This window comes from Methylocystis sp. B8 (assembly GCF_005771425.1).
Lineage (GTDB): Bacteria > Pseudomonadota > Alphaproteobacteria > Rhizobiales > Beijerinckiaceae > Methylocystis.
On sequence record NZ_VBTZ01000003.1, the window covers coordinates 1 to 55,110 of the forward strand.

The following is a 55,110-nucleotide window of genomic DNA, read 5'->3' on the forward strand; positions in this document are numbered from 1 at the left end:
GGATGTGACGGGGATCGTCACGCTTCCCGACGGCGTCGAGATGGTGATGCCGGGCGACAATGTGACGATGGACGTGGTGCTGATCGTGCCGATCGCCATGGAGGAGAAGCTGCGCTTCGCCATTCGTGAAGGCGGAAGAACCGTTGGCGCCGGCGTCGTCGCCAGCATCATCGAGTAAAGCGAATCCGGGCCGCGGGCTAAATGCTCGCTTTTAATGAACAAAGCCGCGCGATATCGCGCGGCGCATGAAGGCGAGCAGAGCCGCTCGCGGTCCCAAAGGACGAGACAATGAACGGTCAAAATATCCGGATTCGCCTAAAGGCGTTCGATCACCGGATTCTCGACACGTCGACGAAGGAAATCGTCTCGACGGCCAAGCGCACAGGCGCTCAGGTCCGCGGTCCGATTCCGCTGCCGACGCGCATCGAAAAATTCACGGTGAACCGTTCGCCACACATCGACAAGAAGTCGCGCGAACAGTTCGAGATCAGGACGCATAAACGCGTTCTCGATATCGTCGATCCCACCCCGCAGACGGTGGACGCGCTGATGAAGCTCGATCTTGCCGCCGGCGTGGACGTCGAGATCAAGCTCTAAGGGAATTCAGGCGGCGCTCTTAAAAAGTGAGCGCGCTTTGCGAAGGATTGGATCATGCGGTCGGGCGTCATCGCGCAAAAGGTCGGAATGACCCGCGTCTTCACGGAGGCGGGCGAGCATGTGCCTGTCACGGTCTTGAAACTCGACGGCTGCCAGGTCGTCGCGCAGCGGACCAAGGAAAAGAACGGCTACACCGCCGTTCAGCTCGGCATCGGCCGCGCCAAGGTGAAGAACGTCTCCAAGGCTGAGCGCGCGCGTTTCGCCGCGGCGTCGGTCGAGCCGAAAATGAAGCTCGCCGAGTTCCGGGTGAATGAGGAAGAGCTGCTGCCGATCGGCGCGGAGATCACGGCGGATCATTTCGTCGTCGGCCAGTTCGTCGACGTGACCGGCACATCGACGGGCAAGGGCTTCGCGGGTCCGATGAAGCGTTGGGGCTTCGGCGGTCTGCGCGCTTCGCATGGCGTCTCCATTTCGCATCGTTCGCATGGTTCGACCGGCGGCCGTCAGGACCCCGGCAAGACCTTCAAGAACAAGAAAATGGCCGGCCATATGGGCGTCGAGCGCGTCACGACGCAAAATCTGCGCGTCGTGCGGACCGACCCGGATCGGGGCCTTCTGCTCGTTGAAGGCGCGGTGCCGGGCACCGCCGGCGGCTGGATTTTCGTGCGCGACGCGGTGAAGCGCGCGCTGCCGAAGGATGCGCCGCAGCCGGGCAAGTTCCGCCTGGGCGACGGGCAGGGCGAAGCCGCGGTTTCTAGCGCCGCTCCGCAAGAAGAGAAGAAGGAGGACTGAGCCGTGAAGATCGACGTCACGTCGTTCGACGGCCAGGCGGCCGGTTCGATCGAACTCTCCGATGAGGTATTCGGCCTCGAGCCGCGCAAGGACCTCATCTTCCGCATGATCCGCTGGCAGCTCGCCAAGCGGCGCGCCGGCACCCATGCGGTGAAAAACCGCGCCGACATCGCGCGCACGGGCAAGAAGCTGCATAAGCAGAAGGGCACCGGCGGGGCCCGTCACGGCTCGGCGCGCGCGCCGCAGTTCCGCGGCGGCGGACGCGCCTTCGGTCCGGTAGTGCGCAGCCATGCGCATGACCTGCCGAAGAAAGTGCGCCAGCTCGCGCTGAAGCACGCTTTGTCCGCGAAGGCGAAGGACGGCGGCATCATCGTTTGGGAGAAGGCGGAGCTTTCCGAGCCGAAGACGAAACTGCTTGCTTCGGGCTTCGCGAAGACGGGCCTTGAGAACGCGATCATCATCGTTGGCGGCGCGCCGCAGAATAATTTCGTGCTCGCCGCGCGCAATCTTCCAAAGATCGACGTCCTGCCCGTCGACGGCGTCAATGTCTACGACATCCTCCGCCGCGAGAAGCTGGTGTTGACCCGCGCCGCAGTGGACGCGCTGGAGGCGCGACTGAAATGAGCAAGGACGTTCGCCATTACGACGTGATCGTGTCGCCGGTCATCACCGAGAAGGCGACGCTCGCCTCTGAGAGCAACAAGGTCGTCTTCAAGGTCGCGAAGACCGCGACGAAGCCGCAGATCAAGGCGGCTGTCGAGGGTCTCTTCGACGTCAAGGTCGAGAGCGTCAACACGCTCGTCCGCAAAGGCAAGATCAAGACGTTCAGAGGCCAGCGCGGCCAGCAGAGCGACGTCAAAAAGGCAGTCGTGACCCTCGCAGAGGGCCACAAGATCGACGTGACGACCGGACTGTAAGGAAGGCGTGAGGATAGAACTATGGCGCTGAAGACATTCAAGCCGGTCACGCCGAGCCTTCGCCAGCTCGTCATCGTCGACCGCAGCGAGCTTTACAAGGGCAAGCCGGTCAAGACGCTGACCGAGGGCAAGACCTCAAACGGCGGGCGCAATAACGCCGGCCGCGTCACCGTGCGCTTTCGCGGCGGCGGTCACAAGCAGGCCTATCGCATCGTCGATTTCAAGCGCCGCAAGCTCGATGTTCCGGGCAAGGTCGAGCGGCTGGAATATGATCCGAACCGCACGGCGTTCATTGCCCTCATTCGTTACACGGACAATGAGCTCGCCTATATTCTCGCGCCGCAGCGGCTCGCCGTCGGCGATGAAGTGATCGCCGGCAACCAAGTCGACGTGAAGCCCGGCAACGCCATGGCGATCGCCAACATCCCCGTCGGCGCGATCGTGCACAATGTTGAAATGAAAATCGGCAAGGGCGGCGCCATCGCCCGTTCGGCGGGAACCTATGCGCAGATCGTCGGCCGCGACCAGGGCTATGTGATCATCCGGCTGAATTCTGGCGAGCAGCGCCTCGTGCACGGCCAGTGCTTCGCCACGATCGGCGCCGTGTCCAATCCGGATCATATGAACACGTCGATCGGCAAGGCTGGGCGTTCGCGTTGGCTCGGTCGTCGTCCGCACAACCGCGGCGTCACCATGAACCCGATCGACCATCCGCATGGCGGCGGCGAAGGCCGCACCTCGGGCGGACGTCATCCCGTCACGCCCTGGGGCAAGCCGACCAAGGGCAAGAAGACGCGCACCAACAAATCCACCGATCGTTTCATTGTGTCCTCGCGGCACAATCGCAAGAAGAAGGGCTAACCATGTCTCGCTCGATCTGGAAGGGCCCGTTCGTCGACGGCTATCTTCTGAAGAAGGCCGAGGCCTCGCGCGCCACGGGCCGCTCCGAAGTGATCAAGATCTGGAGCCGCCGCTCCACGATCCTCCCGCAATTCGTCGGACTGACCTTCGGCGTGCACAACGGCCAGAAGCATATTCCCGTCTCCGTGTCGGAAGACATGATCGGGCACAAATTCGGAGAGTTCGCGCCGACGCGCACCTTTCACGGCCACGCCGCAGACAAGAAGGCTAAGAGGGGCTAACGATGTCGAAGGAAGCCAATCCGCCCCGGCTTGCGGAAAACGAAGCGAAGGCCGTCGCGCGCATGCTGCGCGTGTCGCCGCAGAAGCTCAATCTGCTCGCGCAGTTGATCCGCGGCAAGAAGGTGGATCGCGCGCTCGCCGATCTGGAGTTCTCCAGGAAGCGGATCGCGCATGAGGTGAAGAAGACGCTGGAAAGCGCCATCGCCAACGCCGAGAACAATCACGGCCTCGACGTCGACGATCTCATCGTCGCCCAAGCCTTCGTCGGCAAGGCGTTGGTGATGAAGCGTTTCCATGCTCGCGCTCGCGGCCGCGCGAGCCGCATCGAGAAGCCCTTCGCCAATCTGACGATCATCGTGCGCGAAGTCGAAGCGCAAGCTAACGCCTAGAGGATTTAAAACCATGGGTCAGAAGGTTAATCCGATCGGGCTGCGACTGGGCGTCAACCGCACCTGGGATTCGCGCTGGTTCGCCAATAAGGGCGAATACGCCAAGCTGCTGCATGAGGACATGGCGATCCGTGAGGCGGTGGCGAAAACGCTGAAGCAGGCGGCGGTGTCGAAGATTGTCATCGAGCGTCCGCACAAGAAGTGCCGCGTGACGATCCATTCGGCGCGTCCCGGCGTCGTCATCGGCAAGAAGGGCGCGGATATCGACAAGATCCGCAAGCTCGTCGGCAAGCTGACGGGCAGCGAGGTCGTCATCAACATCGTCGAAGTGCGTAAGCCCGAAACCGAGGCCGCGCTCGTCGCCGAGTCGATCGCCCAGCAGCTCGAGCGCCGCGTCGCGTTCCGCCGCGCGATGAAACGCGCCGTACAGTCGGCCATTCGCCTGGGCGCGCAGGGCATCCGCATCAATTGCTCGGGTCGTCTCGGCGGCGCTGAGATCGCGCGTCTTGAATGGTATCGCGAAGGACGCGTGCCGCTGCATACGCTGCGCGCCGACGTCGATTACGGCACCGCGACCGCGCATACCGCCTATGGCGCTTGCGGCATCAAGGTCTGGATCTTCAAGGGCGAAATCCTTGAGCACGATCCCATGGCGCAGGACAAGAAGGCGGCCGAACAGGCTGCCGGCGGCGGCGATCATCATGACCGCGATCGCGGCGGCGAACGCCGTCGTCGCGAACCGCGCGAACCGCGCGACGCGGCGTAACGATAAAGATCAAAGAGCGCTATCATGCTGCAACCCAAACGCACCAAGTTCCGCAAGGCCTTCAAGGGCCGCATCCGGGGCGCCTCCAAGGCGGGCTATTCGCTGGACTTCGGTCAGTTCGGCCTCAAGGCGCTGGAGCCGGAACGCATTACCGCGCGCCAGATCGAAGCCGCGCGCCGCGCCATGACGCGTCATATGAAGCGCGCCGGCCGCGTCTGGATCCGCATCTTCCCCGACGTGCCGGTCTCCAAGAAGCCGACCGAAGTGCGCATGGGCAAGGGCAAGGGCGCGCCGGAATTCTGGGCGGTGCGCGTCGCGCCCGGCCGCATCATGTTCGAAATCGATGGCGTGCCGGCGCCGCTCGCGCGCGAAGCTCTAACGCTCGCCGCCGCGAAGCTGCCGATCAAGACGCGCTTCATCGAACGCATCGCTGAGTAAGGGGGACGTGATGAAATCCAAGCAGCGCCTCTCCGACATCAAGGCGATGACCGAAGATCAGCTCAATGACGAAGTGCTGAAGCTCAAGAAAGAGCAGTTCAATCTGCGCTTTCAGCGGGCGACCGGCCAGCTCGAGAACACCTCACGCGTGCGCGTCGTTCGTCGCGACATCGCCCGCGCGAAAACCATCGCCGCGCAGAAGCGCACCGAAAAGCAAGGTTAAAGCGCCATGCCGAAGCGAATTCTCCAGGGCGTCGTCGTCAGCGACAAGCAGAACAAGACGGTAGTAGTGAAGGTCGAGCGCCGGTTCACGCACCCGCTGTTCCAGAAGACGGTGCGCCGCACGAAGAACTATCACGCCCACGACGAGAACGGCGCGTTCAAGGTGGGCGACGCGGTGACGATCGAAGAGACCGCGCCGATTTCGAAGTTGAAGCGTTGGCGCGTCGTCGGAGAGGCGGCCAAAGCGTAGTTTGAAAGAACAGAATGCCGGACGAAGTCGGCGCAGTCCATGGCGGGCTTGCCGAAACCAGACCGGAATGAAAGGCGGGTAAGCCATGATTCAGATGCAAACCAATCTCGACGTCGCCGACAACTCCGGCGCGCGCCGCGTGATGTGCATCAAGGTGCTGGGCGGCTCAAAGCGCAAATACGCCGGCGTCGGCGACATCATTGTCGTGTCGATCAAGGAGGCGATTCCGCGCGGCCGCGTGAAGAAGGGCGACGTGCTCAAGGCCGTCGTCGTGCGCACCTCGAAGGACATCAAGCGTTCCGACGGCTCCGTCATTCGTTTCGATTCGAACGCCGCCGTGCTGATCAACAATCAGAAAGAGCCGATCGGCACCCGTATCTTCGGACCGGTGCCGCGCGAGCTGCGCGCCAAAAATCACATGAAGATCATCTCGCTCGCTCCGGAGGTTCTGTAATGGCCGCCAAAATCAAGAAGGGCGACAAGGTCGTCGTTCTCGCCGGCCGCGACAAGGGCCGCGGGGGCGAAGTGCTGCGTGTCATTCCGAGCGAAAACCGCGCGGTCGTCGACGGCGTCAACATGGTCAAGCGCCATCAGCGCCAGACCAAGGATCGCGAAGCCGGCATCGTCAACAAGGCCGCGACGATCGATTTGTCGAACCTCGCGCTCGCCGATCCCAAGGACGGCAAGGCGACGCGCGTCGGATTCAAGATTCTCGACGATGGCCGTAAGGTCCGCGTCGCCAAGCGTTCCGGAGAATTGATCGATGGCTGAGGAAAAGAAGCCCAAGGCCGAAAAGCCCGCTAAGGCTCAAAAGCCCGCCGCCGAGAGCGCGGAGGCGAAGGAGCCGAAGAAGGCCGCCAAGCCCGCAGAAAAATCCGCCGACAAGCCCGCCGCGAAGGAAAAGCCCGCGAAGGCCGAAGGCGAGGCGAAGCCTGCCAAGGCTCCGGCCTCTGCGGATGGCGCCTATACGCCGCGCATGAAGAAGCACTACGAAGAAGTCGTGCGCGAGGCGCTCACCAAGCAGTTCGGCTACAAGAACGCGCTTGAAGTGCCGACGATCGAGAAGATCGTGCTCAACATGGGCGTCGGCGAATCGGTCAACGACAGCAAGAAGGCGTCGGCCGCGGCGGCTGATCTCGGCCTCATCGCCGGGCAAAAGCCGGTCGTCACCCGCGCCCGCAAGGCGATTTCGACCTTCAAGCTGCGCGAAAACATGCCGATCGGCGCTAAGGTGACTCTGCGCAAGACTCGCATGTACGAGTTCCTCGACCGGCTGATCACCGTCGCTTTGCCGCGCGTGCGCGACTTCCGCGGATTGAATCCGAAGTCGTTCGACGGACGCGGCAATTATGCGCTCGGCATCAAGGAGCACATCGTGTTCCCCGAGATCGACTACGACAAGGCCGAGTCGATTCTCGGCATGGACGTGATCGTCTGCACGACGGCCAAGAGCGACGAAGAGGCGCGCGCCTTGCTGAAGGCGTTCAATTTCCCGTTCCGGCAGTGAGGGCGTAAAGGCTCCTCAAACGCGGATACCGAAAGGCGAAACTGGTAATGGCGAAGAAAAGCGCGATTGAGAACAACAAGCGGAAGCAGAAGCTCGTGAAGTCCTACGCTGGACGCCGCGCGCGGCTGAAGGCGGCCGCCAAGGATAAATCGCTGAGCGTCGAAGAGCAGTTTGAGGCGCGTCTCAAGCTCGCCGAGCTGCCGCGCAATTCCGCGCAGGTGCGCGTTCGCAATCGCTGCGAAGTGTCGGGCCGTCCGCGCGCCTTTTATCGCAAGCTGAAAATGTCGCGCATCGCGCTGCGCGAACTTGGGTCGCGCGGCCTTGTGCCCGGACTCGTGAAGTCGAGCTGGTAAGGAGACGAATAGATGGCGATCAACGATCCGTTGGGCGATCTCCTCACCCGCATCCGCAACGCGCAGATGCGCCGCAAGGACAAGGTGTCCTCGCCGGGCTCGAAGCTGCGTGGGCATGTGCTCGACGTGCTGAAGGAAGAGGGCTATATCCGCGGCTATAGCAGCACTGACTTTGGCAATGGCCGCACCGAATTCGAAATCGAGCTGAAATATTTCGACGGCGAGCCGGTCATCAAACAGATTGAACGCGTGTCGCGTCCGGGCCGTCGCGTCTATGCGGCGGTTGGCGCGGTGCCGCGCGTGGCGAATGGCCTTGGCGTCACCATCGTGTCGACGCCGAAGGGCGTGATGGCCGATCACGCGGCGCGCGAGAACAATGTCGGCGGCGAGGTGCTGTGCAAGGTCTTCTAAGCCTTGCGCCTCATCAAACAGGATTTGCAACAATGTCTCGTATCGGCAAGAAGCCTGTCGTCGTTCCCGCCGGCGTTACCGCCAAGGTGGACGGCCAGCTCGTGCAGGTGAAGGGCGCGAAGGGCCAGCTGGAGTTTCTGGTTCCCGATGACGTTTCCGTCGCCCAGCAGGACAACGCCATCAAGGTGGAGCCACGCGATGACTCAAAGCGCGCCCGCGCGCTGTGGGGCACGTCGCGCGCGCGGATCAACAATATCCTCGTCGGCGTGACGGCGGGATTTGAGAAGAAGCTCGAGATCACGGGCGTCGGCTATCGCGCCGCGGTGCAGGGCAAGACTCTGCAGCTCGCGCTCGGCTATTCGCATGACGTGAACTATCCGATCCCGGCCGGTATCGCGATTGTGACGCCGAAGCCGACTGAAATCACCGTCAGCGGCATGGATAAGCAGCAGGTCGGCCAGGTCGCCGCCGAAATTCGCGCTCTGCGCGGCCCCGAGCCCTATAAGGGCAAGGGCGTCAAATACGCCAATGAATTCATCTTCCGCAAGGAAGGCAAGAAGAAGTAAGGACCCGCCATGGCCAGGGATGTCAAAGCCGAAGAGCGTCGCAAGGCGCGCGTGCGCCGGACGATCCGCGAGCGCGCCAATGGGCGGTTGCGTCTGTCGGTGTTTCGCTCGTCGAAGCAGATCTACGCGCAGATCATCGATGATGAGAAGGGGACGACGCTCGTCGCCGCCTCTTCGCTAGAGAAGGCGAACCGCGAGGGTATGAAGACCGGCGCGAACGTCGATGCGGCGAAGGTCGTCGGCAAGCTCCTCGCCGAGCGCGCCGTCGCCAAAGGCGTCAAACAGGTCGTGTTCGACCGCGGCGCCTACATGTATCACGGCCGCGTCAAGGCGCTGGCCGACGGCGCCCGCGAGGGCGGTCTGGAGTTCTAAATCCCTTCTCCCGTGGGAGAGGGACAACCACGAAGCGAGCGGCGCGGTGCGCCGCGTAAGTGACGGAAGAGAAAATGGCGCGTGAAGGAGAAGGCGGTCGCGGCCGCGATCGGGATCGTGAGGAGCGCGACAGCGAATTTGTGGATCGTCTGGTCCACATCAATCGCGTCGCCAAAGTGGTGAAGGGCGGCCGGCGCTTCGGCTTCGCCGCGCTCGTCGTCGTCGGCGACCAGAAGGGTCGCGTCGGCTATGGGCACGGCAAGGCGCGCGAAGTGCCTGAGGCGATCCGCAAGGCGACGGAAGCGGCCAAGCGCGCGCTGATCCGCGTGCCGCTGCGCGAAGGCCGCACGCTGCATCATGACGTTCATGGGCGCCATGGCGCGGGCCGCGTCATCCTGCGCGCGGCGCCGGCGGGCACCGGCATCATCGCGGGCGGTCCGATGCGCGCCGTCTTCGAAACGCTCGGCATGCACGACGTCGTCGCGAAGAGCCAGGGCTCGTCGAACCCCTACAACATGATCCGCGCGACCTTTAATGCGCTCGGCCACGAGGATTCGCCGCGCTCCGTGGCGGCGCGCCGTTCGCTGAAAGTCTCGGTGCTGCAGTCGCGCCGTCAGGGCGTCGACGCCGACGCCGTCGACGCGTAAGGAGGCGACCCATGGCGAAGAGCAAACAGCAGATCGTCGTCGAACAGATCGGCAGCCCGATCGGTCGTCCCGAGCGTCAGCGCCGCACGCTGCTCGGCCTCGGCTTGACCCGCATCGGCCGCCGCCGCGCGCTGGAAGACACGCCGGCCGTGCGCGGCATGATCGCCAAGGTGGCGCATCTCGTCAAAATCGTCGACGGGAAGTGAGGACGCGGCCATGAAACTCAACGAAATTTCCGACAATCCCGGCGCAAGCAAGAACCGCATGCGCGTCGGCCGCGGCATCGGCTCCGGCAAGGGCAAGACTGGCGGACGCGGCGTCAAGGGCCAAAAGGCGCGCACGGGCGTCGCGATCAAGGGCTTCGAGGGCGGTCAGATGCCGCTGCATCGGCGCTTGCCGAAGCGTGGATTCTACAATCCGTTCTCAGTCGACTATAACGAAGTCAACCTGGGGCGCATTCAGCAGGCGGTGGACGCCGGCAAGCTCGACGCCAAAGCGCCGATAACGCTCGACGCGCTGCTTGCGGCCGGCGTCGTCACCAAGCGGCGCGACGGGGTGAAGATCCTCGGCCAGGGTGAGTTGAAAGCGAAGCTCGCCTTCGAGGTTTCAGCGGCCTCGAAGTCGGCCGTCGCCGCCATCGAAGGCGCAGGCGGCTCCGTGAAACTTCTCGCCGGCGAGCCGGCGGCGCAATAAAGCAAAAGAGCGCCGCCGCTCTCGTATGAGCGGCTGCGCTGTTTTATATCAAGCGCTCCAAACGGAGCGGGCGCGCCTCGCGCAAACGCTACGCTCCGAGCGCCTCCGCCCAACAAATGCGTCGCCTGTGAGAGCGGCGCAACAGGGGAGTTACTTCATGGCATCGGCAGCCGAGCAGCTTGCGGCCAACGTCAATCTCTCCGCCTTCGGCAAATCCGAGGAATTGAAAAAGCGCATCTGGTTCACGCTGGGCGCGCTGATCGTCTATCGCCTCGGCACTTACGTGCCGCTGCCCGGCATCGACCCGGAAGCCTTTGCGAAGAGCTTCTTTGGCCAGTCGAAGGGCATGTTGGAGCTCTTCAATATGTTCGCTGGCGGCGCCGTGCAGCGCCGCGCGATCTTCGCGCTCAACATCATGCCGTATATTTCGGCGTCGATTATCATTCAGCTGATGACCTCGGTCATTCCGACGCTCGAGTCGCTCAAGAAAGAAGGCGAGCAGGGGCGTAAAGTCCTCAATCAATATACGCGCTACCTCACGGTCGCGCTCGCGACGTTCCAGGCCTACGCCATGGCGATCGGGCTCGAGGGCCAGCAGGGGGTCGTCACCGATCCGGGCATCTTCTTCCGCATCACAACGGTCGTGACGCTTGTCGGCGGCACGATGTTCCTGATGTGGCTTGGCGAGCAGATCACCTCGCGCGGCATCGGCAACGGATCGTCGCTCATCATCTTCGCCGGCATCGTCGCCGCCTTTCCGTCGGCGATTGTGTCGACGCTCGAACTAGGCCGGCAAGGCGCGATTTCGACGGCGCTGATTATCGGCGTCATCGCCATGTCCTTCGCCGTCGTCGCCTTCATCGTGTTCATGGAGCGCGCGCAGCGGCGCCTGCTGATCACCTATCCCAAGCGCCAGCACGGCAACCGCGTCTATGAGGGGCAGACGTCCTTCCTGCCGCTGAAGCTCAATACCTCCGGCGTCATCCCGCCGATCTTCGCGTCGTCGCTGCTGCTTTTGCCGACGACGGTGGCGAGTTTCTACCAATCGACCGGCAGCGAAAGTATCTTCGCGACGATCTCCGCCTATTTCGGCCACGGCCGTCCGCTGTACATGCTCGCCTATGTCGGATTGATCGTCTTTTTCGCCTTCTTTTACACCGCGATCGTGTTCAATCCGGTCGAGACGGCGGACAATCTCAAGAAGCATGGCGGCTTCCTGCCGGGCATCCGTCCCGGCGAGCGTACAGCCAAATTCATCGACGACGTGCTGATGCGGATCACCGTGCTGGGCGCGGCCTATCTGGCGATCATCTGCCTTATTCCAGAGGGGCTGATCGCCTACGCCAATCTGCCCTTCTATTTTGGCGGCACCTCGCTGCTCATCGTCGTCAGCGTCACCATGGATACGGTGGCCCAGATCCACGGCCATATGCAGGCTCAGCAATATGAAGGGCTGATTCGCAAGGCCAAGCTTCGTGGCGGAAAGCGCGCTCGATGAGGCTGGTGCTGCTCGGCCCGCCGGGGGCCGGCAAGGGAACTCAGGCGGCGCGTTTGGTCGAGAAGCACGGCGTGCCGCAGCTTTCGACAGGCGACATGCTGCGCGCCGCAGTCGCCGCGAGAACTCCGATTGGCCTCAAGGCCAAGGAGATCATGGACGCTGGATCGTTGGTGCCGGACGAGGTCGTGATTGGACTGATCGACGAACGACTCGATTCGCCAGACTGCGCTAACGGTTTCATTCTCGATGGCTTTCCGCGCACTGTGGCACAGGCCGAGGCGCTGCAGCGCCTTCTCGACCGCAGGGGCCTCTCGCTGGACGCCGTGCTGGAACTCGCTGTCGACGAGGGCGCGCTCGTCGACCGGATGCGCAAGCGGGTCAATGAGACCCGCGCCGCCGGCGGGGCCGTGCGGGCCGACGACAATCCGGAAAGCTTCAAAACGCGGCTTGAGGCATACCGCGCCCAGACTGCGCCGGTATCGGCGCATTATGCGGGGCGCAGCGAACTGACGAAGATCGACGGAATGGCCCCGATCGATGAGGTGACGGCGGCGATTGATCGGGCGCTCGCCGGCGCCGTTGTCGACCGCTAGTTATTTTCGTGAAGCCGCTTGACCCTAGGGCCATTCGCCCCTAGATAAGCGGTCTTCACGTTGTTGGACAGGCGGCTCCGGCTCCCGGCTTGGGGGGCGGGGCCTGTTTTCGTATGAAAACGGTTCGCAACCGTTCGCAAGGGCCGGGCTCCACCGGACGCGGACGTAATCCCGGAGCTTTGGGCTCCTTCCCAATGGAGAGACACTGTGGCCCGTATTGCTGGCGTCAATATCCCAACGAATAAGCGCGTCGTTATCGCGCTCCAATATATCCACGGCATCGGCGCCAAAAAGGCGGCGGAGATTTGCGAAAAGGTAAGCATCCCGTCGGAACGTCGCGTGTCGCAGCTCACCGATGCGGAAGTCCTGCAAATTCGTGAGACGATCGACCGCGATTACATGGTCGAGGGCGATCTGCGCCGCGAGGTGGCGATCAACATCAAGCGCCTCATGGATCTTGGCTGCTATCGCGGCCTGCGCCATCGCCGTCAGCTTCCAGTGCGCGGCCAGCGCACGCATACCAACGCCCGCACCCGCAAGGGCAAGGCGAAGCCGATCGCCGGCAAGAAGAAATAATTCTGGCAGTCGCCAGTCGGGCTTCGGCGGTCGAAACGATTGCCGACCGCCGAACTGCCGACTGCGTAGGTGGAGCCGCTGGCGTTACGGCGGCGTCGATATCGAAAGGCAACTGAACAATGGCCAAGGACACAACGCGCGTTCGTCGCCGCGAGCGCAAGAACATCGTTTCCGGCGTCGCGCATGTGAATTCGACTTTCAACAACACGATGATCACCATTACCGACGCGCAGGGCAACACTGTGTCGTGGTCCTCTGCAGGCTCGATGGGATTCAAAGGCTCGCGTAAGTCGACGCCCTACGCCGCGCAGATGGCGGCCGAGGACGCCGCCCGCAAGGCTGGCGAACACGGCGTGCGCACGCTCGAAGTCGAGGTCTCCGGTCCGGGCTCTGGCCGTGAGTCGGCGCTGCGGGCGCTGCAGGCGGCTGGTTTCACCGTGACATCGATCCGCGACGTGACGCCCATTCCCCACAATGGTTGCCGGCCGCGCAAGCGCCGCCGCGTCTGAGGCATTTCAGAGTGTCTGATTTGATTTCGCGCGGCGCGCGGCGCATGCCCCGACGCCGCATTCAGGAGCTTCAAGGAAAGGCCTCCAAGTGAGCATCCAGAAGAACTGGCAGGAACTCATCAAGCCGAACAAGCTCGAAGTCACGGCCGGAGACGATCCGAAGCGCGTGGCGACGGCTGTCGCCGAGCCGCTCGAGCGCGGCTTCGGCGTGACTCTCGGCAACGCCCTTCGCCGTATCCTGCTGTCGTCCCTGCAGGGCGCGGCGATCACCTCGATTCACATCGACGGCGTGCTGCATGAGTTCTCGTCGATCCCCGGCGTGCGTGAGGACGTGACCGACATCGTCCTCAACATCAAGGACATCGCCATTAAGTATCAGGGCGAAGGCGTGAAGCGCCTGACGCTCAAGAAGACGGGACCGGGCGTCGTCACCGCCGGCGACATCCAGGCGACAGGCGACGTCCAGATCCTGAACCCGGAACTCGTGATCTGCACGCTCGATGAAGGCGCGGAGATCCGCATCGAATTCACCGTGGCGACCGGCAAGGGCTATGCGCCCGCCGACCGCAACCGCGCCGAAGACGCGCCGATCGGCCTCATTCCGATCGACAGCCTCTATTCGCCGGTCAAGAAGGTCAGCTATCGCGTCGAGAACACCCGCGAGGGCCAGGTTCTGGACTATGACAAGCTGACGCTGACGGTCGAGACGAATGGCGCGATCAGCCCCGAGGACGCGCTCGCCTTTTCGGCGCGCATTCTGCAGGACCAGCTCAACGTCTTCGTCAATTTCGAGGAGCCGCGCCGCGAGGAAGCCGCCCCGTCGATTCCGCAGCTCGCCTTCAATCCGGCGCTCTTGAAGAAGGTCGACGAGCTGGAGCTTTCGGTGCGTTCGGCGAACTGCCTGAAGAACGACAACATCGTCTATATCGGCGACCTCATTCAGAAGTCGGAAGCCGAAATGCTGCGCACGCCGAACTTCGGCCGCAAGTCCTTAAACGAGATCAAGGAAGTGCTGGCGCAGATGGGTCTGCATCTCGGCATGGAAGTTCCCGGCTGGCCGCCGGAGAACATCGACGATCTCGCGAAGAGGTTCGAGGAGCATTATTGAGTGAGTTAGTGAGTGGCGAGTGGTGAGTAGTCTCTATTCACTACTCACCATTCACTACTCACGATAATCGACGGCCGTTCCTTGGCACGGCGGCCGCATAATCAACGGAGAGCCGCATGTATCACGGTCACAAGAAGCGCCGCTTCGGGCGCACGCATGAGCACCGCAAAGCGATGTTCGCCAATATGGCGCAGGCGCTCATCAAGCATGAACAGATTGTCACCACGCTGCCGAAGGCGAAGGATCTGCGTCCCGTCGTCGAAAAGCTCGTGACGCTCGGCAAGCGCGGCGACCTGCATGCGCGCCGGCAGGCGATCGCCCAGATCAAGGACGTGAAGCTTGTCGGCAAGCTCTTCGACGTGCTGGGACCTCGCTACAAGGGTCGCAACGGCGGTTATACGCGCGTGCTGAAGGCGGGTTTCCGTTACGGCGACAATGCGCCGCTCGCGGTCATCGAATTCGTCGACCGCGACGTTGACGCCAAGGGACAGGATTCCGGCCCGGCGCAGACCGAAGAGACGGCGGCGTAGTCGGCCAAACAGGACAACCTCGGCACAAAGGCCATCAGCAATCACGGCGTCGCTTCTCATTGTAACCGGGATGCGGCGCCGAAAACGTTCTAGGTCCAAGCAAACATCGGCCGTGGCGCTCCGAAGCGCGTTCTTACCGTTTCGCTTCTTTGCGTCTATATACGCGGCGGGGATTAAGCTTATGAGCGCTTCATGAACATTCCGGCGCGTCACATCATTGCTGCGGCGATGGCCTGCGCCCTCTCGGCGTCCTTTGTTTCCGCGCGCGCCGAAGTTTCACCTGAAGCCACCCCGCAGAAACCACCCGGCCGGGTCGAGAGCTTTACGCCGCCTGGCCCTGATCGCGCTGTTCCGACGAGCCGCAGCGAACTGATTTATTCCTTCGCGCCGATCGTCAAAAAGGCGCAGCCCGCCGTCGTCAACGTCTTCGCGTCGCGCGTCGAGCGCATGCCCGCCAATCCGCTTTTCGATGATCCGATCTTTCAACGCTTTTTTGGCGGGGGAGGCGGCATGCCCGGGCGCAACATGGCGCAGTCGCTTGGCTCCGGCGTCATCGTCGATCAAACTGGCCTCGTCGTCACCAACAACCACGTCATCGAAGGGATGACCGATGTGAAGGTGGCGCTCGCCGACAAGCGCGAATTCTCCGCAAAGATTTTGTTGCGCGATCCGCGCACTGATCTCGCGGTGTTGAAACTCGCGGACGGCGCCAATTTTCCGACCATGGAGCTTGGCGATTCAGATGCGCTCGAAGTCGGCGATTTGACTCTTGCGATCGGCAATCCCTTTGGCGTCGGACAAACGGTGACGCAAGGCATCATATCGGCGCTTGCGCGCACACACGTCGGCATTTCCGACTACGGCTTCTTCATCCAGACGGACGCCGCGATCAATCCCGGCAATTCCGGCGGGCCGCTTGTCGACATGAACGGACGAGTCGTCGGCATTAATTCCGCGATCTTTTCCAAGTCCGGCGGATCGGTCGGCATCGGCTTCGCGATCCCCGTCAACATGGTCAAGAGCGTGATCGCGGCGGCGAAGGGCGGCGGCAAGCAGGTGCGTCGGGCCTGGATGGGCGCGACGCTGCAAACGCTTTCGCAGGAGATCGCCGACGGTCTGGGCCTTGATCGTCCAACCGGCGCGCTGCTGGCCGACGTCGACCCCAAGGGGCCCTCGGCCGAAGCTGGCTTGAAGCGCGGCGACGTCATCATCTCAGTCGACGGCCAAACGGCCGACGATCCTGAAGCGGTCGGCTATAGGCTCGCCACCAAGCCGCTCGGGGGTCAGGCGACGCTCGGCGTGCTCCGCAGCGGTAAAAAGATCACGACGCAAATTCGCCTCGCGCCGGCGCCGGAAACGCCCTTGCGCGACGCGGTGAAGATCAAGGGCGCGTCGCCTTTCGCCGGCGCGACGGTCATCAATATTTCTCCCGCGGTCATCGAAGAATTGTCCGTGCAGGGAACGACCAATGGCGTTGTCGTCTCCGAGATCGATGACGGCTCTTACGCGCAGCAACTCAATTTGCAGCGCGGCGACATCATTCTCGGCGTCAATGATCAAAAGATCGAGACGACCCGCGACTTGGAGAAGATAACGGCGGGTCGCGCCTATTACTGGAAAATCACCTTGGCGCGCGGCGGGCAGGTGTTCACGACGGTGATTGGCGGGTGAGGTCATCATGAGCGGGCTCGCGATCCTCGTCACGACAATTGACGATGAGGAAAAGGCGCGAGAGCTCGCGCGGGCGGCGCTCTCCGCTAAACTCGCCGCCTGTGTTCAGATACATCCCATTCGCAGCCATTACGTCTGGAAAGACGAGATGCGTGAAGAGCCGGAATTTCTGCTGCATATGAAAGCGCGTGCTGAAGACTATCCCGCGCTTGCGAATCTGGTTCGTCGTTTGCACAGCTACGAGACGCCGGAAATCTTGCGGGTCGACGTCGGCGAAGCGGATCGCGACTACCTCGCCTGGGCGATGGAAGCGACGCGTCGATAGGTCTGCGTCTTCCAAATTGCGGATCGCGGCATTACCTTGCTGATGCTGCGACGCAACTCGCGCCAGGCCAAGAAGCGGACTTCCCGATGTCGACTCCCACGGACTATTTCGTTGATCGCCGAAGAATGCGCCGCAAGCTCGGCTGGTGGCGACTGGCCGCCCTTGTCGCGATCGGCATAGCGGGTCTCGTCGCCGTTGTGCGGCTCGGCGGCGCCGACTCAGCCAATAAACTCACGCCGCATATTGCGCGCCTTGAATTGCAGGGCCTCATTACCGGAGATGACGACACGGTCGATCTGATCAAGAAGATCGGCGAGTCCAGCCAAGCAAAGGCCTTGCTGCTGGAGATCGAGAGCCCCGGCGGCACGACGACCGGCTCGGAGCGCCTTTATGAGGAGGTGCGGCGCGTCGCCGAGAAGAAGCCCGTGGTCGCCGTGATCGGCACGGTAGCCGCGTCGGGCGCCTATATCGCCGCGCTTGCGGCGGATACGATCGTTGCGCGCGGCAATTCGCTTGTCGGCTCGATCGGCGTGCTGTTCCAATATCCCAATGTCTCGAAGCTGCTCAACAATTGGGGCGTCGAGGTCGAAACGATAAAATCCTCGCCGCTCAAGGCCGCGCCGAATGGTTTTGAGCCCACGAGCCCCGCGGCCCGGGAGGCGGTGGCGAGCCTTGTCGCCGACTCTTACGCCTGGTTCAAAGGCCTCGTTCAGCAGCGGCGCAACCTTGACGACGCCGAACTTGCGAAAGTCGATGACGGGCGGGTGTTTACCGCGCGCCAGGGCGTGCCGCTCAAGCTCGTCGATCTCATCGGCGGTCAGCGCGAGGCCGTCGACTGGCTCGTCGCCAACAAGGGCGTCGCAAAGGACCTGCCGGTGCGCGAGTGGAAGAAAAAATCCAGTCTCGAAAGGCTTGGGCTTGTCGAAGGCGCTGCTGGGCTCGCGCGCGTCGCGGGACTGGAGTCAATCGCCGGTTTTTTAGAAAAATCAATCCTTCTCGAACGGAGCGGCGAGCTTGACGGGCTTTTGGCGATTTGGCAGCATTCGGCCGCGAACTGACTCGGGCGTCGCGGATAAGGTTTTTCGACGCCAAGCTATTGGATCGGCTCATGATAAAGTCGGAACTCATTCAGCGCATCGCGCGCCGAAACGGCCATCTGTACCAGCGCGACGTCGAGACGATCGTCAGTACGATTCTTGACGAGATCACCTCCGCCCTCGCGCGTGGCGATCGCGTTGAGTTGCGGGGCTTCGGCGCTTTTTCGGTCAAGCGGCGCGACGCGCGCACGGGCCGTAACCCACGCACCGGCGCGCAGGTCTCGGTGCAGGAAAAGAGCGTGCCTTTCTTCAAGACCGGCAAAGAGATGCGCGAGCGCCTCAACGAGAATTATCACGGCTGAGGCGTTTTAAGGCGGCTGCGTCCTCTCGATCTCGGGGCGCGCGGCAGTGGCGTGCGGCGGCTCAATGTTGCGGCCGCCCAGCGTGTTGCGCGGCCCCGGCAAGAGGGAGATGTTATGAAGTCCATCCTGCGCGTCGTCGTCTTCGTTCCGCTGGCGCTCATCATCCTGTTTTTCTCGATGGCCAATCGTGGCTCGGTGCGCATCGGGCTTGATCCTTTTGCGCCGAACGGCGGACTATCGTTCGAAGCGCCGATTTTCCTCGTCGTTCTGGCGTCCATGGCCCTCGGCGTGCTGGCGGGCGGGATCTCTTCCTGGCTCGGGCATCTGCCCGTTCGCCGCGCCGCGAAGATCGCGCGCGCGGAAGCGCGCAAGACGCGCGTGGAAGTCGAAAAACTGCGCCAGCAAGCGCTGGACAGCCTGCCTGCCGATAAGAGACTGAAGAGCGGTTGAGCGGCTTCTGCCGCGCTTTTAGAGCGCGCTGCGAAAAAGTGGACGCCGGTTTTTCGCGCAAAGCGCGCTCTGAACTTTTGGAATCGATCACGCTGCATTTGGGCGATTACGCCCAAATGCAGCGTGATCTAGTGAAAATCGCGCGACTTCGGCAAAATTCTCACATTGCGCGGATGGCTGCGCGGATGCTGGGGGTGGATAAATTCGTCCGCGCGAGACAGGACGATTTCCGGACGATGCGCCTCTGACAGCCTATTGAGCTCCTGGCTGCGGTCGATAATGCGCTGCGCCATTAGATGCACGACATTCTCCGGGCTTTTCTGCACCCTTCCTTCCACCAGCATGAGTCGTGACGCCATCGACTCGCGGCGGTAGCGTTCAAAGAGCCGCGCCCAGATGACGATGTTGAGAACGCCGGTTTCGTCTTCGAGCGTGACAAAAATGGCGTTGCCTTGTCCCGGCCGTTGTCGCACCAGCACGACGCCGGCTCCACGCGCAAAGGCCCCGTCGGCGAGCGCCGAAACTTCCGCGCAGGCCATGATCCGTTCGCGCGCGAAAATCGGCCGCAGCACCGCCATTGGATGCGCTTTCAACGAAAGCCGCAGCGTCTGATAATCGGCCGCGACATGTTCGCCAAGCGACATCGGCGGCAATAGCGGATCTTCTTCCCTGGCGAGTTCGCGGGCGTCAGCAGCCGCAAAGAGCGGCAGGGGTTTCGCGTCTGGCAGACGCCGCACGGCCCAGAGCGCGTCGCGGCGGTCGCTTTGCAATGAGCGGAAAGCGTCGGCGTCGGCGAGCGCGCGCATCGTCGCGGCGTTGAGCGCCGCACGCCGCGCGAGATCTTCGACGCTGTCATAGCACTTCGTCCGCGCTTCGACGATGCGTCTTCCTTCGCTCTCGTGCACGCCGTCCGCCTGCCGAAAGCCGAGGCGCAGCGCGAGAGCGCCATCGTCCGCGCGCTCCAGCGTATTGTCCCAATCGCTGAAATTCACATCGACGGCGCGAACGTCGACGCCATGCTCGCGCGCGTCGCGCACGATCTGCGCCGGCGCATAAAAGCCCATCGGCTGTGAATTGAGCAGCGCGCAGGCGAAGATCGCCGGATGGTGGCATTTGATCCAGGAGGAGATGTAGACGAGCTTGGCGAAGGATGCGGCGTGGCTTTCGGGAAAGCCATAAGAGCCGAAACCCTTGATCTGCTCGAAACAGCTTTGCGCGAAGGCGCGATCATAGCCGCGCGCCGCCATGCGCTCGACCATCATCGCCTCGAATTGATGGATCGTGCCGACATTGCGGAAGGTCGCCATGGCGCGGCGCAGACGATTGGCTTCAACATCGGAGAATTTCGCCGCGACCATGGCGAGCTTCATCGCTTGCTCCTGAAAGAGCGGCACGCCCTTGGTCTTTTCGAGCACTTTGCGCAATTCATCCGCCGGTCCGTGCTCCGGCGCTGGCGAGGGATAGGTCACTGGCTCGCTTCCAGAGCGGCGGCGCAGATAGGGATGCACCATATTGCCCTGGATGGGTCCCGGCCGCACGATCGCCACCTGAATGACGAGATCGTAGAATTCACGCGGCTTCAATCGCGGCAGCATGTTCATCTGCGCGCGGCTCTCGACCTGAAAGACGCCGATCGAGTCGCCTCTGCACAGCATGTCATAGGTCGCCGCGTCATCGGCCGGGACGTCGGCGAGGCCCATGTCCTTTCCTTCATGGGCGCGCAAATAATCGAAGCATTTTCTAATGCAGGTGAGCATGCCGAGCGCCAGCACGTCGACCTTCATCAGACCGAGCGCGTCGATGTCGTCCTTGTCCCATTCGATGAAAGTTCGGTCCGGCATCGCGGCGTTGGCGATGGGCGTCAGCTCGTCGAGCCGCCCGCGCGCGAGAACGAAACCGCCGACATGCTGCGAGAGATGACGCGGAAAGCCGAGCAGCCGCGTCGCAAAATGAATGGCGCGGCGGATAATGGGATTTTCGGGATCAAGTCCTGTTTGGCGGATGTAGGCCTGCGGAATGTTGGAGCCCCAACTGCCCCATTGCGTGCTGGCGAGCGCGGCGGTCACATCCTCGGTCAGTCCGAAGACCTTGCCGACTTCCCGAATGGCGCTGCGCGGCCGATAGCTGATGACGGTTGCGACGAGTCCCGCACGCTCGCGGCCGTATTTCGCGTAAATATGCTGGATGATCTCCTCGCGCCGCTCATGCTCGAAATCGACGTCGATGTCGGGCGGCTCCTTGCGCTCCTGCGAGATGAATCTGGCGAAGAGCAGATCATTCTCCGCCGGATCGACGCTGGTGACGCCGAGCACATAGCAGACGGCGGAATTGGCGGCGGAGCCGCGCCCCTGACAGAGAATCCCCTTGTCTTCGGCGATCCGCACGATGTCGTGAATGGTGAGAAAATAGCGCGCGTAGTCGAGCGTCTTGATGAGCGTCAGCTCCTCGCGCAGGAGCGTCTCGACCTTCTCCGGCACGCCGTCGGGATAGCGCATCGCCGCATGGCGCCAGGTCAGCTCCTCGAGCCATTCCTGGGGATTGCGCCCAGGGGGCACAGGCTCGTCCGGATATTCATATGTCAATTGATCGAGCGAGAAATCGACGCGCGCCAGAAAACATTGGGTTTCATCGATCGCCTCCGGCGCGTCAGCGAAGAGACGCGTCATTTCGTCGGGCGTCTTCAAATGGCGCTCGGCGTTGACCTCCAGCCGGCGCCCGGCGTGCGCGAGCGTCACGCCCTCGCGAATGCAGGTCATCACGTCCTGCAGATCGCGCTGGCCGGGATCGGCGTAAAGCGCGTCATTCGTCGCAATTAACGGCGTCCGCGTTCGCGCGGCGATTTCTTTCAGTCTTGCAAGGCGCCGCCGATCGTCGCCGCGCCGCGGCATGGTCGCGCCGAGCCAGACGTCGCCCTGCGCGAGATCGTTGAGGCGCGCGAGCGTTGACTGCAGACGAGAGAGATTGCGCGAAGGCATGACGATCAACAAAAGATCGCGCGCGGCATGCGCGAGATCGTCGACAAAAAGATGGCATTCGCCTTTTTTGGCGCGCAGATTCCCTGTCGTCAGCAGCCGCGTGAGCCTCGCCCAGCCGTTGCGATTTTGCGGATGAACGACGATGTCGGGCGTTTCATCAGCGAAGATGAGCCGCGCGCCGACGACAAGCTTGAAGGAATGGATGCGCTCTGCGCTAAGCTCAGCGAGAAGCGCCGCATCGTCGCCTGCCGGCGGATCGCGCAATTTTTCGCGCAGCTCTTTAAGCGCCGCATAGGCGCGCACGCCGCCGGCGACGCTGTTGCGGTCGGCGATTCCGATGCCGTTCTGGCCGAGCCGCAGCGCCGTCAGAACCATGTCTGACGAATGCGACGCGCCCCGCAGGAAGGAGAAATTCGTCGCGGCGACGAGCTCTGCGAAAGGCGCGCTCATGCGAAAAGCCCATGCAGAAACCAGCGTGGCGCGGCGGTTTCGCTTTCATAGAGGCCCTCGCGAAACACCCAGAAGCGATGGCCTTTGCGATCCTCCAGCCGGTAATAGTCGCGCGTTCGTCTGTCGCGGCCGACCGGGCCGCGCCACCATTCTGGCGCGATGCGCTCCGGCCCTTCGGCGCGGGCGATCATGTGGCGCACGCGGCGCCATTTGAAATGCATCGGCGGCCCGTCCGGCGTCTCAGCCATGGTTTCGATGGGCTGCGGCGGATCGAATAGAAACAATGGCCGCAAGGGCGGCTCGCCCGGCTCCGGCTTCTCCCAGGAACTGGGCCGGGAAGAAGGAGACGCTGCGGCGTAAACATAGGAGGCGGCACGTACGGGATCATGCGTCTCATGCGCCGCAAAGCGCAGCACACGTTCGCGGCCAAAACGCGCTGCGAGGCGATCGACGAGATCGGCGACATCGCTCTCTTGCGCGCCTTGCCGCTCGAAGCCGATCTGGCTTTGCGCCAGAGTTTCGGCGCGCAAGACGCAAAAGCGGATGACGTCGAAGCCGAATCCCGGATCGAGCGGGTCTGTGAGCGAGTCGGCCTTGAGCCTGAAGAGCCGCAGAAGCGCCTCGACATTGCGCGAGGGCGCGCCGGTTTCGAAATTGAGGGCCGCGACGGCGCCGTCGGCGCGAAAGAAGCGCGCTTCAAAAGCGCGGCCGCCCTCGCCGCGCTTTTCGAGAATGCCCATCGCTTCCGCGATCAGCGGGCGCAGAACATTCTCTATCGCGGCGAGATCGAGGAAGGGTTCGGCGAAGCGCCGCTCGACTATGCATTCCGGCAAGGGCCGCAAGGGCGTGATGCGCGCGTCTTCGCGTCCCAGAATGCGCGTCAGCCGCCGCATCGTCTCGGCGCCAAAACGCGCCGTCAACGCGGCCGAGGAACGATCAGCGAGATCGCCTAAGGTCATAAGGCCCGCGCGCGTCAACGCGACGCTCGTCTCTCTTGGCGCTTCGAGCACGGCGATGGACAGCGGGCGGGTGAAATTTTCGTCCTCGCCCGGAGGCGTGACGCCTTCTGCGCCAAAACGCGCCAAGGCGCGCGCGGCGTCTGGCGTTCCGGCGACGGCGACGCGACCCGTGAAGGAGAGGCGCGCCATCGCCTGCAGGACGCAGGCGCGCATCGCGGCCTCGCCGCCGAAAAGATGCGCGCAGCCGGTTACGTCCAGCATGAGGCCGCAAGTCGGATCGACCGCCACGAGCGGCGTGAACTGTTCGCAGAAGGCGGCAAGACCCAGCATCAACCGCTCATCCGCCGCCTCGTCGGCCTGCGCGACTGAGAGATGGGGGGCGCGGGCCCTGGCGTCGGCGAGCGTCATGCCCGGCGTCAGGCCGAGCGCGATCGCCTTTCGATCGAGCGCGTCGACGCGCAGCGCGCTGCGTTCTTTTTTGACGAGGACGAGCGGCGCGTCATCCGTACTTGCGTTTGGCCGCCTGCCGCGCGCCTTCGCCAGACGCTCCGCCGACAGGAAGGGAAGCCACAGGGCCAGATAGCGACGGTGCGTCGAATGTTCTGTCCTCGAAGGCGCCACGGTCACGGTTCCACTCCACACGCCACTCATGCCACTCTTGCCCCGCCGCGCCGCCACGCTGGCGCAGCAGAAAAATCGCAAAAGCCGGAGATCCCGGCGCATTCGCCGCAAGCGCGCGGGAAGGCGCCGAACGCACGAGCCAGCGGCTCGCGGCGGCGCTCGGCGCAGGGGAGGCGGCGACTCTCGCGATGAAGATCGGCGCGCCGGCGGCGGCGGCCGCCAAGGCGAGGCGCCTGCTCGCGGTCAAATCATAGGCGCGCGCTTCGCCAAAGAGTTCGATCAGAGTCGCGCCGACGGCGGCGCAGCGTCCGGCTTCTGCGCCCGCCTGCAGCGCCTCCTTTGCGTCGCGCACGCGAATGAAGGCGACGGCGGCGGGGTCGAGGCCAATGTCGGCGAGGCCCGGCAGATAGGGCGCGCCGGATTCGGCGGTCAGGGCCTCCTGCCGCGCCCAGAGCAGCGGCTTTTCGGCGCCCGCCATCGCGCGCCTGGCGAGCGCCAGAGCGAAGCCTGTCGCCGCCGGGGCGTCGGCGGCGGTTTCGGCATAGGCCTCATGCAGCGCCGCGCGCAGAATCCCGCCGCCGAGCCGCTGATCGAGGCTCGCCGCGCCGAGCGCGATGGTCTCGGACGCTGTGGCCGAGTAGGCGCAAGCCAGGCTTTTCCGCAGCGACGCCAGCGGATGGGTCATCTCATATGTTCCTGTTATGTTCTTATAATGACTCCCGAGGCGGGAGAGTCAAGGGCGGGGAGCGGGCTCATGGCGTTTCGGTTTCGATGTGGTTTGCCGGCTTCGGCGCGTCTGCATCTATGACGGCGTCCATCTCAAACTGACCCACTACCCCGTCTCGCCGACGCTCTTGATCGGTTGCCGCAGGATCGTCCGGAGCTTTTCCGGCGGCGTCCTGCGCGCGTCGCTCAGATAGATTTCGTGATGGGGTCCCGCGAAAGTCACGCCTTTGGCGGGCATGATCTCATTGTGAAGCCTGGCGAGCGTCGGACCTTCGTCGTCATAGCCGCCGATGTGCAACGTCTGCAGGCATCGCCCTTCATTCAACGGCTCAAAGCGCAGCGATGGCGGCGGTTCGCCCAGCTTGTCGCCCGATTTCGACAGGGCGGCTTCATATATGGATCGGTCGATGAATTCCGGCGCCAGAATCATCATCGTCCACCGCCACAGATGTTTCCGGCGCTTGACGAAATCGTCGGGATTGTCGGCCCACCACAGCCCTTCGAGGGGCGGGACGACATAATCTTTCTGCAATCTCGCTTTCGCGGCGAATTTGATCGCGTAGCTGACGGCATACAGGCATTCGATGGCGCGCGCATAGGCCGGCGCACGATTGGGATCCCCATTCCCATCGATCTTGACGAATTGCAGGATCGGCGCGTCGATGGTCACAAACTCGCCAGTCGGCGCGCTGTAGAGCGTTGAAAGCTTCTTCTTGAAATCGATCTTGTCCATATCGGCTTTCTCACGCTGATATGAAATCCTTTTGAACGGCTCGGCTGTCATTCCCGACGCGCGCGTAAGGCGCGCGCTCGGGAATCCCGAGCAATGCCAATGTTCTTTTTGGCACTGGATTCCCGATCAGGCCTTTCAGCCTGCCGGGAATGACGCGGTTCAGGCAAACGGATCAACAGGAATCCGTATCACTTCGTCTTCAGATATTCGACGATGGCCATGGCGCCAGCGACGTCGTCCGACCAATCGAGCTTCATGGACTTGCCGTCCTCGACGACGTCCTTGTCGTGCCCCTTGTTGGAGAGCGCCGGAAAGGACGTCGTGTCGAACCGATAGCCCTCGCGCGAGAGCGTCTGCGCCGGCTCCCAAGAGAAGCCGACGAGCTTCTTGTCGTAATCGAGCCGGCTCTTGATGAAGACGGCCGGGCGCTCGCGCGGAACGAGGAGATGATAGAGCGTCGGCACCGAGCCATTGTGCAAATAAGGCGCTTGCGCCCACACGCCGCCGAGCGGAAGGGCGTTATAGCCGTCATGCGTCGCGGGATCGGCCATGGAGACGTCGGCGCGGTTCTCCAGCGACACGCCTTCAAACTTCGCGCAAGGCGCGATCCGATCCCCTGAGGGCGGCATCTCGACGACTCTCGTCGGCGGACAAATCTTCGTGAAGCTGTCGCGGGCATTTTTCGCGATTGCTTCGCTGACGACGCGGGCCCGCCCAAGGTCAGTGCCTAAGTCATAGACCTTGCCGTTATGCGGCCGATGGCACGCCGCGCAATTTTCATCAAAGAGCGCCGCGCCTTTTTTCGCGAGCGCGAGATCGACGGGGAAGGGGTAGACGGGCGCCGGCAGATCGCGCAGCAAATCCTCGCTGAAGGCGGCGATGCGAATGTCGGTGTCGGGTCCAAGTCCCAGAGTTAATTCCGCCGCAAGGTTGCGGAAGATCGGAATGGGGATATTGCCGTTCCACTGGCCGCCGCCGTCGATAAGCTGCATGTGATCCGGAGACCAGCGCGCCAGGCGCTTCTCCTGTTCCCAGACAGCCATAAAGTCAGTGATGCCTGGCGTCGGCGGCAGGTTTGTCTTCGGATCAGGATTTTCGCCGCGCGCTTCGGCGGCGGCATAGGCCATCGACGTGCTGACGCCGGTTGCGTCGGCCATCCCGCCGAAGCCTTGCGTCATCTGCTCCTCGAAGCCTTTGTAGTTCTTGTAGACGAGATCGAGGAGCGAGACATATTCCAGCCCGGCGCGGGCAAGGTATTTGCCGATGATCGCAGGAGCGTTCTGTTTGAAGAGTTCGATCTGCCGAGCCTCATAGGCGGCGTCGAACCGGCGGCCTGCAAATGTGTAATTCTTGTAGAAGTAATTCCTGTCCTGCGCATGAACCATGTCAAGCGCTGCAAGGACCGCCTTCGTCGCCTGTTCGGTTTTCTCCTCGGGAGTCGTTGCGCCCGCGGTGATCTTCTTAATCGTGTTCCTGACCCTGACGCGATACTGAACGAGATTGAACTGCGCGTTCACGCCGCCGTCGAGATAGCGAAAACTGCCGTCATCGAGGCGCACGCGACCGATATGGCAGGCGCCGCAACTCAAAGCTGCGTAATCGAGGCGGCCGTTTGGATCGTCGCGCGCCAGTCCGGTCCAACCAAAGCCGCGCGCAATGGGGTAGGCGGGGTCGCGCTCGTCGACGAAAAGGCCGGCGACGTCGAGAAAATTATTCGCGCTTCCCCATTCTTCGGGCGCGAGCTTCGGCAAGAGCTTCAGGATAATAAACGGCGCGCCGTCCGTGAGGCCAAAGGGAAAATCCGCAAACCACCGGTAAGCGACTGGCTTGCGGCTGATGTAGCCGTCGAGCGCATTCATGCGTCTTTCTTGTTCCGCCCGCCACTCGCCGGCGGGCGCCGTTTGCCCCAAAGCCGGCGCGTTGAAATAAGCGTACGACGCCTGCGCGAGGCACGCGATGAGCGAAACGCGCGAGAAAATTCGTGCGAGAGTCACCATGGCCATTTTGGAAATCCCGTTGGCTCTTTGGGCTGGGACCGGAATTTGGAAGAGGCGATGTAGACGCCGCGACGCAGCCGATTGATTCCGCCGATCGGCTGATGCGCCGTCAGCCCATGCCATGGCGTAAAGGCCATATGCTCGCATTCGGTCACCTGGAGCGGATTGTCAAAATTTTGCTGATCGATCTCAATCGTCGCGACATTTTGCGGCGGCGCCGTCGTCTCGGGCCATTCAGCGGTCGCGTCTTCGATCGGCAGCGAATCGTCGTTGCGCAGCTGCACCCTGAAATCGAAGATGGCCGGCTTGCCAATTGCGGGATCGAGGCTTTTCTTCATCGCCTCACGCAGATAATTCGTGCTTGGATTTTCCGGGACAGGCGTTTTCTCAGCGCTGCGTGGCGTGACACTGAATTTCGCGACCTTGTCCGCGCCATAGAGGAATGGCGCCGCGGAAAAATACGGACTCTCGAGGGGATCGCCGAGACTGGTTTGCTTGATCTTCTTGACGACCGCCGCCGTCTTCAATTTTTCAGGCGACAGGGGCGGCGCAAAAAATGACGTTATGTCGTCGTGTTTGGCGAGCTGAATTTTCGTGACTTGCAAATATTCGGACACATTGGGAAAGGCGAAGGCGGGAAGATTGATCAGCAGAAAGTCTTGCGTCTTGGCGCCAGGTTCATTCAGTAGCGTATCGCCTTCGACGCCGATCAGCTTAATCGCCATGCCGCGGCTGTCGGGGCCGCCCTTGCCAAGATCAGGCGCGAGAAAGGGCGTGGCGTTCGAAAAGCGAATCCATGCCGAATATTTTCTGCCGGGCGTTGCGAATACGCCAACTTTATAATTCTCGGGAATGTCAGGATTGACCGTGAATGTCGCTTTGACGCAGCCGTGATCCTTCGGATGCACGCCGCGCCGCGCCATGCCCTCCGGATAGCGCATCTGCAGAAGCTGCGTAGTGAGGTCAATGATTTGCGCAATCTGCTCGGCTTCGCCTTGCGGCGCTTTTTCGAATTTCGTCAGCGGGGACGACGTTGCGGCGGCGCCCGCCTCTTCGGCTCGGGCGGCCTGATGCGGAGTGGCGAAAATTGCCAACAGGGTGGCCGCCCCGACCGACGCGGCGCGTCTCTTGATCATGATTCCTCCCCTTCAAATTCCATGTTGATTGTGCGAAGGGATCGCTTGTCGCGACCGCAAGCCTGGCCGTGACGAACGTCGCCGAAAGCAGTTTGTCAAAAACTCACTCGCCCACCCCCATCTGAATAGACGAAATCAACTTCTCTCGATTTTGGAGCCAACAAAGTCGGATAAGCTCGCTTTCAGTGGGGAACGCGGGAACGCTCGTTAAGGTTCCGCCGGCGGCCGTTTCGCACGGCCACGCAAGGAGGCCTTATTTGCGCGACATGGCGCCCGCCAGTTGCGCCTCTTCTGCACGCCACTATAGTGGCGGTTCCCCAAATCGCAGGATGCTTTGCTGCATTGCAGATCGCGCTTGCGCCGGGGCGCCGCTCGGCAAAAAATGGTTGTTGTGGGAGCGCATTCGCAACGGCGCAGATGTCATCGAACGGTCGTGAAAAGCGGGCTTCGATGCGCTCCAGACAATGTGCTCGATGATCCTGGCCGAAACGGACTCAGATAACGCTCCCGTAAATTCGCGTCGCTTCGGCGTCGAGACTCGCGCGCAATTTTGCGCCGAGCTTATTCATAGCGCTTGTCCGGGTCGAATCCGTATTCGCCATATGGGACTGCGCGGCCGGGCGCCGCTAGCGCGGGCCGTGGAGGGGCGACTTCGGCGCCTTCCCGGCGTTCTCTATATTCGCGCAAGCGAACTGACGGGTTCGACTCTCATTGAATTTCAGCAGCCGCTCACAAGCGCGCGTTTGATCCAAGCGCTCGAATCGGTCATCGCCGAAGAGCCGACATGGGAATCTGGCGAGGGCGCGTCGCCAATGGCGGAACACGCCGCGCATGCCGAGACTGCCGACGCGCTCGCCGTGCGACTGGAGACAGACATTGCTCGAGGTTTAACCAGAGAAGAAGCCACGGCAAGGTTGGAGAAATGGGGGCGCAACGAGCTCCGCCGCGCAGAACCGCGTTCGACTGCGAGTATTTTTGCTGAGCAGATGACCAGCCTGCCCGTCGCCTTGCTCGCTGCATCGGCGGCGGTGTCGCTGGCGACCGGCGGCGTCGCCGACGCGGTGATGATCGCCGCCGTGGTGCTCGTCAACGCCGGGATCGCTACGGCCACTGAGCGTCAGGCCGATCGCACGATTTCGAGCCTTGCTGGCGAGGAGCTGTCGGACGCCGTCGTCATCCGCGATGGCGCGCGACTGGAGATTGATGCGCGTGACCTCGCGCCGGGCGACCTCTTGTTGATCGAGCGCGGCGCTTTCGTTGCGGCAGACGCGCGCTTGATCGCCAGCGACGATTTGACGGTGAACGAATCGCCGCTGACCGGCGAGGCTCAACCCGCGCCCAAAGACGAAAAACTCGTTTTGTCGTTGGACACGGGGGTCCCGGATCGCCGCAATATGGTGTTTCGCGGAACAGCAGTGACTGGCGGATCCGGCGTGGCGATCGTCACTGCGGTTGGGGCGCACACGGAGATCGGCCGTGTGCAGCAATTGCTCGGCGCGTTGCGGCCGCCGCCGACTCCCATCCAGCGCGAACTCGGCGAAGTTGAGCGCGAACTTGTCGTCATAAACGGCATTATCTGCGCGAGCGTCTTCGCTCTTGGCCTCTTACGTGGCCACGGGCTTATTCCCACTTTGCGCAGCGCGATCTCGCTTGCGGTCGCCGCCATTCCCGAGGGGCTGCCGGCGGTTGCGACAACAACGCTCGCCTTGGGCGTGCAGGACATGCGCAAGCGCAAGGTGTTGGTCCGCAAAATCGACGCCGTCGAAACGCTTGGGGCCATTGAAGCAATTGGGCTCGACAAGACTGGCACGCTTACCGAAAATCGCATGGCGACGGTCGGCGTTCATGTGGATGGCGCGGCCTTCGAATTGCGAGATGGGCGCCTCTTGCGCGATGGGGCGGATGCGCCTGCCGATGCGATCGCCATTGCGCGCCGCCTGTTCGAGGTTGCGACTCTCTGCAGCGACGCTGGCGTAAGGCCTGCGTCAAAAGGCTGGGAGATCGATGGCACGCCGACGGAAACTGCGTTGGTCGAAGCTGGCGTGGCGATGGGGATCGATCCTGTCGGTCTGCGTCGGTGTGCCTTTACAGTGACATGCGTGGCGCGCGGCGAAGGGCGCAAGCGCATGAGCACGCTCCACGAAGCAGGGGATGGTCCGCGCATTCTCTGCGTCAAAGGCGATCCGGTCGAGGTCCTCGCGCGCTGCGCGACGCGCAGGACCGCTAACGGGGTCACACCCCTCGATGAAGCGGCGCGCAGAGCCATTCTCAAAGCCAATGAACGCATGGCCGGAGACGCGCTGCGGGTGCTTGGGGTCGCGATCAGTGAAGCCGGCGGCGATCCCCGTGATGAACGGGATCTCATATGGCTCGGCCTCGCGGGCATGGCGAATCCTATTCGGCCGAGCGTCGCGCCGGCGCTTAGACAGCTGCATCGCGCCGGCGTGCGCACGGTGATGATCACCGGCGATCAGAGCGCGACGGCCTTCGCCATCGCGCGGCGGCTCGATCTCAATGACGGCGGCGAATTGCGCGTGCTCGAAGCCGGGCAGATGGCGAAAATGCAGCCCGAGATGCTCGAGGCGCTGGCGAGGCAGCCGCAAGTCTTCGCGCGCGTCAGCCCCGTCGATAAGCTCAACATCGTCAAGGCGCTGCAAGGACACGGCCATATCGTCGCGATGACTGGCGATGGCGTCAACGACGGCCCGGCCTTGCGGGCCGCGGACGTCGGCATCGCCATGGGGGGAGAGGGCGCCGACGTCGCCCGTCAGGTCGCCGACATCGTGCTCGCCTCAGACGATATGGACGGCGTCGTCGAGGCCATAAGACTGGGCCGCGCCACTTACGCCAACATCCGCAAGGTTCTGCGTTATCTCGTTTCGACGAATGCGTCCGAGACCATCGTTATGTTCGGCGCCGCGCTTGTCGGCGGCGAGCCGTTGACGCCGATGCAGCTGCTCTGGCTCAATCTGGCGACCGACGCCCTGCCGGCGATTGCGCTGGGCGTGGAGCCCCCGGAGGCAGACGTTCTCGACAAGCCGCCGCATGATCCGAAGGCGCCAATTCTGGCGGCGTCCGATTTCCGTCGCGTTCTTCGGGAGGGATCAGTCATGGGCGCTGCGGCGCTCGCCAGCTACTTCAGTCTTGGCGGCGGCGCTGGCGGCGCGCGCGCCAACACTGTCACCTTTCATGGCTTGACCTGCGGCCAGCTGCTCCACAGCCTGTCCTGTCGTTCCGAGCTACGCGGCTTGAGCTCAGAGATTGGCAGGCCCCCCAATGCGACGCTATATGTGGGCGTCGGCGCGACCCTGTTGCTGCAGGCGGGCGTGCAGCTCTTTCCCTTCACTCGGCGCCTTTTGGGCCTATCGCCGCTCGGAGCGGGCGATCTATTGCGGATCGGCGCAATCGCACTCGGCAGTTCCCTCGCTAACGATATCATCGGTCGAATTGCGAATCGCGAAGCGGCGCCGCCGCGCGCCAGCGGAGAAAGCCATGTCTCCTGACATGATCTTCACGTCGGAGTCGGTGACGCCAGGCCATCCCGACAAGCTTTGCGATCAGATCAGCGACGCAGCCATCGACGCGCTGCTGCGCGAAGACGCGCGTGCGCGCGCGACCGTCGAATGCGCGCTCGCGACGGGCATTTTGTTTCTTGCCGCACGGTACGCCGCCGACGCGCTCGTCGATTTACCCGCGCTTGCCCGCGCGGTGATGCAAGACGCCGGCTATGCCGCCGGGATTTTCGACGCGCGCAATTGTTCGATTCTGACAAGCTTTGTCGAAATGCCGCTCGACGCGCGCGAGCCGCCGCTTTGGGAGCTCGACGATGACGAAGCGATCGGCAGGCGCGTCGCGCATGAGCAAGCCAATGTCTTCGGTTACGCCTGCCGCGATACGCCAGAATTCATGCCGGCGCCGATCAGTCTTGCACATAGAGTCGCGCGAGCGCTTGACGCCGCTCGGCGCAACGGATTTTCCTCGCTTTCGCCTGACGCCAAGACGCAAGTGTCCGTGGAGTTTCACGGCGGTCGTCCATCGCGCATTCACGGCGTGTCGCTGACCGTGGCGTTCGACGGCGCGGCGCTGGACGAAGACAAGTTCGAACAATTGCGTGCGATCGCGCTTGATGCTCTTTCTATTGGCAATATGGGGCCGGACGCTCAGACGAAGGTTCAGGTCAACGCCGGCGAACCATTCGAAATTGGAGGTCCTGCGCGTCATGCAGGGCTGACCGGACGCAAGAACGGGATCGACTCCTATGGCGAGATCGCGCGCCAGAGCGGCTCAGCGCTTTCGGGCAAGGACCCTTCGCGCGTCGAACGCGCCGGCGCCTATGCCGCAAGGCACGCCGCCAAGAACATTGTCGCGGCAGGGCTCGCAGAGCGTTGCGAAGTCCATTTGGCTTACGCGGCAGGGCAGGCGAAGCCGCTCAGCCTCTCGGTTGAGACTTTCGGCTCCGGGCGTCTTGGGGATGAGAAACTGGCGGGACGGGTCGGGGAGCTTTTGGATTTCCGGCCGGCTTCGATCGTCCGCCGCTTCGGCTTGCGCACGGCGCCTGCGGCGTCCGGCGCAGCCGGCTTTTATCTTCCGCTTGCGACCTACGGACATTTTGGCCGCGCCGATCTCGATCTGCCGTGGGAAGCGACCGACGTTATCGACGCGCTAAAGAGCTAGGCCTACTCGCCATTGTCGCCGTCGCCATCGAGCGACCAGACGCCGCCCAGGCGGGTCGCATACCAAAGCAGCGTGATCGCCGGCGGCCAGACTCGTTCCTTCGACATTTGCCAGAGCGCCGCGGCAAAGAGCGCGAGCGCCGCGACGATCTTCGGGTCGATCGAAATTTCGGCGGTTTCGCGCGTGATCTGCGGCGCTTCCCCGACGACAAACAGACGCGCTTCCTGCGCCGCAACGCCGATGCGCGCCAAGGGACCGCTGTGCTGAATGAGAACGCTGCCCGTCATCGGCGCCACTTCGACGGCGCGAACGCCGGCGATGGCCGAAAGGGCCTTTGACACTGAGGCGAAATAAGCGGCGTCGCCGCGACGGTCGGCAATGCGCAGCCGCGCGCGGCCCGGCATGGCGTGGGCGACTTGCGCCAACGGCAGAATTGCGTCGCCCATTTACGCGCTCTCGCCCGCCCGCGAGGCGGACGTTTCGCCCGCCGGGGCGCCGCTTTCAGACTTTGAGGCCTTTTCGGACTTCGTTTCGCGCTTCGCTTGTGCAGCTTTCGCCTGAGCCGCGGCCATCGCTGCGGCAAAAATATCGGCGGCGGCTTCGACCTTCGCTTCGGCGAAGAGATCCTCGGCGGCTTCGGCCAGCTCCGCGCCCTGCACGCGCGCCTCGTGATAGGCCATCATCGCGGCTTTCAGCGCCGCTTTAGCGACCGGGCGCATGCGCTGCGTTCCCTGACGGTTGAGGAGCAAAACGGCGGCGGCCCCTGTCAGAGCGCCCAATGCAAATCCAAAGGGTTTCATCACTTCGACTCCGTCCGATCCGCTCCAGGAAGCCAAAGCGGCGACGCAGGAACGCGCTATTATGCAACGATTGATGCATCCGCGAAAAGCCCGCGGAGCGTGAGGCGGCGTCACATCATTGCAAGGCGTCACATCATTGTAATATGGCGCGTTCCTATGAGCTGCGGCTGTGCGGAGCGTACCCAGCCGAGAGCCCTCGATTCTCCAAAGCGCCACAAGAGCCATGACCGTAATGTCCCGTATCCTGACGCCCAGCCACGCGACGCCGGTAGTGTCGAACGGCCAGACTGTGCAGCGCTATCTCGTCACTTGTGTCCCAGTGGCCGGATGGTGGGAGAACGCGGGCGAAGTGCGGGCCCGTTTCATCGGACAGCGATTCGACGACGCCTCTCATGTGTTCGTGCTTTGCGAAGACAGCCGTCTCGTCGGCGTCGTCGCCATACGAGATCTTCTTGGCGCGGAGGAGGCGACGCCGCTGCGGGACATTGCACGAGCGGCTGAGGCCTATAGCGTTTCCTTTGACGCGGACCGCGAAGATGCGGCGAGCGCCGCCATTCGCTCGGGGCTTTCGATATTGGCTGTCTGCGATGCGGAGGGAAGATTTCTCGGCGCGGTGCCGGCGCGGGCCTTGATGACGATTTTGCGCGACGAGCACATTGAGGATCTGCATCATATGGCGGGCATCCTCGACAAGTCGGAGGCCGCCAAAGACGCCCTCACTGCGCCGCCGCACAGGCGCGCATTTTATCGACTGCCCTGGCTGCTCGTCGGCATGACGGGCAGCGCGGCGGCGACCGCAATGATGTCGCGCTTTGAAACCGCGCTGAGCGCTCATATCGCGGTTGCGTTCTTCATCCCGGCGATCGTCTATCTCGCCGACTCCGTCGGCACGCAATCGGAAGTCGTGGTCGTCCGCGGCTTGTCGCTGACCGATTCGGCTCTGTTGCCGCTCTTTGCTGGGGAGCTCGGCACCGGCGCGCTGCTCGGCTCGATACTCGGCTGTCTTGCCTTCCCGATTGTCTGGTTTTTCTTTTCGAGCGTCGGCCTCGCCGCCACTGTTGGGATTTCTCTGGCCGTGGCGAGCACCATTGCGACGGCGTTCGGATTTATAATGCCGTGGTTTTTTGCAAGGCTTGGTTATGACGCAGCGCTCGGTTCCGGCCCGGTCGCCACCGTGGTGCAGGACACCTTCTCGCTCATGACCTATTTTGTCGTCGCCTCTTGGCTCGTGTTTTGAGCCGCGCGCAATCAATCGCGGCGCCTGAAGGCGGCGACGCCGCAGGGTTCGAGTAAGCGCTCGCCGAGCAACAGAGTTTCTTCGCCGATAAGCGCCGAGATATCCGTTGTCTCGGCTCCGTAATTGAAGATGTAACGTATAGCGCCATTATCCCGGACACGGATATCTTCCGAAAGATCGAGCGTTGGTATTCCAGCGGCCTGGAAAATGCGACGCAGGACGCTCTTCAGCAATTCTTCATCGGGCCAGCCAGAAAGATAGAAAACATTGCCGCATCGCGCGAGCGCAATTTCGCCGTCATCCGATGTCAGCTCGCGTTCAACGTTCTCGCCGACAATCAAAAATTCGCGCCATCTCACAAAGGCGCCAGATTCCGAGACCGGGACTCGTGCGCCGGGACGAAGGCTTTCGACTCGTCTGACACGAATGTCGATCAGGCTTTGCAGAACTCCGGGAGGCAGATTGGCCGGTATTTGAAAGTCGGCGGTCTTCGATCCGGCGCGCGGACCCAGCAATATCGTCGCGCCGCTCTTCGCCAGCGCCTCTGTGAATTCCTGAGAAGGCGCAAAGAGCGCGGGCGCGATGATCAGCGCGCGTTCGGCGATCGCTGTTGCAGTTGCGGGTATGACGTCTACGGAAAGGCCCGCGCGCCGCAGACCTCGGTAAATGAACAGCACAAGATCGAAATAGGAAAAGTCTTGACCTTGCGGTTCAATGCGCCAAGCCCAGGCGCTTTCATAGTCGAAGATCAGCGCGACGGGAGCGCGCGCTCTCTCGACTCGCGCATCGAGGGCCGCGAGCTCCTGCGAAACGCGCGCGACGGCATGATAGCCCTCGTTCGGCTCGGCGTACGGCAGCAGCAATCCTTCATGCATTTGTTCTTGCGCGAAAGGCGCTTGTCGCCAGCGAAAATAGCTCACCGTCTGGGCGCCCGCCGCGAAGGCCTCGAAGGTCCAGAGCCGCACAGCGCCTTCAGCGGGAGCCGGATTCCACGGCGCCCAATTCACCGGTCCCGGCTGCTGCTCCATCACTTGCCATCTGCCGCGCCCGCATGCGCGATAAAGGTCATGATGAAAGGCCTGAAAGTCGGGATCGCCGACGCGCATGTAGCGCAGTTTGAAATCGTTGTTGTGAGATGAGCGTTCGAGAAAGCCGAGCGGGTAGCTGTCCCACGCCGCCACATCGAGATCATCTGAAAGGGCGTAATGATCAAAGTCGACGAATGACCCCATGAAATTGTGAAGGATCGTCGCGTCACGCGCATGGCGCCGGATGATTTCTGTTTGGCGCCGGTTGAAGGCGATGACCTGATCCGACGAAAAACGCTGGAAATCCATCAGATGCGATGGATTGGCCTCGGTGACGGTCAAATTGGGCAGCTCGATTTCATCGAAGCTTCGATATTCCATCGACCAGAAAACATTGCCCCATGCTGTGTTCAGCGTTTCGATGGAACGGTATTTGGCCGCGCACCATTTGCGAAACGCCCGTAGCGCCGACTGCGAATAGCTCAGCACGGTGTCATGGCAGCCATATTCATTGTCGGTCTGCCACGCGGCGATGGCGGGATGCGCGCCGAAAGTTCTCGCCAGACGCTCCACGATGCGGTCGCACTCTTGGGCATAGCCTTCATGGCTGAAGCAGTAATGTCGGCGGGAACCGAATTTGCGCGGCCTGCCGTCAGCATCGAGCGCGGCCATGTCCGGCATCTTGTCGACCAGCCATTTCGGCGGCGTCGCCGTTGGCGTTCCCAGCACGATCTTGAGGCCTGCGTGATCGAGCGTATCGACGGCGCGGGCTAGCCAAGCGAAATCATAGGCGCCCTCGCTCGGCTCCAGCCGCGACCAGGCGAATTCGCCGATGCGAACGAAAGAAAGACCTATCCCCTTCATCAGCTCGGCGTCTTCGCGCCAGCGTGACTCGGGCCAATGTTCGGGATAGTAGCAGACGCCAAGGCGTTGATGTGTCATGTGTAGATTATCATTTGAATTCCCTATTGCCGCGATTCGATGCGGGCTCGCCTTGACGGTTTAATGACAAAGGAACTGTGGCTGGAATGGAGTCCAGGATCGAGCGAGATCTGATTGCCGCCTTCCGCCAGAGTTTCGAGCGCGAGCCTCGCCTTTTCCGGGCGCCCGGCCGCCTCAACCTCATCGGCGAACATACCGACTACAACGACGGCTTTGTCATGCCCGCGGCGCTCGACCTCTCGATCTGGGCGGCAATTGCGCCGCGACCCGACCGCCGTCTGCGCATACGCTCGCTGATCATGGACGAAGTCGTCGAATTCGACCTGGACGACACGGCCGCACAGCCGCGCGGCGACTGGAGCGATTATATCCGCGGCGTCGCCCTCTTTCTCCAGAAGGCTGGCTACAGGCTGAGCGGCGTCGATCTCGTCCTCGACGGCAATCTCCCGATCGGCGCGGGGCTCTCGGCTTCGGCGGCCTTTGAAGTCTCGGCAGGCTTTGCGCTTTTGACGATTTCCGGGGCAGAGGTCGATAGAGTCGAACTCGCCAAAATCTGCCAGCGCGCTGAAAACCAATTCGTCGGCGTTCGCTGCGGCATTATGGATCAGTATATTTCGTGCTGCGCCGTCGCAGGGAGCGCCCTGCTGCTTGACTGCCGCAGTCTCACGTCGCGGAAAGTGGTGATTGATCCGAAGGCGCGTCTTGTTCTTTGCGACACCATGGTGCGCCACCAGCTCGCGAGCGATGAATATAATTTGCGCCGCGAGGACTGCGAGCGCGCGGTCGCGGCGCTGTCAACGCGGATCGCCGGCATATCGGCATTACGGGACGTCACGTTTCCCCAACTCATGCGACACGGCGATGCAATGCCCGAACGCGTCTTCCGCCGCGCGCGTCACGTGGTCGGCGAGATTGATCGAACGCTGCGCGCCGCGGCGGCGTTCGACGCGGGAGACCTCAAGGAGTGCGGTCGTCTGATGAATCTCTCGCATGAAAGCTTGCGTGATGATTATGAGGTAAGCTGCGCCGAACTCGACCTGATGGTCGATATCGCGCACAGGCTTCCGGGCGTCTATGGCGCACGGATGATGGGCGGCGGCTTTGGCGGCTGCACCATTAACCTTGTTGAAGCGAAACACACGGATGCTTTCGTTCGGGCCATGGCCGAGAGGTATCGAACTGCGACTGGCGTTACGCCTCAAATTCTTACCTGCGTCGCCGGTCCGGGCGCCGGCCCCGCCGGCCTATAGGAGCGGCGCATGTCCTTGCTGAGCAGCGCCTCGCATCGCCGGCTCAATCAGCTTACTGGCGAATGGGTTCTTGTCTCGCCGCATCGGACGAGCCGCCCTTGGCAAGGCCAGGTGGAGAAGGTCCGATACGAAGATCGGCCCCGATACGATCCGTCCTGTTATCTATGTCCAGGCAACGGGCGCGCGAATGGCGAACGAAATCCGCGATACACGGGCGTTTTCGCCTTTGACAACGACTTCGCCGCGCTCACGTCCCAGACGCCAGCGAAGGAATTCGCACGAGACGGATTGCTCATCGCCGAAGGGGAGCCCGGCCGGTGCCGCGTGCTGTGCTTCTCGCCGCGCCATGATTTGACTTTGTCGCGCATGAGCGTTCGAGAGATCGTTCCCGTCGTCGAGGCGTGGCGGGACGAGACGATGCGCCTCGGCGCTCTCGACATGATCAACTACGTCCAGATTTTCGAGAATCGCGGCGCAGCGATGGGCGCGAGCAATCCGCATCCGCATTGCCAAATTTGGGCGACGCACAGCATGCCGAATGAGGCGGCTAAGGAATCCGAGCGGCAGAGCGCATATCTGGCACAGAACGGATCCTGTCTCCTATGCGATTATCTTGCGCTCGAAGAAAAGCTCGCCGAGCGGATTGTTTGCCGTAACGAGCACTTCGTTGCGCTCGTCCCTTTCTGGGCGATCTGGCCGTTCGAAACGATGGTGCTGGCGACGCGGCATATAGGCTCTTTTACCGATCTTACCGGCGAGGAGGCGATGGCGCTCGCCGACATTCTTCGGCGTCTCACCATTCGCTACGACAACCTGTTTGAAACCGACTTTCCCTATTCGATGGGATTTCACCAGCGGCCAACGGACGGCGCGCCTCACGCGAACTGGCATTTTCATGCGCATTTCTATCCGCCGCTGCTGCGCTCGGCGACGGTGCGAAAGTTCATGGTAGGTTTCGAGATGCTGGGCGAACCCCAGCGCGACATCACGCCGGAAACGGCGGCCGCGCAACTTCGCGAGGTTTCCGAAACCCATTATCTCGACAGGTCCGCCCCATGAGCCGGGCTTGGCAAAACAAATGAGAAAAAACGCCATCACCGCCGAAGCCGCGGCGGCGCTCGTATTCGACGGCGCGAGCGTCATGGTCGGCGGTTTCCTGGGCGTCGGATCGCCGGATCGGCTGATCGATGCGCTGGTGGCGCGCGGCGCGCGCGGACTGACCATCATCGGCAACGACACCGCCTATCCAACCATCGGCGTCGGCAAGTTAATAGAGGCAGGATGCGTGGCGCGCGTGCAGGCGTCGCATATCGGCACCAATGCGACGACGCAGCGGCTGATGAGCGCGGGCGCGATCGACGTGGAGCTCATTCCGCAAGGCACGCTTGCCGAACGCATTCGCGCCGGCGGCTCTGGGCTTGGCGGCGTCCTGACGTCTACTGGAGTCGGGACAATCGTCGCGCAAGGCAAGCAGTTGGTGGAAATCGATGGCGCGAGCTTTCTCATTGAAAAGCCGCTGCGCGCCGATTTCGCGCTGCTGCGCGCGCATGAGGCCGACTATTACGGCAATCTCACCTATCGGCTGACGGCGGCGAATTTCAATCCAATCATGGCGTTCGCAGCGGACTGCGTGATCGCCGAACCGGATGAGATCGTGCCGGTCGGCGTTATTCCGCCTGACGCGGTTCGCACGCCGGGCGTGCTTGTCACCCATCTTATCGCCAGAGCGCATTGCTGATGGACGCGAAGGAGATCATCGCGCGCCGCGTCGCCTTGGAGCTGCGCGACGGCATGCTCGTCAATCTCGGGATCGGCCTGCCGACTCTCGTGGCGCGCTTCGTGCCAAGGGGAGTTTCCGTCGCTTTTCAGAGCGAGAACGGGCTTATCGGCTTTAGCGCCCCGCCGCCTGAAGGCATGGAGAACAGCGACCTCATCGATGCAGGCGGCGGATGGATCGCTGCGCTGCCAGGCGCCGCCAGTTTCGACAGCGCGACGAGCTTCGCATTAATTCGAGGCGGCCACGTCGACCTCGCGGTGCTCGGCGGGCTGCAGGTCGACGCCGCTGGACGTCTCGCGAGCTGGATGATCCCCGGAAAGTTCACGCCGGGAATGGGCGGAGCGATGGACCTCGTCGCCGGCGCCAAGCGCGTCATCGTGGCCATGCAGCACGCCGCGAAAAGCGAACCAAAGATTGTCGAGACGCTCACACTGCCGCCGACGGCGGCGCGGCGCGTCAGCCTCATCGTGACGGAGCTTGCCGTCATCGAGCCGACGAATGAAGGGCTCGTGCTCCGTGAACGCGCTCCTGGCGTCGGCATGTCGGACATTTTTGACAACACCGGCGCGCGGCTGATCGTGCCGGAAAATACGCCGGAAATGCCCCTCAGCAGCGACTAGCGAGCGCTGGCGCTCGCACTTGATATCGGCCGCGCTCGATACAGGTATCGCTTTGGCCGCGCTCGCCTTGGGCCACAGCGGTCAATCGTTAACAGCAAAGAGCCAAACTATGAGCAAGCTGATTTTGATTCTTGCGGCCTTTATTGGCCTCGCCGCGCTCGCTCCTGCCGACGCTCTCGCCGCGAGAGATAGGCAGCGCTCGGCGTGCGAGCGCGATTCCCATAAATTCTGCGCGGCGGAAGAACCCAACGCGATCGCGGTGGAAAAATGCCTGCGCGAGCATATCGACGAGCTTTCAAAGGCATGCAAACGCCAGTTCAGGGCGAGGAGCCGCTGATCGGGGCGCGCTTATCTAGGTATGATTGAGGCCATGCTGCGGGCGTCGGCGACTAGCCGGCGCTTGATTTATTGCGGCGTTTTCTCCGCCTGACTAAAGTGCCGGCCGATGACTTCGTTTTCAAAAGGCGTCGCAATGTCCGGCGCGCTTCTTACTGTCGGCGCGTTGACGTTATTTACGTGGGGCGCTTTCGCGCGCGCGGCGTCCTGTGGTTCGTCGGCGTCCGGCTTTAGCCAATGGCTTGAGGACGTCAAGCGGGAGGCTCAAGCAAGTGGTCTTTCGCAGCATACGCTCAATGCCGCTCTGGCGGACGTATCCTATGATAACGCGGTCATCGGTCGTGATCGTGGACAGCGGATTTTTCGTCAAAGCTTTGAGAAATTTTCGAGCCGCCTGGTGACGCCGAGCCGTTTAAGTAAAGGTCGGGCGCTGCTTGCCCGCCACGCCGCGCTGTTGCGACAGATCGAAGCGCGCTATGGCGTGCCCGCATCGGTGCTCGTGGCGATCTGGGGACTGGAAACGGGATTTGGCGCCGACAATGGACGATTCAAGACTGTGCAGGCGCTTGCGACGCTCGCCTATGATTGCCGGCGCTCGGAGCAGTTTCGGGAAGAGCTAAATGATGCGCTGACGATCGTCGAGCGCGGCGATATGTCTCCCTCGCAGATGCGTGGCGACTGGGCTGGTGAAATCGGCCAGACTCAGTTCATGCCGTCGTCTTATCTCAAATATGGCGTCGATTTCGACGGCGACGGCAAGCGCGATCTTATACGCTCAACTGCGGACGCGCTCGCGTCGACGGCGAATTTCCTCAAGAGCAAGGGCTGGCAAACGGGCGCCGGCTGGAACGAAGGCGAGCCGAACTTCGCAATCTTCCTCGAGTGGAATCAGGCGCGCGTTTACGCCAAGACCATCGCACTAATGGCGACGAAGCTCGATAGCGCGCAATGAGCGGCGTGTAATTGAAACTGGTTACGGCTTTGCGAGGAGCCAGCAACGACAGGAGGCGACCCATGTTTATTGCAATGAACCGCTTTAAGATCGTAAAGGGCAATGAACAGGCGTTCGAGGACGTCTGGCGTTCGCGTCAGTCCAGACTTCAGGAAAGACCGGGCTTCATTGTTTTCCATCTGCTCAAAGGACCAGAGCGCGAGGACCATACGCTTTATGCATCGCACGCGCTGTGGGAGACTCGCCAGCATTTTGTGGACTGGACGCATTCCGAACATTTCCGCGAGGCTCATAAAAATGCCGGTCAGAACCGAAATCTCTATATTGGCGGCCCAGAGTTCGAAGGTTTCGAAACCGTTCTGACCGAGAAAAATCCGCAGTACGCGGGGGCGGCAGAATCGAGATGACTTAAACGAATGCTGCATCAGCCGCTTTTCGCCAACGTAATTCCTCTCATCCCGCGCCATTAAAATGCACGGTCCCGAAGGCCGTGGAATCATAACCGCCGAAAGCTCTCGCGCGTTCTTGAAACTGCTCCGTCGCGCAGAATCGAACGAGTTTCTGAAACGGCGGATCAAAAAAAGCCTTGCGCCAGACGAGCAAATCGAAGCGCTCCACGACCAAGGGCGTGAATTTGAGTTGAAATTGGCGCGCGGCCGCTTCAATCCCTAATCCTACGTCCGCTCGCCCTGCGGCGATCGCCATAGCGAGATCGGTTTCCGAGCGCTCGATCGCGTCAACGGATTTCAGGTCCGATTTGTGCAATCCCTCTTTCGACAACAGAGCTGTCAGCACCAGTTCGCTGCCGGCCTCCGGCTGACGCGACTGAAACCGGAGTTCTCCGATATCCGCGAGGCTCTTGATGGGACGCTTTAATTTCGGCGAATACATCAGACCGCGCGTGCGTCTCGTCCATTCGATGAGCGCAACCGGCTCCTTATCGAATGACCTCCTAACCGCCGGGATATTCCAGTCTTCGAACTGCGACGTCGGGATATGCAGTCCGGCGGCGATACATGCATTCTCTTGCATGCGCGCGAGACCGTCGAGCGCGCCGTCCATCAAGGCGGCGATGCCCGAACGTGACTCTCGCAGAGCCCACTCGAGCAAAGGGTCGTGTCCGCCGGCCATCACCAGCGGAACATCCGCCGCCGCGGATCGTTTGTTTGACCGACCTGCGTCCGGACCGCTCGCCGCGATCCAATCTTCGATCTCTTTTTTCGGGAAGAGAAGTTTTCCCGTGACGCGGCGGAAAGGGAGCGCCTCCTCGGAGACAAGGTCATAGACCTTGCGCTGTTTCACCCGCAGCAGGGCCGCCAGCTCGCTAGTGGTTAGATAATCGGTCATCCCCTCGTCCTGCGTGTGTTGCGTAAAAATAACCTAATAAAACATATAAAAGCAATGATGCTCGTGGAATTGCCTCTGAATTGGGCAGCCATAGTGTTTGGGTTGCCCTAACTTTCCGCATGACTCAAATCAATGCAAAAATTATACACTAAAACACACAGCTTTCACCCAAAGCCGGGTGCCGGAGCCGAGTCTAAGGAGCGTTTAATGCTTGATTTTCGTAGTTGCGCTTTTGCTTTCTTGACGCTCTTCGTCGCGACGCAGGTCCACGCGGAGGCTCCGGCGACATCTGCGGCTCCGGGCGCCGGGGCCGCATCTCCCACCATCACAGTTTTCGCCGCGGCCAGTCTTAAGAACGCGCTCGATGCTGCGGCCGCCGCTTACAAAAGCAAGACTGGCGTCGATACGGCGATCAGCTACGCCGGCTCGATGGCGCTCGCGAAGCAGATCGAATCGGGCGCGCCGGCCGAGATTTTTCTTTCAGCCGATGCCGCCTCGATGGACTTTCTCGCTGAAAGAAATCTTATCCAGCCAAAGACGCGCTTCGATCTTCTTGGCAATACGCTTGTGCTGATAGCGCCGCGGACATCGAAATTAGAGAAAGTGGCCCTTACGAAAGAGGCGTTCGCGTCCGCGATCGGATCAGGCAAGATCGCGACCGGCGATGTCGCTTCGGTTCCAGTGGGCAAATACGCAAAGGCGGCGCTCGATAAACTCGGCCTTTGGAGCGTCGCGGAGCCGCATTTCGCTTTTACCGATAATGTTCGATCTGCGCTGATGTTTGTCGCGCGTGAGGAAGCGCCGCTTGGCATAGTCTATCTCACCGACGCCAAATCCGAGCCGAAGGTGAAAATCGTCGCGACCTTTCCCTCAACCTCACATCCGCCAATCGTCTATCCCATCGCTCTAACTGCAAGCGCCAAGGGTGACGCGCCGGCGAAGTTTCTCAACTTCCTGAAAGGGCCCGAGGCGAAAGCGATCTTTGTGGAGCAGGGCTTCGCGCCGCTACACTGAGAGATTGAAGTCATGCGCGCCTTTCCGGGCTCAGCAGCCGGGAAGGCGCGACATGTGTGTGGCGTGGCGGCTCGCCATCCCGGCATTGCGCGCAGCGCAACAGTATTTGCGTCTCTGATAAATCGGCGCGCGGCGGCTTGGCGATCGGATTGCCGTCGCCAGATGCTCACGACGAGCTTCAGGCGGCTCCCTGCGAGAAACTACTTCAGCGCAGGACGGCGCGCGAAGGTCAAAGAAGGGCCAAATGAAAAGCCCGCCGGCTTTGGGCTCGGCGGGCGGGCAAGGATTGCGACAGCGGCTCTTACCAGTAAACCATAGCGCGAACTTCGAACAAATCCGGATGCGCTGCGCTTTGATATCTGCCCTGGAGAGCCGTTAAGCCCGGCGGAACAAGACCGGCAAATCCGGTTGTAGCGAAAGCGCCCGCAGAGCCTGCGCCCAGTGGGGCGGACCAATGCAGCACATGCGTCCAGTTCGCTTGGAAATGGAAGCCGTTGTCAGGATACCAGTTGACGCCCAGCGTCGTATTCTCCTGCCGGCCGCCAGCGATGCCAGCCTGGTTGGCGATGAGCGCGGTGGTCGCCGTGTTCGGCACGATGAGCGTCGAATAGGTCAGCATGTTGAAGAGACCGGAACCCGACCAGCGGCCGCTATTGAGGTTAATGGCGCTGTAGCGAGCGGCAAGGCTGACGGCGCCAAAGCCGCCTTTGCTGAGCGGATTGAGAATTTTGACCTGCTCGAAGGACGCGCCGTTCTTGCCTTTGACGCTGTAGGCTGCAGCGCGCTCTTCGCCAGTGATGTACCACTGGCCGTAAGCATAGAAACCATTGAAGAACGCGGAAGAGCCGCCTGGCGTGAAGCCGAAGGGCGTAGCGGCGCTTGGGAAGAAGTTGCCGATGAGCGCCGCTTGCAGCATCTTGTTCGAGTCACGATTGACCTGCATGCCGATATATTCAGCCTGCATTGAAAGCGGGCCCCAGGCGCCGGCCAATTCGAAGCCGTATTGGAATTCGCTCGTGACGCATTTGCCCGTCAGACCGGTCGTCGTCAGGTTGGCAAGCGGAAATGCGCCCGGGAATGTAATCGTGCTGCAGGAAAGGTCCGGCGTGCCCAGCGTTTGCATGCCGAGGACGTTCGCTTCAGAGCGCAGGCGGTTGCCGACGCGCAGCATGCGATCGTCGCTTGCGCCGGTGGCGTCGTTTGGCTGATGATAGCGGCCGGCGACACCGAGATGGAGAAGCTCATGCTCGGTCTTGATCGGCGCGTAGGTCAGACGGCCGGTCAGTTCGAAATATTGCCCACCGCCGCGCGGAACCGGGGCCCAGAAGGTCGCCGGCGCGCTGATCAAAGCGGGGTTATTGATGTTGTCCTCGAAGCTCGTCGAGAAGACGCCCGCCTTCGCCGTCCATGCGTCGCCACGCGCCGCGGCAGCGACGCCGAGGTGACGGGCCGGCGCGAAGGCGTCGACCGACAGCGGACGTTCGATGAAGTCGGTGTATTTCGCCGAGTTGATAAAATCCAAGCTGAAGGGCTCTTTCATATAGCCGACCTGGATCCAAACAGGGCCTTTGGAATAGGGCGTTTCGGAGCCCGGAACATTCAGCCCGAGATAGGCGTCGCGAATGCCGCCCAGCGCGTTGCCGGAACCGGTCGAACCGGCGAAATCATACTCGAGCCTATAAAACCAGATTTTCGCGGCCGTTCCCTCGAACTCGAAACGCGCGCGCCGTACGCCGGCAAAGCCCTTGTATCCGAAGTTGTTCGGAACGCCGATCGGGTTGCTGATGCCGCCGCCATCTATAAACAGGCGGCCGCCGATCTTGAAGCTATAGGCCTTGTCAGCGGTTTCAACGAACAAGCCGTTGTTGAAGCTGACGAAGACCGGCGGCGGAGGTGGCGGACCGAGCGGTCCTTTCGTGACCGCGGCGGTGGCGGCGTTCGCGACATTGGTCGCGCGCTTGACCTCCGTCTTCTGCTTGGCGACCTGCGCCTCAAGCGCCTGCAGGCGTTCTTTCAGCGCGCGGATTTCGGACGCGGTGTCAGCCACGGCCGGAGCCGTCGTAAATAAGCCGAACGCCGCGATGGCGAGCGCGCGTTGTCCAACTCCAAGTTTCATAAAGTCCATCCTCATCTTTGACTTCGCTGGCTTTGGACGGATTTTCGCCAACGCCGTTTTCCCGGACGACGGTTTCCGGCGAAGCGCTATATATGTATAGTCAATAACGAAAGGTAAGTAGTCAATCGTTATATATAGGTATGCCTTATTAGCCCGTATCTGTTGCTGAAATATCACAATGCATTGCAAATGATCCAAGCAAAACGTGCAAAGTTAGAGCAATGGCGTGAGTAATTGTTGGTCACATCGCGATCTTGATTGCTCGGCGCTGCCAGCGCGTTCAATTCCGTCCGTCAGCACAGCTTAAATTTGCCGGCCGCCAGCGCTTTGAACGAATGCTGAACCGCGAGCGCCTTGGCTCACCGCGTCGCGTGGTTTTAGCGCAATTTTTGGGGCCAAATGCGTTTATGAATTCGCCACACTTCGACGCGACGACAAAAATACTGTCTTTTCGCATATTGCGGGCGCTAGGGGCTCCGCACTATCTCACTTGCGGCGGACAATGGTTCTCCAGATTGCGGTGACCAACGTCCGGCAGGGCGACAAGGCTCTAATTAGCGCTATTGGGAGATAATGATGAAGATATCGGCTCGAAACGTCATCGACGGCACGGTCAAGGAAATTAAGAAGGGCGTCACCACCGCTCATGTTCTGATCGATATCAGCGGCGCGACCATCACCGCCTCCATCACGAATGAATCGGTGGACGAGCTCGGCTTGAAGACGGGTGCAAAAGTGAAGGCCGTCATCAAGGCTTCTGATGTCATGATCGCCGTGAGCTGACCTTCTACAGGCCGCCTCGGGGCGCCCTTGGCGGCTCGCTTTGATGCGTGGGCGTAAATCGGTCTTTGCTTGTGGACCAAACCGAGTCCTATGTTTTCCTTATTCAACTCTTGGCGGCATCGAGAGTGGCGCGCCCCCACGAAAAACCAGGCTAGTCAAAGCCTCTCTGTTCCGCCAATATATAGCGACTTCATTCATTCCCGGGCGCGTAAGCGTGCGATGCTCTTCGGCCAAGCACAAAAATAACGCCGGATGATGGCCAGGGGGCTGTGCGAGGGCTCCGCGCGACCCGGTCGCATTCCAGAAACTGCAGTATCCGAGGTCGCTAAAGGACGCCGCATTGCCCGACTTTCTTCCCGCAACCCTTTTTGAATTGTCGCCTGCCGAATGGACGGCGATACGGCTCTCTCTGCGGATCGCAACCGTGGCGACTCTTGCGAGCCTGCCCTTTGGCATTCTCACGGCTTATGCGCTTGCGCGATGCCAGTTTCCTGGCAAGACGCTTGTCAACGGAATCGTTCACCTGCCATTAGTTCTGCCGCCAGTGGTCACGGGCTTCGTGTTGCTCATGCTGCTCGGACGCAAAGGCGTTTTCGGGCCCTATCTAGCGGAGATTGGCGTCGTTTTCTCCTTTCGCTGGACTGGCGCGGCGGTCGCCTGTGGCGTTATGGGGTTTCCCTTGATGGTGCGCGCCATGCGCTTGTCGTTCGAAGCGATTGATCGACGCTTGGAGCTCGCGTCAGAGACCCTGGGCGCGAACCGAATATGGACATTCTTCCTGGTCAACCTTCCGCTTGCTGTGCCAGGAGTCATCGTCGGCGCCATTCTCGCTTTTGCAAAGGCGCTGGGCGAGTTCGGCGCGACCATCACCTTTGTCTCCAACATTCCCGGCGAGACTCAGACGATTTCAGCCGCGATATATAGCTACACGCAGGTTCCGGGCGGCGACGCGGCCGCAATGCGTTTGACGATCGTCGCGGTCTTCATCGCCTTTTCCGCTCTTGTGGCGTCCGAGATCATTCAGTGGCGAGCTGCAAAACGTCTCGGGAACGTCGAATGATCGAAGTCGACGTCAGGTTGCAGGTTGGAGCGTTTTCTCTGGATGTCGCTTTTGCAAATGGCGCGGGCGTAACGGCGCTGTTCGGCCAATCCGGATCCGGCAAATCGCTGACGCTCAGCATCATCGCGGGGTTGATAAAGCCTGATGCGGGTTACGTCAGGCTGGACGGCGAAACGCTTGTTGACGTCGCAACGGGCGTTTTCGTGCCTGTGTCGCGCCGACGCATCGGCCTCGTATTCCAGGATTCCAACCTATTTCCGCATCTCAGCGTAAAGCAAAATCTACTGTACGGACGATGGTTTGCGCCACGGGGCGAACGCCGGATCGATTTCGACGCCGTTGTTGAAACTTTGGGAATTGCAAATCTCGTCTCACGCTCGCCAACGCGTCTCTCGGGCGGCGAGAGACAACGCGTCGCGATCGGCCGCGCTTTGCTGTCCTGCCCGAGGCTGCTGCTTCTGGATGAGCCGCTCGCGGCGCTGGACATGCAGCGAAAGCTCGAGATCCTGCCATTGATCGAGCGCGTCCGGGACGAGTTCGACGTTCCCATCATTTACGTGTCCCATGCCGTTGAAGAAGTGCTTCGTCTGGCCTCCCGCGTCGTTATTATCGACGCTGGCCGGGTGACGTCAGTCGGCGAGCCCGCCGAGGCGTTCAATCGTATCGCTGGCGCGCCGGCGGCGAATCGCTTTGACCGTTCCTCCATTCTGGCGGCCACGGTAGAAGAGACATCTGTTGCGCATGGATTGACGAAGCTAAATCACCCTGCCGGCACGATCTGGGTCGCGGGTTCGGCGGGAAATTGCGGGAGCCTCGCGCGCGTTATCGTTAAAGCGACCGACGTCATATTGTCGCGTGTTTTGCCTCAAGAGATCAGCACGCGTAGCATTCTTTCGGGTAAGGTCGCTAATATACAATTCGACGGCGCAATCGCGACGATCGAGATTGACCTTAAGGACGATGGGCGGCTTCTGGCCACCATTACGCGGGGCGCTCTGGAGGATCTCGCGCTCAAACCCGGTTCTTACGTCTATGCGCTGTTCAAGACGGCTGCTCTCGACGAGCGAGCTATCGGCATGGCTAGCGCTCAAGGCGAGTGAACTGATCTACGCCCGCTAACCCATTTAAGTATGCTGAAGGCGCGAGCCTGGTTGCCCTTGGTTTCCGACGCCCTTTCCTCATGTCGGTTGCGCTTGGCCTGTCACGGAGCAGGGGCAAGCGAGCGAAATGTAGCGTCATGAGCTGCAGGTCAATCGGCTCTATAGTCAAGCGAGAACGCGCTCGTTCGTCCAACGACCCCTGTGCGCAGTGGTAAGCGTTTGAAGACTCCGGCGCCGCTGATGCTTCAGACTCGCAATCACGTTCCATGGCCGCCAGTTGAATCATCTCAAAACGGGTTCTCCAAATACGATGCAGACCGCCAAGCAGATTGCTTGTCCGCACACGGGAAAACTAAGCTCAGCGATCGGAGCGACAATTCTTGTTGCTTTTGGCGCTGTCGCCGTGAGCTTGGCGACGGTGTTTTTTGCCTGGCTATTGCAGCAAGGATTTCGTCCGCAGGCGGGAAAGTTCGAGTGGCAGAATCACCGTCTCTTGTTGGCGATAATTATCGCCTTAGCCAACAACGTCGACAATCTGGGAGCAAGGATAGCATACAGCGTTCAGGGGACCAGAGTGGATCTGTTCATCAACTTATGGATTTCCGTCATCACATTCTTCATATCGGGCCTTGCAGCATTTACCGGAGAAGCGCTGATAGCTTCGGTTGGCAGAGGCGTGGCGTCGATGATCGCCATGGCGTTGCTGGTTAGCCTAGGGTCGTGGATGATCATACAGGCGAGTCGAAAGAGCTGGCACGAAAAAATCCACGAGCCGAAGACCTCGACAAGGCGCCGGACGATTCTGATAAGGCCTCATCACGCCGACATCGACGATTCCAGACACATCGATTTCAAGGAGGGCACAATCCTCGGCGTTGCATTATCGCTCAACAACATCGGAGGAGGCATAAGCGCTGGGACGCTGGGAGTAAGTCCGCTGTTGGTCGGCGTGCTGTCGGCTCTAATAAGCTTTGTAACTCTTTTCGCTGGCAACGCCGCTGCGGCTTATTTTGTTCGTCGGCGCATAGCGGACAAAGCGGCGGTTCTCGGAGGAATCGCGCTCATTCTCATCGGCATAAGGCAAATTATTTAGGTAGCGCTGGGTAGCTCGCTTCGGTTACTGAAATCAGCAGCGAAATCTCGAGAGTGGTGCGCCAATGATTCTCCCTGAAGCTGTTGTCGCTTCGATCGCAGATGCTTTGGGCGTCCCTCTATTTCTATTTTGCTTATTGGCGGCCTACGTCGGACTCGTGGCCGTCCTCTGGTTGAGACGTCGGTTTCGACGACGTGAGAAGGATGGTGCCATGCCAAAGGGCCGGCGCAACGACTCCGCTTGGTGGCTCAATTCCTTCGCCGACACGGCGTTCGATGCGGCGGGGCTAACCAGCGTTGAGGCTCGCGCACGTCGCGTCGAGTTTGGTCCCAACCTGTTCGATGTTCGTCAACAGCAGCCTTTGTTCCTGCAATTTCTTTCACGCTTTAGGAATCCTCTCGTCGTGCTGCTGCTTGTCGCCAGCGCAATTTCGGCTCTCACGGGAGAGGTAGCCAATTTTACGATTATTTCCATGATCGTGCTCTTCAGCGTCACGCTAGACTTTATTCAGGAGCATCGCGCCGGAAAAGCCGCGGAACGCTTACGTCAGTCGGTGTCGGTGCGCGCCAAGCTTATTCGCGATGGCAAACAGATCGAGGCGCCCGTTGCTGACGTCGTCCCGGGAGATCTCGTCATATTGTCCGCGGGCGACATGATTCCTGCTGACGGAATGGTTTTGGAAGCGCGCGATCTGTTCGTCAAGCAGGCGTTGTTGACGGGCGAGCCCTATCCTGTCGAGAAACGGCCGGGTTCGCTGCCGTCCGACGCAACCGATATCCAAGACGCCGCCAACGCTGTGTTCATGGGCACCAGCGTGATCAGCGGCAGCGCCAGGATGCGCGTGGTGAGAACAGGCGCCGATACAGCGATTGGAGCCGTCGCCGATCGCATCAGACGTCAGCCGCCGCCGTCCGCCTTCGAGATCGGGACGCATCGTTTTGGTCTGCTCATTATGCGCCTCACGATCCTTCTCGTGCTATTCGTTCTGTTGGTCAACGCGCTGCTACACAAGCCGTGGCTCGAGTCATTCATGTTTGCCGTCGCGCTCGCGGTGGGCTTGACCCCCGAGTTGTTGCCCATGGTTGTGTCCGTCACCTTGTCGCGCGGCGCGCTTCACATGGCGAAGCGGCGCGTCATCGTCAAACGATTGTCAGCCATCCAAAATTTGGGATCGATGGATATTCTGTGCACTGACAAGACCGGCACGTTGACCGAAGCGAAAATAAGGCTTGAGCAACATGTGGACACGACCGGGAGGCCAAGCGACCGCGTTCTCGAACTCGCTTATCTCAACAGTTTTTTTGAGACGGGCCTAAAAAGCCCGCTGGACGACGCGATCCTCGACCATCGAAACGTCGACGTGCATGAATGGAAAAAAATCGACGAAGTGCCTTTCGACTTTGAAAGGCGGCGCGTCTCCGTGCTCCTAGAAAAGGGCGAAGAACGATTGCTGGTGGTCAAGGGCGCCGCCGAGGAGATCATCGCTCTCTGCAATCTCTATCAAGATACAGAAAATGGCGTTCAGCATGCGCTTGATGCGCCAGCGTTGGCGCGAATAAATACTCAACGCGTCGCCCTCGAAAAAGACGGCTTTCGTCTGCTGGGCATCGCCTGGCGACGCGTTCCGAGCGATCGTCCACATGCGGTCGTTGGCGATGAGACGGAGCTTGTGTTCGAGGGATTTGCGGGTTTTCTTGATCCTCCAAAGGAAAGCGCTGGATCAGCGCTTGCAGCGCTCTCCGAAAGCGGCGTTACGGTTAAGATCGTCACCGGGGACAGCGAACTCGTCACCCAGCATGTCTGCGCCAGCTTGCATATCGCGGTCGAAGGAGTGCTAACCGGCAAAGAGATTAGCGAAATGGACGACTCCGCCCTACGCGTCAGGGTGGAGCAAACCAATCTGTTTTGCCGCGTCAATCCTTCGCAAAAGGATCGTATTATTCTGGCGCTTAAAGCAGGCGATCACGTCGTGGGATATCTGGGCGACGGCATCAATGACGCGCCGTCTTTGCACTCGGCTGACGTGGGTCTATCGGTTGATTCAGCTGTCGACGTCGCCAAGGAGGCGGCCGACATGATCCTTCTAGACCAGGATCTGCATGTCCTCCATGAAGGGGTGCTGGAGGGTCGTCGCACATTCGCGAATGTCATGAAATATATCATGATGGGCACCAGCTCGAATTTCGGCAACATGTTCAGTATGGCGGGCGCCTCGCTCTTGCTCCCGTTTCTACCGATGTTGCCGACGCAGATTCTTCTCAACAACATTCTTTATGATGTTTCGGAAGTGCCGATTCCGTTAGATGATGTCGATTCCGAGGACGTGCGCCGGCCGCAAGTTCTCGATATGACCTTTATCCGCAATTTTATGCTCGTCATTGGGCCCATAAGTTCCGCCTTCGACTTTCTGACGTTTTACGTCATGCTGTTCGTGCTGAACGCCAACGAGACCCTGTTCCGGACCGGTTGGTTCGTCGAATCGCTGTCCACGCAGGTCTTGGTGATCTTCATCATCCGCACGCGCGGCGATCCCTTTAGAAGCCGCGCGAATCCGGTCCTTGTCGCAACATCATGCGCAATAGCGATCATCGGCGCGTTGCTGCCGTTCACCCCGCTCGCGTCCTATTTCGGCTTCGTGCCGCCGCCGGTTCGATTTTATATGATACTTGCGGCGATGGTGGTCGCCTATCTTGTGATCGTCCAATTCGCCAAGAAGGCTTTTTACCGATGGTTCAAAAGATCGCGCACGCCAATGCGCGCCGACTTTGTCTCTGGCGCTCGCACTGGGTAGAGCGCTCCGGACCCAGGTCAATGCACGAAATCAATTCTCCAGTGCAGTTCTGCCCTTACGCGTCCTGCGCAACAATCCTTGTCCATAAGTCCGGTCTCTAGGAGACCGCAGCGTCGAAGATGGCGCCGGCTTCCGTCAGATCGAAGTCGGGAATTCGAGCGGACGCCAAAGGATCCTGCCCTGATAGCCATTGTTCAAGCGCATTCGGCGCTGAGAGCGCACAATTGAGCGCTCTGCTGACTTCATAGAGTCCCCAGGGCAGCCCGGCGCGCCGAAGCGCCGCCATCAAGGCGTTTTGCACCAGGCTACGGACAAAGAGATGCGCTGCAGAGACGGGTGTTTCGACGGTCTCGCCTCGCGCAGCGGAAACGCATAGATCCTTGTCGAAGGCGGCGTGACCACGGCAAGCGAGCGGACGAACTTTATAGGCGAGGCATAATCCGGCTTCGATCAGCGGACAGGCACGTTGGACCGATATTCGCTGTTCTTCCGACAACCCGCCAACCGCTCGATCGGCGTCGGCCACGCGTTTTTCGAGCATTACCCCACGCTCGGCAAAGGCGGCGGCATTGACCGAAACAAAGCGCGCGAGAAGAAATATTTCTGGCGCCGAAGCGACGACGCGCAGGCGACAGCAGGCTTCGCATTCTCCCTGGCAGGCGAGAGCAGGTTCGCCCTCCGCCTGTATTGCAACGTTTTTCGTGAATGCGTCGAAAGCTTGCGCGCAAAGCAGCGCGACGAGCTCCGGGCGTGTCCGGCAGGAGTTTATCGTCTCGCTGAAAGCATGCGAGGTGGCCTTGAAGAAGGCGGAGGGGCTGATGTCTTCGTTCATCAATCTTCTCCGCCTTTAAGCCAATAGCCGTTTATCGCCCTTTGAAGATCTGCGGCAGATCCGTGCGCCACGGCGCTCTCCGCCGACGTCTGAGCGCGCCGCCAAGTCGCGAGCGCGCGGGTATCGGCATCGATATATTCAGCCAACTCGCCGGCAAAGCCAAGATCGATGAAAGGAAGCCTCGCAGGGCGCGCCGGCGCGCGCAAGACCGTCATGAGAGGGTTCAGCCCCTTGGTATTGATTATTCGCTGCCGCCGTTCGATCTCGGACTTCCGCTACGACCCGCCGCGATCACGTGGGACGCCCTCGGGGCCGCGAGAAGGCGGCGCGCTTATCAGCGTCGCGATCGATCCTGGCCATCAATTCGCGCGACTCGAGGATGATTTTCTGGCTACCGATCGCCTCGAAGGGCATGACTCCATGATGCTGGCAGGTGCGGTTTAAGCGCCATACATGGGCCCCCGAAACGCGCTCGGCGCGGAGATCGGCGATTGTCGGCGAGGCAGGGTGTATCCGGGAAGGATAAAGGCGGGCGGAAGCGGCGCGAGGCGGCAAAAGGACGCGAGCGTTACCCCCGACGCTACCCAAGCAGTTTGCCATCGCTCGCTCCTATTCGGCTGGAAATGCCATAGGCCATTTTTTGGTGAGCGCGCCGGGACCCCCTGATTAAAAGTCTCATTTTTCGGCTTTTCGGGGCTATCCGATTTTGCGCCAAAGCCAGATATCACACTGATAAGCATTGACTTTTTCTCCGAGACGCTTTCCGATTGCCATCGCCGATTTTCTTTCTGGTGGTCACCATTTGGTCACCAATGGAGGCCCGATGAGCGTGCGGATTGCGAAGCTGACAAAACGGATTGTCGACACGGCGCAGCCTGAGTCTGAGCGTTATGTCGTCTGGGATAGCGCGCTGAGAGGCTTCGGGCTTCGGGTCGAGCCGTCGGGGACGAAGACGTTTCTCGTCCGATATCGCTTCGGAGGTCGGAAGCGCTTTCTCGCGATCGGTCGGTTCGGACATCTGACGCCGGAACAGGCGAGGG

The 55,110-nt window shown here is 61.5% G+C and carries 62 protein-coding genes and 1 pseudogene (1 of these 63 only partly in view); 51 read left to right on the forward strand and 12 right to left on the reverse strand.

What is annotated here, in order from left to right; all coding sequences use genetic code 11:
* The 33 genes and pseudogenes from tuf to FEV16_RS06825 form a co-directional block, all read left to right on the forward strand.
* Positions 1-178, forward strand: a pseudogene (gene tuf / locus FEV16_RS06665) (elongation factor Tu); the annotation flags it as partial.
* Between the two features lie 110 nt (positions 179-288).
* The gene (rpsJ, locus tag FEV16_RS06670; RefSeq protein WP_014890764.1) at positions 289-597 is read left to right on the forward strand and encodes a 30S ribosomal protein S10; all 309 of its coding nucleotides are present in this window, start codon (positions 289-291) and stop codon (positions 595-597) included.
* 54 nt (positions 598-651) lie between these two features.
* A complete protein-coding gene (gene rplC / locus FEV16_RS06675) occupies positions 652-1,389 on the forward strand; it encodes a 50S ribosomal protein L3 (RefSeq protein WP_138166872.1) in 738 nt (245 codons plus the stop codon).
* 3 nt (positions 1,390-1,392) lie between these two features.
* Positions 1,393-2,013, forward strand: coding sequence for a 50S ribosomal protein L4 (gene rplD / locus FEV16_RS06680; protein WP_138166873.1), 621 nt, complete (start codon positions 1,393-1,395; stop codon positions 2,011-2,013).
* Positions 2,010-2,306 carry a 50S ribosomal protein L23 gene (locus tag FEV16_RS06685; protein ID WP_138166874.1) on the forward strand — a complete coding sequence of 99 codons (297 nt, stop codon included), beginning with the start codon at positions 2,010-2,012 and terminating at the stop codon, positions 2,304-2,306. The genes rplD and FEV16_RS06685 overlap by 4 nt, the downstream gene beginning before the upstream one ends.
* A 21-nt stretch (positions 2,307-2,327) precedes the next feature.
* Positions 2,328-3,167, forward strand: coding sequence for a 50S ribosomal protein L2 (gene rplB, locus FEV16_RS06690; RefSeq protein WP_138166875.1), 840 nt, complete (start codon positions 2,328-2,330; stop codon positions 3,165-3,167).
* A 2-nt stretch (positions 3,168-3,169) separates the two neighbouring features.
* Complete coding sequence (gene rpsS, locus FEV16_RS06695) at positions 3,170-3,448, forward strand: 30S ribosomal protein S19 (RefSeq protein ID WP_138166876.1); 279 nt, start codon at positions 3,170-3,172, stop codon at positions 3,446-3,448.
* A 2-nt stretch (positions 3,449-3,450) separates the two neighbouring features.
* Entirely contained in the window at positions 3,451-3,837 is a 387-nt protein-coding gene (gene rplV / locus FEV16_RS06700; protein WP_138166877.1) for a 50S ribosomal protein L22, read from the forward strand.
* 13 nt (positions 3,838-3,850) lie between these two features.
* Entirely contained in the window at positions 3,851-4,603 is a 753-nt protein-coding gene (gene rpsC, locus FEV16_RS06705) for a 30S ribosomal protein S3 (RefSeq protein ID WP_138166878.1), read from the forward strand.
* Between the two features lie 24 nt (positions 4,604-4,627).
* On the forward strand, positions 4,628-5,041 hold the full coding sequence (rplP, locus tag FEV16_RS06710; RefSeq protein ID WP_138166879.1) for a 50S ribosomal protein L16: 414 nt from the start codon (positions 4,628-4,630) through the stop codon (positions 5,039-5,041).
* A gap of 10 nt (positions 5,042-5,051) precedes the next feature.
* Complete coding sequence (gene rpmC, locus FEV16_RS06715; RefSeq protein WP_138166880.1) at positions 5,052-5,264, forward strand: 50S ribosomal protein L29; 213 nt, start codon at positions 5,052-5,054, stop codon at positions 5,262-5,264.
* A 6-nt stretch (positions 5,265-5,270) separates the two neighbouring features.
* On the forward strand, positions 5,271-5,513 hold the full coding sequence (gene rpsQ / locus FEV16_RS06720) for a 30S ribosomal protein S17 (RefSeq protein WP_138166881.1): 243 nt from the start codon (positions 5,271-5,273) through the stop codon (positions 5,511-5,513).
* 85 nt (positions 5,514-5,598) lie between these two features.
* Positions 5,599-5,967: a 50S ribosomal protein L14 gene (rplN, locus tag FEV16_RS06725; protein ID WP_138166882.1), complete on the forward strand. Its 369-nt coding sequence runs from the start codon at positions 5,599-5,601 to the stop codon at positions 5,965-5,967.
* Positions 5,967-6,284, forward strand: coding sequence for a 50S ribosomal protein L24 (gene rplX / locus FEV16_RS06730; RefSeq protein WP_138166883.1), 318 nt, complete (start codon positions 5,967-5,969; stop codon positions 6,282-6,284). Before rplN ends, rplX begins: the two co-directional genes overlap by 1 nt.
* The gene (rplE, locus tag FEV16_RS06735) at positions 6,277-7,020 is read left to right on the forward strand and encodes a 50S ribosomal protein L5 (protein WP_138166884.1); all 744 of its coding nucleotides are present in this window, start codon (positions 6,277-6,279) and stop codon (positions 7,018-7,020) included. Before rplX ends, rplE begins: the two co-directional genes overlap by 8 nt.
* A gap of 47 nt (positions 7,021-7,067) precedes the next feature.
* A complete protein-coding gene (gene rpsN, locus FEV16_RS06740) occupies positions 7,068-7,373 on the forward strand; it encodes a 30S ribosomal protein S14 (protein WP_138166885.1) in 306 nt (101 codons plus the stop codon).
* Between the two features lie 12 nt (positions 7,374-7,385).
* Positions 7,386-7,784: a 30S ribosomal protein S8 gene (gene rpsH / locus FEV16_RS06745; RefSeq protein ID WP_138166886.1), complete on the forward strand. Its 399-nt coding sequence runs from the start codon at positions 7,386-7,388 to the stop codon at positions 7,782-7,784.
* 32 nt (positions 7,785-7,816) lie between these two features.
* Positions 7,817-8,350, forward strand: a complete 534-nt coding sequence (gene rplF, locus FEV16_RS06750) for a 50S ribosomal protein L6 (RefSeq protein ID WP_138166887.1) — start codon at positions 7,817-7,819, stop codon at positions 8,348-8,350.
* A 9-nt stretch (positions 8,351-8,359) separates the two neighbouring features.
* Positions 8,360-8,722: a 50S ribosomal protein L18 gene (rplR, locus tag FEV16_RS06755; RefSeq protein ID WP_138166888.1), complete on the forward strand. Its 363-nt coding sequence runs from the start codon at positions 8,360-8,362 to the stop codon at positions 8,720-8,722.
* Between the two features lie 74 nt (positions 8,723-8,796).
* Positions 8,797-9,369: a 30S ribosomal protein S5 gene (gene rpsE / locus FEV16_RS06760; protein ID WP_138166889.1), complete on the forward strand. Its 573-nt coding sequence runs from the start codon at positions 8,797-8,799 to the stop codon at positions 9,367-9,369.
* Positions 9,370-9,380: 11 nt separating this feature from the next.
* The gene (rpmD, locus tag FEV16_RS06765; RefSeq protein ID WP_138166890.1) at positions 9,381-9,575 is read left to right on the forward strand and encodes a 50S ribosomal protein L30; all 195 of its coding nucleotides are present in this window, start codon (positions 9,381-9,383) and stop codon (positions 9,573-9,575) included.
* Between the two features lie 10 nt (positions 9,576-9,585).
* Positions 9,586-10,062, forward strand: coding sequence for a 50S ribosomal protein L15 (rplO, locus tag FEV16_RS06770; protein WP_138166891.1), 477 nt, complete (start codon positions 9,586-9,588; stop codon positions 10,060-10,062).
* Positions 10,063-10,219: 157 nt separating this feature from the next.
* A complete protein-coding gene (gene secY, locus FEV16_RS06775; protein ID WP_138166892.1) occupies positions 10,220-11,560 on the forward strand; it encodes a preprotein translocase subunit SecY in 1,341 nt (446 codons plus the stop codon).
* Positions 11,557-12,153, forward strand: a complete 597-nt coding sequence (locus FEV16_RS06780; RefSeq protein ID WP_138166893.1) for an adenylate kinase — start codon at positions 11,557-11,559, stop codon at positions 12,151-12,153. The genes secY and FEV16_RS06780 overlap by 4 nt, the downstream gene beginning before the upstream one ends.
* Positions 12,154-12,360: 207 nt before the next feature.
* Complete coding sequence (rpsM, locus tag FEV16_RS06785) at positions 12,361-12,729, forward strand: 30S ribosomal protein S13 (RefSeq protein ID WP_138166894.1); 369 nt, start codon at positions 12,361-12,363, stop codon at positions 12,727-12,729.
* A gap of 119 nt (positions 12,730-12,848) precedes the next feature.
* Positions 12,849-13,238 (forward strand): 30S ribosomal protein S11, encoded by a 390-nt coding sequence (gene rpsK / locus FEV16_RS06790; RefSeq protein WP_014890740.1) that lies wholly within the window; start codon positions 12,849-12,851, stop codon positions 13,236-13,238.
* 88 nt (positions 13,239-13,326) lie between these two features.
* Positions 13,327-14,346, forward strand: a complete 1,020-nt coding sequence (locus FEV16_RS06795) for a DNA-directed RNA polymerase subunit alpha (protein WP_138166895.1) — start codon at positions 13,327-13,329, stop codon at positions 14,344-14,346.
* Positions 14,347-14,462: 116 nt separating this feature from the next.
* On the forward strand, positions 14,463-14,876 hold the full coding sequence (gene rplQ, locus FEV16_RS06800; protein WP_138166896.1) for a 50S ribosomal protein L17: 414 nt from the start codon (positions 14,463-14,465) through the stop codon (positions 14,874-14,876).
* 192 nt (positions 14,877-15,068) lie between these two features.
* On the forward strand, positions 15,069-16,547 hold the full coding sequence (locus tag FEV16_RS06805; protein WP_138166897.1) for a DegQ family serine endoprotease: 1,479 nt from the start codon (positions 15,069-15,071) through the stop codon (positions 16,545-16,547).
* 7 nt (positions 16,548-16,554) lie between these two features.
* Entirely contained in the window at positions 16,555-16,872 is a 318-nt protein-coding gene (gene cutA, locus FEV16_RS06810) for a divalent-cation tolerance protein CutA (protein WP_138166898.1), read from the forward strand.
* Between the two features lie 86 nt (positions 16,873-16,958).
* Positions 16,959-17,930, forward strand: coding sequence for a signal peptide peptidase SppA (gene sppA / locus FEV16_RS06815; RefSeq protein WP_138166899.1), 972 nt, complete (start codon positions 16,959-16,961; stop codon positions 17,928-17,930).
* A 50-nt stretch (positions 17,931-17,980) separates the two neighbouring features.
* A complete protein-coding gene (gene ihfB / locus FEV16_RS06820) occupies positions 17,981-18,271 on the forward strand; it encodes an integration host factor subunit beta (RefSeq protein WP_138166900.1) in 291 nt (96 codons plus the stop codon).
* 114 nt (positions 18,272-18,385) lie between these two features.
* Positions 18,386-18,721: a LapA family protein gene (locus FEV16_RS06825; RefSeq protein ID WP_138166901.1), complete on the forward strand. Its 336-nt coding sequence runs from the start codon at positions 18,386-18,388 to the stop codon at positions 18,719-18,721.
* Positions 18,722-18,849: 128 nt separating this feature from the next.
* Here FEV16_RS06825 and FEV16_RS06835 read toward each other — a convergent pair whose 3' ends face one another.
* The 6 genes from FEV16_RS06835 to FEV16_RS06860 form a co-directional block, all read right to left on the reverse strand.
* Positions 18,850-22,146 (reverse strand): error-prone DNA polymerase, encoded by a 3,297-nt coding sequence (locus tag FEV16_RS06835; RefSeq protein ID WP_138166902.1) that lies wholly within the window; start codon positions 22,144-22,146, stop codon positions 18,850-18,852.
* Positions 22,143-23,684, reverse strand: coding sequence for a DNA polymerase Y family protein (locus FEV16_RS06840; RefSeq protein ID WP_348639975.1), 1,542 nt, complete (start codon positions 23,682-23,684; stop codon positions 22,143-22,145). Before FEV16_RS06840 ends, FEV16_RS06835 begins: the two co-directional genes overlap by 4 nt.
* Positions 23,605-24,411 (reverse strand): hypothetical protein, encoded by an 807-nt coding sequence (locus FEV16_RS17150; RefSeq protein ID WP_138166903.1) that lies wholly within the window; start codon positions 24,409-24,411, stop codon positions 23,605-23,607. The genes FEV16_RS06840 and FEV16_RS17150 overlap by 80 nt, the downstream gene beginning before the upstream one ends.
* A gap of 147 nt (positions 24,412-24,558) precedes the next feature.
* A complete protein-coding gene (locus FEV16_RS06850; protein WP_138166904.1) occupies positions 24,559-25,185 on the reverse strand; it encodes a GyrI-like domain-containing protein in 627 nt (208 codons plus the stop codon).
* 188 nt (positions 25,186-25,373) lie between these two features.
* Positions 25,374-27,188: a cytochrome c gene (locus tag FEV16_RS06855; protein ID WP_138166905.1), complete on the reverse strand. Its 1,815-nt coding sequence runs from the start codon at positions 27,186-27,188 to the stop codon at positions 25,374-25,376.
* Positions 27,176-28,318, reverse strand: a complete 1,143-nt coding sequence (locus FEV16_RS06860; protein ID WP_138166906.1) for a catalase family protein — start codon at positions 28,316-28,318, stop codon at positions 27,176-27,178. Before FEV16_RS06860 ends, FEV16_RS06855 begins: the two co-directional genes overlap by 13 nt.
* 464 nt (positions 28,319-28,782) lie before the next feature.
* On the opposite strand from FEV16_RS06860, the gene FEV16_RS06865 reads away from it, so the two are divergent.
* Both FEV16_RS06865 and FEV16_RS06870 read left to right on the forward strand, forming a co-directional pair.
* Positions 28,783-31,821: an HAD-IC family P-type ATPase gene (locus FEV16_RS06865; RefSeq protein WP_246657208.1), complete on the forward strand. Its 3,039-nt coding sequence runs from the start codon at positions 28,783-28,785 to the stop codon at positions 31,819-31,821.
* Complete coding sequence (locus FEV16_RS06870; protein WP_138166907.1) at positions 31,811-32,992, forward strand: methionine adenosyltransferase; 1,182 nt, start codon at positions 31,811-31,813, stop codon at positions 32,990-32,992. Before FEV16_RS06865 ends, FEV16_RS06870 begins: the two co-directional genes overlap by 11 nt.
* Before the next feature lie 2 nt (positions 32,993-32,994).
* Here FEV16_RS06870 and FEV16_RS06875 read toward each other — a convergent pair whose 3' ends face one another.
* Both FEV16_RS06875 and FEV16_RS06880 read right to left on the reverse strand, forming a co-directional pair.
* The gene (locus tag FEV16_RS06875; RefSeq protein WP_138166908.1) at positions 32,995-33,438 is read right to left on the reverse strand and encodes an HMA2 domain-containing protein; all 444 of its coding nucleotides are present in this window, start codon (positions 33,436-33,438) and stop codon (positions 32,995-32,997) included.
* Positions 33,439-33,792, reverse strand: coding sequence for a DUF5132 domain-containing protein (locus tag FEV16_RS06880; protein ID WP_138166909.1), 354 nt, complete (start codon positions 33,790-33,792; stop codon positions 33,439-33,441).
* A gap of 223 nt (positions 33,793-34,015) precedes the next feature.
* On the opposite strand from FEV16_RS06880, the gene FEV16_RS06885 reads away from it, so the two are divergent.
* On the forward strand, positions 34,016-35,029 hold the full coding sequence (locus tag FEV16_RS06885; protein WP_246657209.1) for a magnesium transporter: 1,014 nt from the start codon (positions 34,016-34,018) through the stop codon (positions 35,027-35,029).
* Positions 35,030-35,040: 11 nt separating this feature from the next.
* Here FEV16_RS06885 and FEV16_RS06890 read toward each other — a convergent pair whose 3' ends face one another.
* On the reverse strand, positions 35,041-36,999 hold the full coding sequence (locus tag FEV16_RS06890; RefSeq protein ID WP_138166910.1) for a beta-galactosidase: 1,959 nt from the start codon (positions 36,997-36,999) through the stop codon (positions 35,041-35,043).
* Between the two features lie 86 nt (positions 37,000-37,085).
* On the opposite strand from FEV16_RS06890, the gene galK reads away from it, so the two are divergent.
* From galK to FEV16_RS06925, 7 genes are all read left to right on the forward strand, one after another.
* Positions 37,086-38,249, forward strand: a complete 1,164-nt coding sequence (gene galK, locus FEV16_RS06895) for a galactokinase (RefSeq protein ID WP_138166911.1) — start codon at positions 37,086-37,088, stop codon at positions 38,247-38,249.
* Positions 38,250-38,258: 9 nt separating this feature from the next.
* Positions 38,259-39,308, forward strand: a complete 1,050-nt coding sequence (locus tag FEV16_RS06900) for a UDP-glucose--hexose-1-phosphate uridylyltransferase (protein ID WP_138166912.1) — start codon at positions 38,259-38,261, stop codon at positions 39,306-39,308.
* 19 nt (positions 39,309-39,327) lie between these two features.
* Entirely contained in the window at positions 39,328-39,987 is a 660-nt protein-coding gene (locus tag FEV16_RS06905; protein WP_138166913.1) for a 3-oxoacid CoA-transferase subunit A, read from the forward strand.
* On the forward strand, positions 39,987-40,646 hold the full coding sequence (locus FEV16_RS06910) for a 3-oxoacid CoA-transferase subunit B (protein WP_138166914.1): 660 nt from the start codon (positions 39,987-39,989) through the stop codon (positions 40,644-40,646). Before FEV16_RS06905 ends, FEV16_RS06910 begins: the two co-directional genes overlap by 1 nt.
* Positions 40,647-40,665: 19 nt before the next feature.
* Positions 40,666-40,983 carry a hypothetical protein gene (locus FEV16_RS06915; protein WP_246657210.1) on the forward strand — a complete coding sequence of 106 codons (318 nt, stop codon included), beginning with the start codon at positions 40,666-40,668 and terminating at the stop codon, positions 40,981-40,983.
* A 135-nt stretch (positions 40,984-41,118) separates the two neighbouring features.
* Positions 41,119-41,934, forward strand: coding sequence for a lytic murein transglycosylase (locus tag FEV16_RS06920; RefSeq protein WP_246657211.1), 816 nt, complete (start codon positions 41,119-41,121; stop codon positions 41,932-41,934).
* Positions 41,935-41,996: 62 nt separating this feature from the next.
* Complete coding sequence (locus tag FEV16_RS06925) at positions 41,997-42,341, forward strand: antibiotic biosynthesis monooxygenase (protein WP_138166916.1); 345 nt, start codon at positions 41,997-41,999, stop codon at positions 42,339-42,341.
* A gap of 46 nt (positions 42,342-42,387) precedes the next feature.
* On the opposite strand, the gene FEV16_RS06930 is transcribed toward FEV16_RS06925, so the two are convergent.
* A complete protein-coding gene (locus FEV16_RS06930) occupies positions 42,388-43,281 on the reverse strand; it encodes a helix-turn-helix transcriptional regulator (RefSeq protein ID WP_138166917.1) in 894 nt (297 codons plus the stop codon).
* Positions 43,282-43,488: 207 nt separating this feature from the next.
* On the opposite strand from FEV16_RS06930, the gene modA reads away from it, so the two are divergent.
* Positions 43,489-44,295, forward strand: coding sequence for a molybdate ABC transporter substrate-binding protein (gene modA / locus FEV16_RS06935; protein WP_138166918.1), 807 nt, complete (start codon positions 43,489-43,491; stop codon positions 44,293-44,295).
* Positions 44,296-44,596: 301 nt separating this feature from the next.
* On the opposite strand, the gene FEV16_RS06940 is transcribed toward modA, so the two are convergent.
* Complete coding sequence (locus tag FEV16_RS06940) at positions 44,597-46,411, reverse strand: porin (RefSeq protein WP_138166919.1); 1,815 nt, start codon at positions 46,409-46,411, stop codon at positions 44,597-44,599.
* 576 nt (positions 46,412-46,987) lie between these two features.
* On the opposite strand from FEV16_RS06940, the gene FEV16_RS06945 reads away from it, so the two are divergent.
* From FEV16_RS06945 to mgtA, 5 genes are all read left to right on the forward strand, one after another.
* Positions 46,988-47,194, forward strand: coding sequence for a TOBE domain-containing protein (locus tag FEV16_RS06945; RefSeq protein ID WP_138167223.1), 207 nt, complete (start codon positions 46,988-46,990; stop codon positions 47,192-47,194).
* A 340-nt stretch (positions 47,195-47,534) separates the two neighbouring features.
* Positions 47,535-48,254: a molybdate ABC transporter permease subunit gene (modB, locus tag FEV16_RS06950; RefSeq protein WP_138166920.1), complete on the forward strand. Its 720-nt coding sequence runs from the start codon at positions 47,535-47,537 to the stop codon at positions 48,252-48,254.
* Positions 48,251-49,354 (forward strand): molybdenum ABC transporter ATP-binding protein, encoded by a 1,104-nt coding sequence (gene modC, locus FEV16_RS06955; RefSeq protein ID WP_138166921.1) that lies wholly within the window; start codon positions 48,251-48,253, stop codon positions 49,352-49,354. Before modB ends, modC begins: the two co-directional genes overlap by 4 nt.
* Before the next feature lie 277 nt (positions 49,355-49,631).
* Positions 49,632-50,447, forward strand: a complete 816-nt coding sequence (locus tag FEV16_RS06960) for a manganese efflux pump (RefSeq protein WP_138166922.1) — start codon at positions 49,632-49,634, stop codon at positions 50,445-50,447.
* Between the two features lie 211 nt (positions 50,448-50,658).
* Positions 50,659-53,238 carry a magnesium-translocating P-type ATPase gene (gene mgtA, locus FEV16_RS06965; protein ID WP_138166923.1) on the forward strand — a complete coding sequence of 860 codons (2,580 nt, stop codon included), beginning with the start codon at positions 50,659-50,661 and terminating at the stop codon, positions 53,236-53,238.
* 97 nt (positions 53,239-53,335) lie between these two features.
* On the opposite strand, the gene FEV16_RS06970 is transcribed toward mgtA, so the two are convergent.
* Complete coding sequence (locus FEV16_RS06970) at positions 53,336-54,070, reverse strand: YkgJ family cysteine cluster protein (RefSeq protein WP_138166924.1); 735 nt, start codon at positions 54,068-54,070, stop codon at positions 53,336-53,338.
* Between the two features lie 168 nt (positions 54,071-54,238).
* Between FEV16_RS06970 and FEV16_RS17045 the strand changes: the two genes are divergently transcribed.
* Both FEV16_RS17045 and FEV16_RS06980 read left to right on the forward strand, forming a co-directional pair.
* Positions 54,239-54,514, forward strand: coding sequence for a hypothetical protein (locus FEV16_RS17045; protein ID WP_138166925.1), 276 nt, complete (start codon positions 54,239-54,241; stop codon positions 54,512-54,514).
* Positions 54,515-54,893: 379 nt separating this feature from the next.
* On the forward strand, positions 54,894-55,110 hold the 5' portion of the coding sequence (locus tag FEV16_RS06980; RefSeq protein ID WP_138166926.1) for a site-specific integrase. The gene runs 1,130 nt beyond the window's last position; the window shows 217 of its 1,347 coding nt (coding positions 1-217); the start codon lies at positions 54,894-54,896; its stop codon lies off the right edge, out of view.

Excerpts from the sequence above, each read along its gene's own strand:
- rplP (WP_138166879.1), top strand. The coding sequence starts at position 4,628 with ATGCTGCAACCCAAACGCACCAAGTTCCGCAAGGCCTTCAAGGGCCGC.
- FEV16_RS06880 (WP_138166909.1), bottom strand. The coding sequence starts at position 33,792 with ATGAAACCCTTTGGATTTGCATTGGGCGCTCTGACAGGGGCCGCCGCC.
- FEV16_RS06910 (WP_138166914.1), top strand. The coding sequence starts at position 39,987 with ATGGACGCGAAGGAGATCATCGCGCGCCGCGTCGCCTTGGAGCTGCGC.
- rplQ (WP_138166896.1), top strand. The coding sequence starts at position 14,463 with ATGTATCACGGTCACAAGAAGCGCCGCTTCGGGCGCACGCATGAGCAC.
- FEV16_RS06865 (WP_246657208.1), top strand. The coding sequence starts at position 28,783 with ATGTGCTCGATGATCCTGGCCGAAACGGACTCAGATAACGCTCCCGTA.
- FEV16_RS06940 (WP_138166919.1), bottom strand. The coding sequence starts at position 46,411 with ATGAAACTTGGAGTTGGACAACGCGCGCTCGCCATCGCGGCGTTCGGC.
- FEV16_RS06870 (WP_138166907.1), top strand. The coding sequence starts at position 31,811 with ATGTCTCCTGACATGATCTTCACGTCGGAGTCGGTGACGCCAGGCCAT.
- rplO (WP_138166891.1), top strand. The coding sequence starts at position 9,586 with ATGAAACTCAACGAAATTTCCGACAATCCCGGCGCAAGCAAGAACCGC.
- FEV16_RS17150 (WP_138166903.1), bottom strand. The coding sequence starts at position 24,411 with ATGACCCATCCGCTGGCGTCGCTGCGGAAAAGCCTGGCTTGCGCCTAC.
- FEV16_RS06930 (WP_138166917.1), bottom strand. The coding sequence starts at position 43,281 with ATGACCGATTATCTAACCACTAGCGAGCTGGCGGCCCTGCTGCGGGTG.
- rplV (WP_138166877.1), top strand. The coding sequence starts at position 3,451 with ATGTCGAAGGAAGCCAATCCGCCCCGGCTTGCGGAAAACGAAGCGAAG.
- rpmD (WP_138166890.1), top strand. The coding sequence starts at position 9,381 with ATGGCGAAGAGCAAACAGCAGATCGTCGTCGAACAGATCGGCAGCCCG.
- FEV16_RS06885 (WP_246657209.1), top strand. The coding sequence starts at position 34,016 with ATGACCGTAATGTCCCGTATCCTGACGCCCAGCCACGCGACGCCGGTA.
- FEV16_RS06825 (WP_138166901.1), top strand. The coding sequence starts at position 18,386 with ATGAAGTCCATCCTGCGCGTCGTCGTCTTCGTTCCGCTGGCGCTCATC.
- FEV16_RS06685 (WP_138166874.1), top strand. The coding sequence starts at position 2,010 with ATGAGCAAGGACGTTCGCCATTACGACGTGATCGTGTCGCCGGTCATC.
- secY (WP_138166892.1), top strand. The coding sequence starts at position 10,220 with ATGGCATCGGCAGCCGAGCAGCTTGCGGCCAACGTCAATCTCTCCGCC.
- rpsQ (WP_138166881.1), top strand. The coding sequence starts at position 5,271 with ATGCCGAAGCGAATTCTCCAGGGCGTCGTCGTCAGCGACAAGCAGAAC.
- sppA (WP_138166899.1), top strand. The coding sequence starts at position 16,959 with ATGTCGACTCCCACGGACTATTTCGTTGATCGCCGAAGAATGCGCCGC.
- rplN (WP_138166882.1), top strand. The coding sequence starts at position 5,599 with ATGATTCAGATGCAAACCAATCTCGACGTCGCCGACAACTCCGGCGCG.
- rpmC (WP_138166880.1), top strand. The coding sequence starts at position 5,052 with ATGAAATCCAAGCAGCGCCTCTCCGACATCAAGGCGATGACCGAAGAT.
- rplC (WP_138166872.1), top strand. The coding sequence starts at position 652 with ATGCGGTCGGGCGTCATCGCGCAAAAGGTCGGAATGACCCGCGTCTTC.
- rpsS (WP_138166876.1), top strand. The coding sequence starts at position 3,170 with ATGTCTCGCTCGATCTGGAAGGGCCCGTTCGTCGACGGCTATCTTCTG.
- ihfB (WP_138166900.1), top strand. The coding sequence starts at position 17,981 with ATGATAAAGTCGGAACTCATTCAGCGCATCGCGCGCCGAAACGGCCAT.
- FEV16_RS06925 (WP_138166916.1), top strand. The coding sequence starts at position 41,997 with ATGTTTATTGCAATGAACCGCTTTAAGATCGTAAAGGGCAATGAACAG.
- rplF (WP_138166887.1), top strand. The coding sequence starts at position 7,817 with ATGTCTCGTATCGGCAAGAAGCCTGTCGTCGTTCCCGCCGGCGTTACC.
- rpsC (WP_138166878.1), top strand. The coding sequence starts at position 3,851 with ATGGGTCAGAAGGTTAATCCGATCGGGCTGCGACTGGGCGTCAACCGC.
- FEV16_RS06835 (WP_138166902.1), bottom strand. The coding sequence starts at position 22,146 with ATGAGCGCGCCTTTCGCAGAGCTCGTCGCCGCGACGAATTTCTCCTTC.
- FEV16_RS06905 (WP_138166913.1), top strand. The coding sequence starts at position 39,328 with ATGAGAAAAAACGCCATCACCGCCGAAGCCGCGGCGGCGCTCGTATTC.
- FEV16_RS06805 (WP_138166897.1), top strand. The coding sequence starts at position 15,069 with ATGAACATTCCGGCGCGTCACATCATTGCTGCGGCGATGGCCTGCGCC.
- FEV16_RS06900 (WP_138166912.1), top strand. The coding sequence starts at position 38,259 with ATGTCCTTGCTGAGCAGCGCCTCGCATCGCCGGCTCAATCAGCTTACT.
- mgtA (WP_138166923.1), top strand. The coding sequence starts at position 50,659 with ATGCCAAAGGGCCGGCGCAACGACTCCGCTTGGTGGCTCAATTCCTTC.
- cutA (WP_138166898.1), top strand. The coding sequence starts at position 16,555 with ATGAGCGGGCTCGCGATCCTCGTCACGACAATTGACGATGAGGAAAAG.
- FEV16_RS06855 (WP_138166905.1), bottom strand. The coding sequence starts at position 27,188 with ATGGCCATGGTGACTCTCGCACGAATTTTCTCGCGCGTTTCGCTCATC.
- FEV16_RS06890 (WP_138166910.1), bottom strand. The coding sequence starts at position 36,999 with ATGACACATCAACGCCTTGGCGTCTGCTACTATCCCGAACATTGGCCC.
- rplB (WP_138166875.1), top strand. The coding sequence starts at position 2,328 with ATGGCGCTGAAGACATTCAAGCCGGTCACGCCGAGCCTTCGCCAGCTC.
- FEV16_RS06780 (WP_138166893.1), top strand. The coding sequence starts at position 11,557 with ATGAGGCTGGTGCTGCTCGGCCCGCCGGGGGCCGGCAAGGGAACTCAG.
- rplX (WP_138166883.1), top strand. The coding sequence starts at position 5,967 with ATGGCCGCCAAAATCAAGAAGGGCGACAAGGTCGTCGTTCTCGCCGGC.
- rpsE (WP_138166889.1), top strand. The coding sequence starts at position 8,797 with ATGGCGCGTGAAGGAGAAGGCGGTCGCGGCCGCGATCGGGATCGTGAG.
- FEV16_RS06920 (WP_246657211.1), top strand. The coding sequence starts at position 41,119 with ATGTCCGGCGCGCTTCTTACTGTCGGCGCGTTGACGTTATTTACGTGG.
- rpsK (WP_014890740.1), top strand. The coding sequence starts at position 12,849 with ATGGCCAAGGACACAACGCGCGTTCGTCGCCGCGAGCGCAAGAACATC.
- galK (WP_138166911.1), top strand. The coding sequence starts at position 37,086 with ATGGAGTCCAGGATCGAGCGAGATCTGATTGCCGCCTTCCGCCAGAGT.
- FEV16_RS06850 (WP_138166904.1), bottom strand. The coding sequence starts at position 25,185 with ATGGACAAGATCGATTTCAAGAAGAAGCTTTCAACGCTCTACAGCGCG.
- rpsJ (WP_014890764.1), top strand. The coding sequence starts at position 289 with ATGAACGGTCAAAATATCCGGATTCGCCTAAAGGCGTTCGATCACCGG.
- FEV16_RS06970 (WP_138166924.1), bottom strand. The coding sequence starts at position 54,070 with ATGAACGAAGACATCAGCCCCTCCGCCTTCTTCAAGGCCACCTCGCAT.
- rplE (WP_138166884.1), top strand. The coding sequence starts at position 6,277 with ATGGCTGAGGAAAAGAAGCCCAAGGCCGAAAAGCCCGCTAAGGCTCAA.
- FEV16_RS06860 (WP_138166906.1), bottom strand. The coding sequence starts at position 28,318 with ATGATCAAGAGACGCGCCGCGTCGGTCGGGGCGGCCACCCTGTTGGCA.
- FEV16_RS06945 (WP_138167223.1), top strand. The coding sequence starts at position 46,988 with ATGAAGATATCGGCTCGAAACGTCATCGACGGCACGGTCAAGGAAATT.
- rplR (WP_138166888.1), top strand. The coding sequence starts at position 8,360 with ATGGCCAGGGATGTCAAAGCCGAAGAGCGTCGCAAGGCGCGCGTGCGC.
- FEV16_RS06875 (WP_138166908.1), bottom strand. The coding sequence starts at position 33,438 with ATGGGCGACGCAATTCTGCCGTTGGCGCAAGTCGCCCACGCCATGCCG.
- rpsH (WP_138166886.1), top strand. The coding sequence starts at position 7,386 with ATGGCGATCAACGATCCGTTGGGCGATCTCCTCACCCGCATCCGCAAC.
- rpsN (WP_138166885.1), top strand. The coding sequence starts at position 7,068 with ATGGCGAAGAAAAGCGCGATTGAGAACAACAAGCGGAAGCAGAAGCTC.
- FEV16_RS17045 (WP_138166925.1), top strand. The coding sequence starts at position 54,239 with ATGAAAGGAAGCCTCGCAGGGCGCGCCGGCGCGCGCAAGACCGTCATG.
- modC (WP_138166921.1), top strand. The coding sequence starts at position 48,251 with ATGATCGAAGTCGACGTCAGGTTGCAGGTTGGAGCGTTTTCTCTGGAT.
- modA (WP_138166918.1), top strand. The coding sequence starts at position 43,489 with ATGCTTGATTTTCGTAGTTGCGCTTTTGCTTTCTTGACGCTCTTCGTC.